The sequence below is a fragment of the Sphingomonas sp. genome, assembly GCF_039595165.1.
Lineage (GTDB): Bacteria > Pseudomonadota > Alphaproteobacteria > Sphingomonadales > Sphingomonadaceae > Sphingomonas.
This window is the reverse complement of sequence record NZ_JBCNMA010000020.1, coordinates 1-45,950: the sequence shown is the minus strand read 5'-3', so window position 1 is coordinate 45,950 and position 45,950 is coordinate 1. Positions and strand designations below refer to the sequence as shown.

The 45,950-nt window shown below is 67.2% G+C and carries 35 protein-coding genes and 3 tRNA genes; 16 read left to right on the top strand and 22 right to left on the bottom strand.

The window, feature by feature from the left end; genetic code table 11:
- Positions 1-68: 68 nt before the first annotated feature.
- Positions 69-3,209: a bifunctional proline dehydrogenase/L-glutamate gamma-semialdehyde dehydrogenase PutA gene (gene putA, locus ABDV68_RS05800; protein WP_343518750.1), complete on the bottom strand. Its 3,141-nt coding sequence runs from the start codon at positions 3,207-3,209 to the stop codon at positions 69-71.
- Positions 3,210-3,326: 117 nt separating this feature from the next.
- Between putA and ABDV68_RS05795 the strand changes: the two genes are divergently transcribed.
- The 3 genes from ABDV68_RS05795 (at position 3,327) to ABDV68_RS05785 (ending at position 4,613) form a co-directional block, all read left to right on the top strand.
- Positions 3,327-3,800 (top strand): Lrp/AsnC ligand binding domain-containing protein, encoded by a 474-nt coding sequence (locus ABDV68_RS05795; RefSeq protein WP_343518749.1) that lies wholly within the window; start codon positions 3,327-3,329, stop codon positions 3,798-3,800.
- A gap of 38 nt (positions 3,801-3,838) precedes the next feature.
- A complete protein-coding gene (locus ABDV68_RS05790; protein ID WP_343518748.1) occupies positions 3,839-4,225 on the top strand; it encodes a hypothetical protein in 387 nt (128 codons plus the stop codon).
- A gap of 88 nt (positions 4,226-4,313) precedes the next feature.
- The gene (locus ABDV68_RS05785) at positions 4,314-4,613 is read left to right on the top strand and encodes a hypothetical protein (RefSeq protein WP_343518747.1); all 300 of its coding nucleotides are present in this window, start codon (positions 4,314-4,316) and stop codon (positions 4,611-4,613) included.
- 42 nt (positions 4,614-4,655) lie between these two features.
- On the opposite strand, the gene ABDV68_RS05780 is transcribed toward ABDV68_RS05785, so the two are convergent.
- Complete coding sequence (locus tag ABDV68_RS05780) at positions 4,656-5,627, bottom strand: pectinesterase family protein (protein WP_343518745.1); 972 nt, start codon at positions 5,625-5,627, stop codon at positions 4,656-4,658.
- The gene (locus ABDV68_RS05775) at positions 5,624-7,057 is read right to left on the bottom strand and encodes a glycoside hydrolase family 28 protein (RefSeq protein ID WP_343518744.1); all 1,434 of its coding nucleotides are present in this window, start codon (positions 7,055-7,057) and stop codon (positions 5,624-5,626) included. The genes ABDV68_RS05780 and ABDV68_RS05775 overlap by 4 nt, the downstream gene beginning before the upstream one ends.
- Before the next feature lie 170 nt (positions 7,058-7,227).
- On the opposite strand from ABDV68_RS05775, the gene ABDV68_RS05770 reads away from it, so the two are divergent.
- A complete protein-coding gene (locus ABDV68_RS05770) occupies positions 7,228-8,841 on the top strand; it encodes a glycosyl hydrolase family 65 protein (RefSeq protein WP_343518743.1) in 1,614 nt (537 codons plus the stop codon).
- 133 nt (positions 8,842-8,974) lie between these two features.
- Here ABDV68_RS05770 and ABDV68_RS05765 read toward each other — a convergent pair whose 3' ends face one another.
- Positions 8,975-12,022, bottom strand: a complete 3,048-nt coding sequence (locus ABDV68_RS05765) for a TonB-dependent receptor (RefSeq protein ID WP_343518742.1) — start codon at positions 12,020-12,022, stop codon at positions 8,975-8,977.
- A 400-nt stretch (positions 12,023-12,422) separates the two neighbouring features.
- On the opposite strand from ABDV68_RS05765, the gene ABDV68_RS05760 reads away from it, so the two are divergent.
- Positions 12,423-13,205, top strand: a complete 783-nt coding sequence (locus tag ABDV68_RS05760) for a FadR/GntR family transcriptional regulator (protein WP_343518740.1) — start codon at positions 12,423-12,425, stop codon at positions 13,203-13,205.
- A 13-nt stretch (positions 13,206-13,218) separates the two neighbouring features.
- Here the strand turns inward: ABDV68_RS05760 and ABDV68_RS05755 are convergent, their stop codons facing one another.
- Genes ABDV68_RS05755 through pdxA form a run of 4 tightly spaced genes read right to left on the bottom strand, consistent with a single transcriptional unit; the run spans position 13,219 to position 18,666 of the window.
- A complete protein-coding gene (locus tag ABDV68_RS05755) occupies positions 13,219-14,352 on the bottom strand; it encodes an iron-containing alcohol dehydrogenase (RefSeq protein ID WP_343518739.1) in 1,134 nt (377 codons plus the stop codon).
- Positions 14,349-16,727: an SUMF1/EgtB/PvdO family nonheme iron enzyme gene (locus ABDV68_RS05750; protein ID WP_343518738.1), complete on the bottom strand. Its 2,379-nt coding sequence runs from the start codon at positions 16,725-16,727 to the stop codon at positions 14,349-14,351. The genes ABDV68_RS05755 and ABDV68_RS05750 overlap by 4 nt, the downstream gene beginning before the upstream one ends.
- Positions 16,724-17,668 carry a dihydrodipicolinate synthase family protein gene (locus tag ABDV68_RS05745; protein ID WP_343518737.1) on the bottom strand — a complete coding sequence of 315 codons (945 nt, stop codon included), beginning with the start codon at positions 17,666-17,668 and terminating at the stop codon, positions 16,724-16,726. The genes ABDV68_RS05750 and ABDV68_RS05745 overlap by 4 nt, the downstream gene beginning before the upstream one ends.
- Positions 17,665-18,666: a 4-hydroxythreonine-4-phosphate dehydrogenase PdxA gene (gene pdxA / locus ABDV68_RS05740; protein ID WP_343518736.1), complete on the bottom strand. Its 1,002-nt coding sequence runs from the start codon at positions 18,664-18,666 to the stop codon at positions 17,665-17,667. Before pdxA ends, ABDV68_RS05745 begins: the two co-directional genes overlap by 4 nt.
- Positions 18,667-18,909: 243 nt before the next feature.
- On the opposite strand from pdxA, the gene ABDV68_RS05735 reads away from it, so the two are divergent.
- Together ABDV68_RS05735 and ABDV68_RS05730 are read left to right on the top strand one after the other, a co-directional pair.
- Positions 18,910-19,962 (top strand): four-carbon acid sugar kinase family protein, encoded by a 1,053-nt coding sequence (locus ABDV68_RS05735; RefSeq protein WP_343518735.1) that lies wholly within the window; start codon positions 18,910-18,912, stop codon positions 19,960-19,962.
- Complete coding sequence (locus ABDV68_RS05730) at positions 19,959-21,311, top strand: Nramp family divalent metal transporter (RefSeq protein WP_343518734.1); 1,353 nt, start codon at positions 19,959-19,961, stop codon at positions 21,309-21,311. Before ABDV68_RS05735 ends, ABDV68_RS05730 begins: the two co-directional genes overlap by 4 nt.
- Positions 21,312-21,322: 11 nt before the next feature.
- On the opposite strand, the gene ABDV68_RS05725 is transcribed toward ABDV68_RS05730, so the two are convergent.
- The 4 genes from ABDV68_RS05725 to ABDV68_RS05710 form a co-directional block, all read right to left on the bottom strand.
- Positions 21,323-21,399, bottom strand: a tRNA-Met gene (locus tag ABDV68_RS05725).
- Positions 21,400-21,455: 56 nt separating this feature from the next.
- On the bottom strand, positions 21,456-21,959 hold the full coding sequence (locus ABDV68_RS05720; protein WP_343518733.1) for a 2'-5' RNA ligase family protein: 504 nt from the start codon (positions 21,957-21,959) through the stop codon (positions 21,456-21,458).
- Positions 21,956-23,860, bottom strand: coding sequence for a potassium transporter Kup (locus ABDV68_RS05715; protein ID WP_343518751.1), 1,905 nt, complete (start codon positions 23,858-23,860; stop codon positions 21,956-21,958). The genes ABDV68_RS05720 and ABDV68_RS05715 overlap by 4 nt, the downstream gene beginning before the upstream one ends.
- 170 nt (positions 23,861-24,030) lie before the next feature.
- Positions 24,031-24,504: an Lrp/AsnC family transcriptional regulator gene (locus ABDV68_RS05710; protein WP_343518732.1), complete on the bottom strand. Its 474-nt coding sequence runs from the start codon at positions 24,502-24,504 to the stop codon at positions 24,031-24,033.
- A gap of 137 nt (positions 24,505-24,641) precedes the next feature.
- Here ABDV68_RS05710 and ald point away from each other — a divergent pair, with 137 nt between their 5' ends.
- Positions 24,642-25,748, top strand: coding sequence for an alanine dehydrogenase (gene ald, locus ABDV68_RS05705; protein ID WP_343518730.1), 1,107 nt, complete (start codon positions 24,642-24,644; stop codon positions 25,746-25,748).
- A 57-nt stretch (positions 25,749-25,805) separates the two neighbouring features.
- Here the strand turns inward: ald and ABDV68_RS05700 are convergent, their stop codons facing one another.
- The gene (locus ABDV68_RS05700; protein WP_343518729.1) at positions 25,806-26,225 is read right to left on the bottom strand and encodes a hypothetical protein; all 420 of its coding nucleotides are present in this window, start codon (positions 26,223-26,225) and stop codon (positions 25,806-25,808) included.
- A 339-nt stretch (positions 26,226-26,564) separates the two neighbouring features.
- Between ABDV68_RS05700 and rpsA the strand changes: the two genes are divergently transcribed.
- From rpsA to ABDV68_RS05685, 3 genes are all read left to right on the top strand, one after another.
- On the top strand, positions 26,565-28,274 hold the full coding sequence (gene rpsA / locus ABDV68_RS05695; protein ID WP_343518728.1) for a 30S ribosomal protein S1: 1,710 nt from the start codon (positions 26,565-26,567) through the stop codon (positions 28,272-28,274).
- A gap of 204 nt (positions 28,275-28,478) precedes the next feature.
- Positions 28,479-28,757, top strand: coding sequence for an integration host factor subunit beta (gene ihfB / locus ABDV68_RS05690; protein ID WP_343518727.1), 279 nt, complete (start codon positions 28,479-28,481; stop codon positions 28,755-28,757).
- Positions 28,758-28,800: 43 nt separating this feature from the next.
- Positions 28,801-28,886, top strand: a tRNA-Leu gene (locus tag ABDV68_RS05685).
- A 1-nt stretch (position 28,887) separates the two neighbouring features.
- Here ABDV68_RS05685 and ABDV68_RS05680 read toward each other — a convergent pair.
- The 6 genes from ABDV68_RS05680 to ABDV68_RS05655 all read right to left on the bottom strand — a co-directional run bounded on the left by ABDV68_RS05680 (position 28,888) and on the right by ABDV68_RS05655 (position 37,946).
- A complete protein-coding gene (locus ABDV68_RS05680; RefSeq protein ID WP_343518726.1) occupies positions 28,888-29,934 on the bottom strand; it encodes a LacI family DNA-binding transcriptional regulator in 1,047 nt (348 codons plus the stop codon).
- A gap of 10 nt (positions 29,935-29,944) precedes the next feature.
- Positions 29,945-31,444, bottom strand: a complete 1,500-nt coding sequence (locus ABDV68_RS05675) for a tryptophan halogenase family protein (RefSeq protein WP_343518725.1) — start codon at positions 31,442-31,444, stop codon at positions 29,945-29,947.
- Positions 31,441-32,484: a cupin-like domain-containing protein gene (locus ABDV68_RS05670; protein WP_343518723.1), complete on the bottom strand. Its 1,044-nt coding sequence runs from the start codon at positions 32,482-32,484 to the stop codon at positions 31,441-31,443. The genes ABDV68_RS05675 and ABDV68_RS05670 overlap by 4 nt, the downstream gene beginning before the upstream one ends.
- Positions 32,477-33,196, bottom strand: a complete 720-nt coding sequence (locus ABDV68_RS05665) for a SapC family protein (protein WP_343518722.1) — start codon at positions 33,194-33,196, stop codon at positions 32,477-32,479. The genes ABDV68_RS05670 and ABDV68_RS05665 overlap by 8 nt, the downstream gene beginning before the upstream one ends.
- Complete coding sequence (locus ABDV68_RS05660; protein ID WP_343518721.1) at positions 33,193-34,752, bottom strand: tryptophan halogenase family protein; 1,560 nt, start codon at positions 34,750-34,752, stop codon at positions 33,193-33,195. Before ABDV68_RS05660 ends, ABDV68_RS05665 begins: the two co-directional genes overlap by 4 nt.
- 194 nt (positions 34,753-34,946) lie before the next feature.
- Positions 34,947-37,946, bottom strand: coding sequence for a TonB-dependent receptor (locus ABDV68_RS05655; protein ID WP_343518720.1), 3,000 nt, complete (start codon positions 37,944-37,946; stop codon positions 34,947-34,949).
- A 205-nt stretch (positions 37,947-38,151) separates the two neighbouring features.
- On the opposite strand from ABDV68_RS05655, the gene ABDV68_RS05650 reads away from it, so the two are divergent.
- Both ABDV68_RS05650 and ABDV68_RS05645 read left to right on the top strand, forming a co-directional pair.
- Positions 38,152-40,398 (top strand): beta-glucosidase, encoded by a 2,247-nt coding sequence (locus tag ABDV68_RS05650; protein WP_343518719.1) that lies wholly within the window; start codon positions 38,152-38,154, stop codon positions 40,396-40,398.
- Between the two features lie 68 nt (positions 40,399-40,466).
- Positions 40,467-41,678 carry an MFS transporter gene (locus tag ABDV68_RS05645; RefSeq protein WP_343518718.1) on the top strand — a complete coding sequence of 404 codons (1,212 nt, stop codon included), beginning with the start codon at positions 40,467-40,469 and terminating at the stop codon, positions 41,676-41,678.
- On the opposite strand, the gene ABDV68_RS05640 is transcribed toward ABDV68_RS05645, so the two are convergent.
- Positions 41,629-42,489, bottom strand: a complete 861-nt coding sequence (locus tag ABDV68_RS05640; RefSeq protein WP_343518717.1) for a glycoside hydrolase family 16 protein — start codon at positions 42,487-42,489, stop codon at positions 41,629-41,631. The two genes, ABDV68_RS05645 and ABDV68_RS05640, sit on opposite strands and share 50 nt — an antisense overlap.
- Positions 42,490-42,686: 197 nt before the next feature.
- Here ABDV68_RS05640 and ABDV68_RS05635 point away from each other — a divergent pair, with 197 nt between their 5' ends.
- The 3 genes from ABDV68_RS05635 (at position 42,687) to ABDV68_RS05625 (ending at position 44,921) form a co-directional block, all read left to right on the top strand.
- Positions 42,687-43,628: a hypothetical protein gene (locus ABDV68_RS05635; RefSeq protein WP_343518716.1), complete on the top strand. Its 942-nt coding sequence runs from the start codon at positions 42,687-42,689 to the stop codon at positions 43,626-43,628.
- Positions 43,629-43,692: 64 nt separating this feature from the next.
- Positions 43,693-44,577, top strand: coding sequence for an SH3 domain-containing protein (locus ABDV68_RS05630; protein WP_343518715.1), 885 nt, complete (start codon positions 43,693-43,695; stop codon positions 44,575-44,577).
- 23 nt (positions 44,578-44,600) lie between these two features.
- Positions 44,601-44,921 carry a hypothetical protein gene (locus ABDV68_RS05625; RefSeq protein ID WP_343518713.1) on the top strand — a complete coding sequence of 107 codons (321 nt, stop codon included), beginning with the start codon at positions 44,601-44,603 and terminating at the stop codon, positions 44,919-44,921.
- A 336-nt stretch (positions 44,922-45,257) separates the two neighbouring features.
- On the opposite strand, the gene ABDV68_RS05620 is transcribed toward ABDV68_RS05625, so the two are convergent.
- Both ABDV68_RS05620 and ABDV68_RS05615 read right to left on the bottom strand, forming a co-directional pair.
- Positions 45,258-45,332, bottom strand: a tRNA-Gln gene (locus tag ABDV68_RS05620).
- 52 nt (positions 45,333-45,384) lie between these two features.
- A partial coding sequence (locus tag ABDV68_RS05615; protein ID WP_343518712.1) for an aminotransferase class IV occupies positions 45,385-45,950 on the bottom strand: 566 nt, incomplete at its 5' end.

Here is a 45,950-nt window from a genome sequence, read left to right as displayed (position 1 = left end):
TCTCGTCCTCGACCCGCCGCGAGATCGCGCGCCAGTTCAGCGTACCGTCCTGCACCATAGCGCCGATGTCAGTTGGCCAGGTCGGTTCGGCCCAGCCACAATGCGAAGTCGCGCAGCGCCGGATCGCCGGTCGTCGACGCGACGCCCGGCGGCACCGTCGCCGCCCGTACCAGCCGCCCGAGATAGAGCGGCCCGCCCGCCTTGGGTCCCGTGCCGGACAGCCCGCGCCCGCCGAACGGCTGCACACCCACCACCGCGCCGATGATGTTGCGGTTGATGTAGAGGTTGCCCGCCTCGACCCGCTCCGTCACATGCTCGATCGTCTCGTCGAGCCGCGTGTGCAGGCCGAAGGTCAGGCCATAGCCGGTGGCGTTGATCGCATCGATCACCCGGTCGAGATCGCGGCGCTTGTAGCGCACCACGTGCAGCACCGGCCCGAACACCTCGCGCTCGAGATCGGCGATGCTGTGCAGCTCGATGATCGTCGGCGGCACGAACGTGCCCTGCGCGGTCTCGCCCGCCAGCTCGATCTGCTCGACCGCCCGGCCCATGCCGCGCATCTTCTCGATATGGCCCTCGATATTGGCCTTGGCCTCGGCGGTGATCACCGGACCGATATCGGTGGCGAGGCTGTCGGTTCGCCCGATCGACAGCTCATGCAGCGCGCCCTTGAGCATGGCGAGGATGCGGTCCGCCACATCCTCCTGCAGGCACAGCACGCGCAGCGCCGAGCAGCGCTGCCCCGCGCTGTCGAAGGCCGAGGCGATCACGTCGCCCACCACCTGCTCGGCCAGCGCCGAACTGTCGACGATCATCGCGTTCTGCCCGCCGGTCTCGGCGATGAACGGCACCGGTGCCCCGTCCGCGGTGAGGCGCTTGGCGAGTTCCTTCTGAATGATCCGCGCGACCTCGGTCGAGCCGGTGAACATCACCGCCTGCGTCCCCGATGCCGACACCAGCGCCGCGCCGATCGCGCCGTCGCCCGGCACCAGCTGCAGCACGGAAGCGGGGATGCCGGCCTCATGCAGGATCGCGACACCCTGCGCGGCAATCAGCGGCGTCTCCTCGGCGGGCTTGGCGAGCACGGTGTTACCGGTGACCAATGCCGCCGCGATCTGGCCGGTGAAGATCGCCAGCGGAAAATTCCACGGGCTGATGCAAGTCACCGCGCCCAGCGGCTTGTGCGCCGCCCCCAGCATCGCGCGCGCCTGCGCCGCGTAATAGCGCAGGAAGTCGATCGCTTCGCGCACCTCGGAGATCGCATTGGGCGCAGACTTGCCCGCCTCGCGCATGATCAGGCCCATCAGCAGCTGCATCCGGTCCTGCATGATGTCCGCCGCGCGATCGAGGCACGCCGCGCGCTCGGCCGGCGGGATCGCAGCCCAGTCCGCCGCGGCCTCTTGTGCCGCCGCCACTGCGGCCTGCGCGGCGTCGGGAGTCACTTCGACCACCGTGCCGACCACGTCCTTGCCATCCGCCGGGTTGTACACCGGCCGCGAGGTGCCGAGCCGGTTCGCCGGCTCCGCCGCCCAGCCCATTTCCGCACTCGCCCGGAGCGCCTCGCTCAGCCCGGCCAGCACCGTCTCGCTCGACAGGTCCAGTCCGTCCGAGTTGCGCCGCGCGCCATAGAGATCGGCGGGCAAGGCGATCAGCGAGTGCTTGGCCCCGACCACGTCCATCGAGCGTACCTGCTCGACCGGATCGGCGACCAGTTCGGCCACCGACACCTCGGGATCGGCGATCCGATTTACGAAGGACGAGTTCGCCCCGTTCTCCAGCAGGCGCCGCACGAGATAGGCGAGCAATGTCTCGTGCGTCCCGACCGGCGCGTAGATGCGGCACGGGCGATTGAGCTTGGTCGCACCGACCACCTCGTCGTACAGGGGCTCGCCCATGCCGTGCAGGCACTGGAACTCGTAATCCCCGACCGTGAAATCCGGCCCTGCCATCTGGTAGATCGTCGCCAGCGACTGGGCGTTGTGAGTCGCGAATTGCGGAAACACCTTGTCGCGGTTCGCCAGCAGCTTTCGTGCACAGGCAATGTACGCAACGTCGGTGTAGATCTTGCGCGTATAGACCGGGAAGTCGGGCAGCCCGTCGACCTGCGCGCGCTTGATCTCGGCGTCCCAGTATGCGCCCTTGACCAGCCGCACCATGATCCGCCGCCCGGCGCGCGCGGCGAGATCGACGATCCAGTCGATCACGAAGGGGCAGCGCTTGCCATAAGCCTGCACCACGAAGCCGAGGCCATCCCAGCCCTTGAGATCGGGATCGAGGGCCAGGCTCTCGAGCAGGTCGAGCGACAGTTCGAGCCGGTCGGCCTCCTCGGCGTCGATGTTGAAGCCGATGTCATAGCCCTTCGCCAGCACCGCCAGCGCCTTCACCTTGGGCAAAAGCTCGCCCATCACGCGCCCCGCTTGCGCGCGGGCATAGCGCGGATGCAGCGCCGAGAGCTTGATCGAGATTCCAGGCCCGCCGACCACACCGCGCCCCGCCGACGCCTCGCCGATCGCGCGCACGGCATTCTCGTAATCGCGATAGTAGCGGCCGGCGTCGGCCATCGTCGTCGCCGCTTCGCCCAGCATGTCGTAACTGTACTGGAAGCCGTGCGCCTCCAGCGGGCGGGCGCGCTTAAGCGCCTCGGCGATCGTCTCGCCAGTCACGAACTGCTCGCCCATCATGCGCATCGCCATGTCGACGCCGCGGCGGATCACGGGCTCGCCGGCGCGCGCGATCAGCCGCGTCAGCGCCGCGCCGAGGCCCGCATCGTTGACGCTGCCGGTGAGCTTGCCCGTCACCACCAGCCCCCAGGTCGCGGCATTGACGAACAGCGAGCGCCCATCACCGACATGCGATTTCCAGTCGCCATCGGCGATCTTGTCGCGGATCAGCGCGTCGCGCGTGTCGTCGTCGGGGATGCGCAGCAGCGCCTCGGCGAGGCACATCAGCGCGACGCCCTCCTGGCTCGACAGCGCATATTCCTGGACCAGCCCCTCGACCCCGGTGCCCTTGTGCTTGGCGCGGAGCGCGGTGATCAGTGCGGCAGCGGTCGCCCGTGCCGCCTGGCGCGTGCCTTCGGGCAAGCTCGCTTGCTCGACCAGCGGAGGGAGGCACTCCGGCTCGGGCCGGCGATAGGCCGCGGTGATCGCGGCGCGAAGCGGGGTCTGCGGGCGGATCGGCGGCGCGAAATCGGCAAAGGGTGCGGTCATTTGGGGCCTCGGACGGGGTGATAGAGCCATCTTATCAGCTTTGCGTCTCGCGATTGGACTTATGCAGGGCCATTATCGTATCATCTTGCCTTCATTTTACGTCGCCTGAAGGCAAGTATGACTGACAAAGCCGCCGATCTGGACACCTTCGACCGAAAGATCATCGACGTGCTGCGCGCCGATGGCCGCATCGCCATCACCGATCTCGCCGCACGCGTCGGCCTGTCCAAGACGCCGTGCCAAGTGCGCGTGAAGCGGCTGATCGCAAACGGCACCATCCGCGGCTTCCGCGCGATCGTCGATCCGGCGCGGCTCGGCCTCGATCACATCGCCTTCGCCGAGGTGAAGCTCTCCGACACGCGCGAAGAGGCGCTCGACGCCTTTCGCCGCGCCGTGCTCAAGATCCCCGAGGTCGAGGAATGCCACATGATCGCGAGCAGCTTCGACTATCTGCTCAAGGTCCGCACCGCCGATATCCGCCGCTACCGCGAGGTGCTGGGCGAGCGCATCTCGAGCCTGCCGCACGTCGCCAGTACCTCGACCTTCGTGGCGATGGAGACGATCCGCGATTCGGGGATGGGCGGCACCTGAGGTGATCTAAGGGCATCGCGGCCCTATATGCCCCAGCGATGACGCCGACCGCCGCCTCTTCGCGCCCTTGGGCGCTGTGGACGACGCTGCTCGCAATGCTGCTGGCAGTGCAAGCGTCGGCCGGTGCGATCCGGCCGGCAGCGCTCGCCGATAGCGGTTTGATCGCAGCCAAGCTCACCCTGCCCGCCCCGCTCGCCGCGCAGCTTCGCGAGTCCGGGCAGGCACTCAAGGCGGCAGGGCAACGGCTCACCGCGCGGCCGCCTGACGGCCACGACGGCGCCACGCCACCGCTCCCGGTTCGCGCCCTCGCCTTTGCCGCTCCCACTGACGCGAACGAGCTGCTCCAAGCCGATCGGCCCAGTGCGCGCCATGGCGAGTCAGGTGCCAGCGCCTATTGCGCCCGCGCCCCGCCGCGCGTCGCCTGAGCGGCACGCCGCACAATTCACCGAAGACTGAAACCGCGCCGCCGCGAGCGGCCGCAGGCGCGTGCGCGCGCCAGACAAGGAACATCAGATGGAAGAACAGAATGGCGCCGACCTCGCGCGCCGCATCCGTATCGCCCAGCTTCTCGATCGCCACCCCAAGCTCGACCCGGCGGAGTCCGCCGAGGTCGTCGACTTCCTCAAGACGGGATCGATGATCGATATCGGCATGCTGCGCGGCGACCCAGCCTATCGCGCCAAGATCGAGGCAATCAAGGCCGCGAACCACAGCGAGTTCCGGGTCGGGCCGCTGCGCTCGATCCTGATCGGGCTGGCGATCGCCCTGCCCTTCCTGCTGCTCTGCTGGCTGATCGCCGACTGGGGCGCGTGAGGAAGCGGACCTCCACCGCACCCTAACGCGGTGGAGGTCCCGCTACTTCGCCGGCGGATCGATCCAGCCGGTGTCGCCCTTGAAGAAGTTGGAGAGCGTCCACTGCTCTGCCTCCGCGTCGCTCAACTGATGCGAGCGCGGATCGCGCGTGGCAGGCGACGCGCCCGGCCCGCGCGAGCGATATTCGGCGTAATAGGCAGTATCCAGCGTCTTCGACCGGTCTGGATACCATTCGCGCCAGCCGGCCGGCGCAATCGGCGCATCCATCTGCGTGCTGAGCCAGATCACCCGGGCATAAGGCCGCCACGCCCGACCCAGGAACACACCGTCGGGCGCCGCATATGAGGTCAGCCGGCAGTTGCTGAACACGAAGGCGCTGTCCTCGTCGGGGCTGTTGCGGCTCTGCGCGGTGTAGAAGATGTTCGAACGCTCCACCCCATGGAGCTGGCAGCGCTCGAAATAGGCGTTGGCGTTGCCGAACACGAAGTCGACATGCCCCTCGACATAGCAGTCGCGGAAGACGTGGCGGGCCTGCTTGCCCTCCGGCTTGACCAGATACAGCGTGTCCTGCGTGCTGAGGATGCGCACGCGGGTCAACACCGCGCGGTCACCCGAGATCGCGAGCGCGACTGCCTGCGAGTTCTTGCGCGACGGGTCGCTGCCCCAGTCGTTCGAGATGGTAAGGTTATCCGCACGGAAGCCATCGCCCGCGACATAGACGCTCGGCGTCTTGTAGGTGTTGCCCACCGTGATCGAGCTGTCGGCATAGACCAGCACCACCTCTTCGGGCTTGGCGCCGGTGCCGACGAGATGGACGTTCGCCTTCCCGATCCACAGCTTCTCGCGATAGGTGCCTGGCGCGATCCGCACCTCTCCGCCCGACGCGGGCAACGCCGCGATCGCCGCGCCGACGGTGCGATACCCCTTCCCGCGCGGGGCCACGTGAACGGTCTCGGCGAAGGCGAGCGACGAGTTGCCGACTAGCAGCAGCAGGGTGAGTAACAGCCGCGTCATGCCGGCGACCACGGCTTGCCGTTGATCGTCACGCGCGCGGCGGTGACCTGCGCGTTCACCAGCCGGTTGCCCTGCTTCACATTCTCGAACCGGCAATCCTCGATCCGGATCGCGTCGACCGGCAGTTCGGGATAGCTCTGAATGTCGAGTGCATAAAGGCTGCCCTTGCTGCGCACGTTGCGCATCGTCACGCCGCCGACGCGGCGAGGCAGCATGTCGCCCTTGGTGCCCTTCTTGCCGGATTCGCTGTAGAGCAGGCTGATCTCGAGCACGCCTTCGCCGACGCTGTCGACCTCGACGTCGCGGAACAGGATATTCTCGATATAGCCGCCGCGATACGAATTGCTCTTGAGCCGCAGCGCGCGCAGCAGGTCGGAGCCGCCCATCCGGCAATCGCGGATATAGACGTTGCGGATCCCGCCCGAAGCCTCGCTGCCTAGCGACACGCCGCCATGCCCGTCGCGCATCCGGCAATTGCGCACCACGATATTCTCGCTCGGCACGTTGATGCGGCGGCCGTCGAAATTGCGCCCGCTCTTGATCGCGATGCAGTCGTCGCCCGCGGTGAAGTCGCATTTCTCGATCAGCACGTCGCGGCACGATTCCGGATTGCAGCCGTCATTGTTCGGGCCGAGCGAGTTGATCGTCACCCCGCGCACGATGACGTTGGTGCACAGCACCGGATGCACGATCCACATCGGCGAGCCGAGAATCGTCGGGCCGTCGATCAGCACGTTGCGGCAGCGATAGGGCTGGATGAAGTTCGGCCGCAGATAGGCTCCGGCGCCCATGATCCGCTCGGATGCCGGGACACCGCGTTCCGCCATCTCGGCGAGGCGGCGTTGCGCTTCCTGACGGCCGGCGTTCATCGCGGCGTCGGTGCGCGAGATCCAGCCCCACCAGTTCTTCCATCCCGCCTGGCCGTCGAGCGTGCCGGGGCCGGTGATCGCGATGTCCTCCGCCCCGAACGCATAGATCAGCGGCGCGAAGTTCATGCACTCGACGCCCTCGAACCGGGTCAGCACCAGCGGGAGATAGTCCTTCGGATCGGTCGAGAAGCGCAGCGTCGCCCCGACGGCGACGTGCAGGTTGACGCGGCTGCGCAGACGAATGCCCTTCGTCGGCCACACGCCCGCGGGGATCACCACTCGCCCGCCACCCGCCGTGGCGCAAGCATCGATCGCCGCGCGGATCGCGTCGCTGGTCCCGGCCAAGCTTGCCGGGTCGGCGCCATAGCGGCGTATGTCGAAATCCGCCGCCGGGAAGCGCGGCGCGCGGATGCGCGCGAGGATCTCCTCGGCCGGCGCCCAGTCATCGTCCTGCGCGGCGTAGGCCACGGGGGCGGCCGCCACCAGCGCGCTGCCCGCGGCGCCGCGCATGAGACTGCGGCGCGTGACCCCTTCGCCCGAGATCGTTGATTGCCGATCCATCAGATAATCTCTCCCCAGCATCATGCCTTATCGGTTCGCCGACGAACCGCGTTCCGGTCGCGCTTTCTCGAGTGCCCGAGGCGCCGCCGGGCTAGCCTGACGACTCTCCTTTACCTCTCACCTTCCTGTCAATACATGTTATGTCTGAGTATAATGTTAGGAGGATGCGCATGACTGCCGCGGCGGAATCGATCGAGCTCGCGACGCAACCGGAGGGCGCCTCCGTCACGCGGCGGCATCTTCTCGGCCTCGGCGCTGGCGGAACGCTGCTTGCCGCCGCGCCCGCGATCGCCGCCGATACCCAGCCGCTCGCCCTGCTCGACTATGCGCGCTTCCGCCGGCATGTCGACCGCTTCAACGCGGAGGATCCCGAACGGCCGCTCAACCTCATTCCCAACAGCGCCGCCTGGGAGTGGATGACGCGCAACGTCCCGGCATTCGAATGCCCCGACCCGCAGGTCGAAGAGATCTACTGGTTCCGTTGGTGGAGCTATCGCAAGGCCCTGGTGCGGACGCCGGAGGGCGCGATCAGCGCCACCGAATTCTACGCCCGCGCCCCGGTGAGCAGCGCGGTCGGCCATCATGTGATGGAGGGCCGCTGGCTGCGCGACCGCAGCTGGGTCGACCATATCCTGAACTACTGGCTCAGCCCGGGTCCCGGCGGATCGCCACCCAAGGACCTGTTCCGGTACAGCGGCTGGACCATCTGGGCGGCGTATGAGCGCTGGCTGGTCACCGGCGACACGGCATGGCTGCGCGACATGTTCGAGGACTTCCAGACCTATTACCGCGGTTGGGAGCGCGAGCGGATGAATCCGGACGGCTCCTTCTGGCAATTCGACGTGCGCGACGCGATGGAGGAATCGATCAGCGGCTCGCGCACCCACCGCAACCTGCGCCCGCCGCTCAACAGTTACATGTACGGCAACGCGGTCGCGATAGCGCGGATCGCGCGCCTGCTCGGCCGCGAGGAGCTGGCGCGGAGCTATGACGCCAAGGCCGCAACGCTCAAGCATGTGGTGCAGGAGCGGCTGTGGGACACGCGCGCGCGCTTCTTCAAGGTGCGCTTCGTCCATCCCGGCCAGCCCGACGACGATACGCTATGCGACGCGCGCGAGCAGATCGGCTTCATTCCCTGGTATTTCGACTTGCCCGACGCTGGGCGCGGTTATGAGGCGGCTTGGGCAGAGCTCCGCGATCCACAGGGCTTCAACGCGCCCTTCGGCATAACCACCGCCGAGCGCCGGCATCCGCGCTTCCGTTATTTCGTGGCCGGCACCTGCGAGTGGAACGGACCGGTCTGGCCGTTCGCGACCTCGCAGACGCTGACCGCGCTCGGCAATGTCCTGTGCGGGCGAACCCAGTCGCAAGTCACCGTGCGCGACTATTTCGACGGCGTGCGAACTTACGCCCGATCGACCTACCGCGACGGCAAGCCCTACATCGGCGAGTATCTCGACGAGGCCACCGGCAAGTATCTGCACAAGGACCTCGAGCGCGGCCGCTACTATAATCACTCGACCTTCTGCGACCTGGTCATCAACGGGCTGGTCGGGCTGCGACCGCAGCCGGGCGACCGCATCGTCGTGCAGCCGTTGGTCCCGGCGGATACGTGGGATTGGTTCGCGCTCGACGGCGTCGCCTATCACGGGCGGATGCTGACGGTGCTGTGGGACCGCACCGGCAAGCGCTACGGTAAGGGCAAGGGCCTGGTCGTGATGGCCGACGGCAAGCCTGTCGCGCGCGCGCCGAAGCTCAAGCGCCTGACCGCCCCCCTCGCCTGAAGCCCTCGAACGCCAACGATCCGGCGCTGACGGTCAGCGCCGGATCGCGGCAAGCTATAGTGGATATTCCAACCGATGCGGTGCCCTGCTCGCCCCCTTTGAACGAGCAGGTCACCGCATCGGCCGGTCGCCGTCACATCTTCAGGCGCAGGCCCGCATAGAAACGGCGGCCGATCTGATCGTAGACATAGTAGTTGCCCGGGATGCCGGCGTAGGCAACGATCGGCTCCACATCCAGCAGGTTACGGACCCCGAAGAACAGCTGGTACTGGTCCCCGACCTTAAAGCGCATCTGCATGTTGGTGTAGAAGCGCGGCGGAATGCGGAACTCCTCCTTCGGGATGAAGCTGCCGTCGGCCAGCGGAAAGGTCTGGCGGAACGGCTGCTCGTGATAGTAGCGCGGGACATAGTTGCCGCTCAGCGTCAGGCCGAAGACATCGTCCTCATAGCTGATGCTGCCCGACCAGGGATCGTCCGGCGTTCCCATCTCGCTCTTGAGGTTGCGGCGTTTGGCCCCGGCGACCGGTGTCGAGTAGCTGCGCAGCAAGTGGCTGTACGAGGCCTGGAAGTTCAGCCGGCTGTTGGGTAGCCCGATTCCGCCGAGCCCAGTCGTGTAGGAGGCGGTGAAGTCCAGGCCCTCGATCAAGCGCTTGCCGGTACCGTTCTGCAGCTGGCTGCTATAGGTATCAATCGTGCCGACGCTGAACCCACCGACCGCTTCGGGGCGGCGCGTGAACAGCGCGCACCATTCGGGGCGGCGATCCACGTAGCAGAGGCCGCCCGCCACATCGACGCTGATCGTGCCGATGCCGCCGGAGATGTCGACCTTGTAGAAGTCGGCGGTGAGGATCAGGTTGCGCAACGCATTGATCGACCTCGGATTGATCACCGCGCCGAAGGTCAGCGTGTTCGAGAATTGCGGGCCCAGGTTCGGGTTGGGATCATTGATCGACCGGATCGAGTTGCCGCGATCCGCCGCGCTGAGCGTGAACGCACCATTGGGATTGGCCGCGGATATGTTGGCCCTGATATTCGTCATGACCAGGGGATCGGCCCGGCAACCTTCGCTCGCGGCAGTCGTCGAGACGAGCGTCACGCCGATGCACACGTCGCGCGTGCCGGCATCGAAAGTGGTCGTCTGGGGACGAGTCAGGTTGTCGATGGTTGGCGCCCGGATGGCATAGGACTTGGTGCCGCGGAAGCGGATGTCGTCGATCGGCGACCATTCGAAGCCGACGTTCCAGCCGTAATAGACGCGGTCGAGCTGCCGGTATTTCGACGCGCGCCCCGCCGCGCGGATCGTCAGGTTCTGGATGAACGGCGTGTTGTGGATCAGCGGGATCTGAACTTCGCCATAAGCTTCCTTGATCGTCGTCGAGCCATAGGCGTTGCCGCGCTGATCGAAGCCGTTGCGGCCCGCGACATGCAGCGGATCGTGAGTCGTGAGCTCGGTCTCGCGGCGATGTTCGACGCCGGCGACGGCCTCGACCGGACCGGCCGACCAGAGCTGGAACAGCGGGCCGCTGATATTGGCCTGGAAATCCGCCAGCGTCTGTTTGGTGTAGCGCGAGCCGGTCGCCTTGGTCCAATCGACGGCGGCCTGCGAGATGCCGCTGGTCCCGGCAAAGATGTTGATCGGGATACAGCCGGCTGCCCGCGCAGCCGCATCGGCGCAGATCGCCTCGGTGCGGTTGCCATTGCCGTTGACGTCGAAGATGTCCGGAATGACGTTGAGCGCCTGGGCGTAGCGATCGGCGTTCAGACCGTTCGGCCAGGTGTGATACTGCGTCGCCTCGCCGTACGAGTAATAGGCCTCGTACTTCCAGCCGCCGCCAAGATTGCCGTCGGCGCCGAAGGTCAGCTGGAACCCGTCGCGCTCCAGTTCCGAGACGTGGCCGCCCCATTCGAGCGCCCGGCGCTGGAAGGTGATGTCGCGCAGCCCGTCGCGCCAGGTGGCGTTGGTGGTGTCGGTCGCGCTGTTGTAGATCGCGTCGGGCACGAACGGGTTGCGCACGATGCTGACGACGCCCGTCGGCGAAACGACCCGGGTCTCGATGTTGTACGGCGCGCCCCCGGGGATGATGCTCTGGCCCGACGACGACTGATGCGCGAGCGGGCCGCCATAGCCACGCGTCTTCGAGCGGGCGTAGGTGCCTTGCGCGAACAGGTTGATGTTGTCGGTGATCTGATAGTTGATCCGCGCAGCCGTGTTGAGGCGCTCGAGCGGGCTGGCGATCGCGCCGTAGGGTGCACCATCGAAGAACTCGGAGGCGAGCGGCGCGCGCGCGGTGCCGTCGGGGGCGATGGTGAACGTGCCGCCGTTCCGGGTCACGAACAGGCCAGCCCCGGTGACCGGGTTGTTGTCCAGCGCGACCGGCACGAACAGGTTACGCACCGCCTGGAGATTGGCGTCGCTGCCGCCGCCGATGCGCTGCTGAACGCCGAGGCTGCTGAAGCTCCTGGCGGTGTAGTCGCGCGCCGCCGAGGAGAGGAACGCCTGGTCCGACCAGCCGACATAGAACATCGCGTTACCGCGATCGTTTGCGAAATTGCTGCCGACGGTCAGGTCTGCGGAATACTCCTGGTTGTCGCCGCGCGCCGAGATGCCCGCTTGGGCGTTCAACAGGACGCCTTCGAAGTTCTTCTTGTAGATGAAGTTGACCACGCCGATGATCGCGTCCGAGCCATAGACGGCGGAGGCGCCGCCGGTCAGGACCTCGACCCGGTCGACGAAGCCGGTCGGGATGAAGGCGAGCTCCTTGCTCACGCTGCGGCGGCCTTCGATCAGCGTCAGCGTGAGCGTGTCGCCGCCGTTGCGCAGGCCGACGGTGCTGCCGCCGAGGCCCTGACGGCTGCCGTTGCTGGTCGTGCGGCTGTTGCTGGGATTGCCGAAGGTCGGGTTGTTCTGAATCGCGTCGATGACGGTGATGTAGCCTTCGCGCTGGATCTGCTGGCTGTCGATCACCTGCACCGGGGCGGGCGCGGTCAGCGTCGGGCTGCGCAGACGGCTGCCAGTGACGATGACATCCTGCTCGGAGGCCTGCCCCGCGGGCGCCGGAGCCGCCTGCGGCGCCGCTGCTTCCTGATCGGCGGGCGCGGTCTGCGCAATCGCCGGCAACGGTAGGCTCATGATCAGCGCGATCCCCGCGCTCGTCACGAGGTAGCTCTCGCGTTTGCCCACTCATCCTCTCCCTGTCTACGGCCCTGTCGGCACGATTGAGGACGACTTACACGTGGGCAGCTAAGTTGTAAACTGGTATGACATAATTACTCTTACCAGATAGGCATCCATCTGAGAAAAAAAGACTTTTTCTCGAGCCACATCATGCTGACAAGACAGTCCGTCGCGACGACTCATTACAAGCGCGAGTCCATGCGCCGGCGCTTCCGCCTCGACACGCGCTGCGAAGGCACGTTACCAGGCTTTTTATTTCGAAATCGCAACGGTTTGAGAGGGAGTCGCCATGAGTCGCGCGAGGAGACAAAATTTGTCAAACAAGTTCTGTCCAACGATTGATTCGGTACACGGACATGTCCGCTACCTCTTCAAAACGGGAGGGAAACGCGGTAATTTGCCCTGTATGCACAGCACGTCAGCGCCTGATAACAACGGCTATACAACCGCCAGCGCAGATCTCGGCCCGCGCGGCACGACCCTCGCGGACAAGGTATATGAGCAGCTCTTCGGCTGGATCTCGAATGGCCAATATGCGCGCCAGTCGAAGCTGCCGAGCGAGAACGAGCTCGCCAGGTCATTCGAAGTCTCGCGCCCGGTCATCCGCGATGCGCTCAAGCGATTGCGCGACGACGGCGTGATCTATTCGCGCCAGGGCGCCGGAAGCTTCGTGCTCGGCCCCGAGACCGGCGAGGCGATCGATGACGGCATCCATGCCGGCCCGCTGTTCACCCCCGCCCAGACCGTCGCGGACATCCAGCGCTGCTTCGAATTCCGCGAGACCATCGAAGGGAGGACCGCCGCGCTGGCCGCGCTGCGGCGCAACGACGCGATTCTCGACGAGCTCGCCGCCATCCTCGATCGGCTCGAGCGCGCGACGGCGGATCATGTCCACCGCGACGACATCGATCTCGAGTTCCATCTGACCATCGCCAAGGCGGCGAACAACCACTATTTCTCGAGCGTCTTGTCCGCATTGCGCGACCAGATCACGGTCGGCATGAAGCTGCATGGCATGGCGCTGCTCAAGCCCAGCGGTCGGCTGGAGGAATCGACCGAGGAACATGGCGAAATCCTCGACGCGATCCGCGCCGGCGATGCCGAGCGCGCGAGCGACGCAATGCGGGCGCATGTCCGCAACTCGCGCGATCGCCTGTTCGGCGGCGGCTTGATCGACCTCAGCCTTTGATCGGGGCGCTGCGCTACAGCGCGGCGTGATAGATGGCGGCGATGTCGCGTTCGGTCATCGGACGCGGGTTGTTGTCGAGCAGCCGGCGGATGCCCGCAGCCTCCGCGGCCATCGCTTCGACATGCCCGGCTTCGATGCCGTGCGCCGCCAGCCGCATTGCGATTCCGAGATTGGCGCAGAAGGTGCTCGCGACCGCGCAGATCGCCTCCCCCTCCGCTTCGCCCAGGCCGAGCAGCCCAACGATCTCATGCGTGCGCTCGCGCACCACCGGCGCGTTATAGGCGAGCATGTGCGGGAACATGATCGCATTCGCCCGGCCATGCCCGACGCCGTGCTGCGTACTGAGCGGATAGGCGATCGCGTGCCCGCCGGCCGTGTTGACCGGCCCCAGGCAATATCCGCCATAGAGCGCCGCGAGCGCCATGCCGGCGCGCGCCTCCAGGTCGTCGCCCTGCTCGACCGCGCGGCGCAGATAGCGACCGATCAGCCTGATGCCTTCGCGCGCGTAGAGATCGATCGCGGGATGGGCGCGGACGTTGGTGAAAGCCTCGACGCAATGCGCGAGCGCGTCGATGCCGGTCTCGGCGGTGACCAGCGGCGGTACCGTCACCGCGAGCTGCGGATCGATCACCGCAAGGTCCGCCATCATGTGCCCGCTCTCGATCGCGAGCTTGGCGCCGGTCGCGTCGTCGGTGAGCAGCGCGCGCGGCCCCGCTTCGCTGCCGGTGCCCGCGGTTGTGGGCACCTGCGCCAGCGCAACGCGGCGTGGGGGCGCCTTGCCCGCGCCGACGATCGCTTCTACCGCCGTCGTACGGCCCAGCAGGACGGCGACCAGCTTGGCCAGGTCCATCACACTGCCCCCGCCAAAGCCGATGATCAGCTCGGGTTGATAATCGTCGGCAAACGCGCGCGCGGTTGCCAGCAACGCCAGACCGGGCTCGTTCACCACCTTGTCGAAGATCGCGACATCGCCGGGCAGCGCCATGTCCGCCACGCGATCGCGAATGACCGGCGCGGCGATGACCAAGGTGCGCGTGATCGAACGCGCCGCGGCGAAGGCACCGACGCGCGCGATCGTCCCCGTGCCGAACTGCAGTTGCGGCGGCCGTTCCAGAACGATCGTGCGGTCGAGGTCGATTGCCGTCACTGGGTGTTTTCCGGCGGCGTCCCGCCCGACTTGAACTCGTGGCCCGGCAGCACGCCGTTCACGAAGGTCACGTCGCTCAGCAGCTTGCCATCGGCGGACCAGGTCCGCGCGCGGCCGTCGGCCATCACTCCGTTCCAGCCCGAGACGCTGCGCAGCTTGCCGTTGGACCACCAGCGCGTCCACACGAAGCGCCCGTCGGGCTGATGCTCGCGCTGCGAGATCAACCGTCCCTCCGCGTCATATTCCTTCTCCAGCCCGATCTTGCGGCCGAGCTTGTAGCGCACCTCCCATTGCGGGCGACCGTCGGGATAGAGCCAGCGCTGCGGCCCGTCGAACACGATCGCGCCGTTGCTGCCGCGCCCGGCCGACCAGCTCCCGCGCAGCTTGCCGTCGGGGTAGCGCTCCTCGTGCGTGGTCACCCCGCTCACCGCGGTCACGTCGTTGAGCTCGAGAACGGCGTTGTCGGGCATGCTCGCCGGCGCGTCGATCCACGCCTCGTTGAAGGCGAGCGCGGCCGACGGCTTGCTGACCGAGGTGACGACATGGATCACTCCGTCCGGGCCCTGCGCAGCGCCCGAATAGCCGAGCGTGCCGCCTTCCATCTCCTCCGCGCGGCTCGGCTTTTCCGAACGCCCGGTTCCAGGCAGGGGCTTGAACTTCCATGTGGCGCCCTCATCCGAGGAGATCGCGACATAGGAGCCGCGCTCGGGCACGGGCTTGGCGAGCGGCTTGGTGCGGACATAGTCGCCGATCATCATCAGCCGCCCGCTCTGCAGGCGCAGGATGGTCGGGCGCTGCGCCGAACCCAGCGAGGAAAAGGGCAGCTTGGACTTGGTGTAGGTCTTGCCCCCGTCGGTCGAGGTCGACAGCGGCATCATGTCGTCGATATGCGTGCCCTTGCCGCCAAAGCCGAGGATGCGCCCATCCTTGGCCTCGACGAACACGGTATGGCGGCCGAAGCTGCGCCCACCGGTGTCATACCACGTCTTGCCGTCGTCGTCGCTCGCCCACAGCAACGACTGCCCGTCATTGTAGTTCTTGTCATTGGGATCGGTGCCGCCGTCGCTCGACAGCAGCAGGCGGCCGGACTTGTCGCGGAACGCGCTGTTGATCGGCTGGCGATTGTGCGCACCAACCTTGCCCACGACCTTGGCATAGCTGATCGGCGACCAGGTCGCCCCGTTGTCAGCGGTCGTCATCTGCTGGAACGGGAAGCCCTTCGGCCCCCATTCCACGCCGCCCGAATAGGGCGTGCCCCAGAAGAAGCGCGCGAGATTGCCGTCGCGCATCAGCAGCGGCGCGTGCTCGTTGACGCCGACGATATCGACGAAGGGCGACGGCGGATCCCACTGGTCCGAGCCGTGGCGCAGGCGCGTGCCGATGATCATGGTGCCCGCCTCATATTCGCGATAGCTGGAATAGATCGCGATCAGCACGTCGCCGTTGGGCATCACGGTGAGCGCTGGGCTGTGATGGTGATTGCGATACCAGGCGTCCCACCCGGTCTTGTCGATCGTCACGCCGCCGGTGAAATCGGGCGGCGACGGCAGATAGGCGCGGCGGCGGAAATAGGGCTTCTTGGGATCCGGCCCCATCGCCGCGGTCGCCAGATCCTGGCGCACCCCCATCGCGTTGAGCGGCGGGGTGACGACCAGCGGCGCGGTCGCCGGCGCGGGCCCTTCGACGAGCCGCAGCCCGATCGCGTGGAAGCCGCCGGCACCTTCCGCGCCCTTGTACGGCGCGAAGCTCGGCGGGAAGGCCAGCCGCGCTTCGGGCCGGGCATAGTCGATCTCGATCTGCACATCGCTCTTGGCGCGGCCCGGGTTGAAGCCCATCCGCCCGCCGCGCACGACGCGCAACTGGCCCGACGCAGCGCCGGTCGGATCGGTCTGTGGCGCCAGCGGATAGGGTGCGAACAGGTCGGCGGTCCATTCGGTCGGGCCGTCGCCCAGCCCCTTGATCGCCGCGTAGCGCGCCGGCTCCTTCTTCGCGAGCCGTGCGACATATTCCCATTCCGCCTCGGTCGGCAGGCGATAGGTCTTGCCGGTCAGCTTGGACAGCCAGGCGGCGTAGGCCGTCGCGTCGTCCCAGCTGATCCCGGCGACATAGGGCGCATGATCGGTCGTCACCGGCGTGTCGGGGCGGAAGCGGCGCCACTCCTCGATCGTCACCTCATGCGCGGCGATCTTGAACGCACGCGAGATGGTGACCCGGTGCGCCGGCTTCTCGTTGAACCAGTCGCGCGACATCGTGTCGTCCGCGCCCATGACGAAGGTGCCGGCGGGTATCTCGACCATCGCCGACTCGCCTTGCTGCGCGGCAAGCGGCGAACTCATCGCGCAGAACGCGACCCCGGCGAGCAACGAACGGATCATGCGGATACCTTTTCCTGTGAATCGAATGAATCGGGCAGCACCTCGGCCATCGCCGCGCGCAGGATCTCCGCGTCGAGCGGATCTATCGGCAGCCACGGCGGGCGGACGGCCGCCCAGCCGGGGTGTCCGGTACGCTGCGCATGCGCTGCCTTGAGTGCGGCGATCTGCGGCCAGCGCTGGAACAATGTGCGCGCCGCAGCGATGCGCTCCTCGAGATCGCGCGTGGCGTCGGGCGCGGCGCCTGCCGCGATTGCGCGCGCCAGCTCGGCGAGCCAGGGCGCGATCAGATTGGAGGTCGCGGTGATGCACCCCGCCCCCCCTGCGCGCTGCAGCGGCCCCAACAGATGGTCGGCTCCGGCGAACACCGCAAGCGCCGGGAACGCCGCGACCAGCCCGCGCATATGATCTAGGTCACCGCTCGAATCCTTGATGCCGATCACGACCCCCGGATGGCCCGCCAGCAACCGTGCGATCAGCCCGTGCGTGATCGGCACCCCGCTCATCTGCGGGATGTGGTAGAGCATCACGCGCAGCCCCGGCGCCGCAACGGCGTCGAGCACGCGCGCATAATGGGCATAGAGCCCGTCCTCGCTCGGCGAGGGATGGTAGAAGGGCGGCAGCAGCAGCACGGTGCGCACGCCACAGTCGTAAGCATGACGCGTGAGCTCGATCGTCTCGGGCGCCGAGCAGACTCCGGTGCCCGGGACGAGCCGCGCCGGGTCGACGCCGGTATCGACCACCGCTTCCAGCACCGCTTTGCGCTCCCCGAGCGACAGGCTGTTCGCCTCGCCCGTGGTGCCGAGCAGCGCGACCCCGTCGCAGCCCGCTGCGATCAGGTCGCGCGCATGCGCCGCGGTGCGCGCGAGATCGACCGCGCCGCCGGCGTCGAATGCGGTAAACGATGCGCTGAACACGCCGCGGATCGGCAGTGGGCTGGTCATGCCGCCAGCTCCGCTGCGGCCACCGGCCGCGGCGCATCGGCGAGGCGCCTGGCATAGGCGAGCGCGGCCATCATGTTGGCGTGCGAGGCGCGACCCGTCCCCGCGATGTCGAACGCGGTGCCGTGGTCGACCGAGCTGCGGTCGATCGGCAGCCCCAGCGACACGTTCACCGTGGTGTCGAACGCGATCAGCTTGGTCGGGATGTGCCCTTGGTCGTGATATTGCGCGACCACTAGGTCGAACTCGCCCTGCGATGCGCGGTAGAATACGGTATCCGGGGAGATCGGGCCGTGCGCGTCGATGCCCTGCGCGCGCGCTTCCGCCACCGCGGGGGCGATGCAACGATCGTCCTCGTCGCCGAACAGACCGTGCTCGCCGCAATGCGGGTTGAGCCCGGCCACGGCGATCCGCGGCTGGGCGATGCCGATCCGCCGCAGATGCGCGGCGCCCGCCGCGATCGTCGCCAACACACGCGCCGGCTCGATCCGGCGGATCGCATCGGCCAGCGAGACGTGCGTGGAGACGTGGATCGTCGAGAGCTTTTCCGACGCGAGCAGCATGAACGATGCCGCTGATCCGGTGAGATGCGCGAGCAGTCCCGTATGGCCGTCGAACGCGTGACCCGCCAGGTTCATCGCCTCCTTGTTGATCGGCGCGGTGCAGATGCAGCCGCCCTCGTCGGTGACGATCTCCACCGCGCGCACGATCGCGCGATACGCGGCGTCGCCCGCCGCCGGATCGATCCTGCCGGTAGTGATCGGGGAAGGCAGCGGGATATCGTCGAGCCGCACGGTGCCGGCGCGGCTCTCGTCGCCGAAGCGCAGCGGCGTCCTCGTCAGTGACGCCGCCCGCTCGAGCGTCTCGCGCGGCCCCACCACACGGACGACGCGACGCGCGTCCTCCCCTAGATCCGCCAACGCCTGGCAGGTGATCTCCGGACCGACGCCGGCCGGGTCACCGACGGTGATGACGATTTGTCCGGGCTGCACGATCCTCATCCCCATGTCGCTTGGCTTCGCCGCTCCGGGCAGCCTTCAATACCCATATCGCGCGCTGTCGAGCCTGTCATCCTGTAAATTCACTTGTAAGTCGGCATAGCGCATCTATGCTTCATGCGCTGGCTTGATCATCGCATTTGCGTGCATAGCAGCCAGTTGTCGCCGTCATGATACCAGTTTACATGTCGGCAAACGAGCGATCGACGGCAAGTGTCGCGACGATGTGGAGAGGTGCCCAGCCGCGTGACGACCCCGATCCTAATTATCGCCGACGACCTCACCGGAGCGCTCGATAGTGCGGCACCGTTCGCTTCCCGTGGCCTGCACGTCCGCGTCGCACTCGGGCTGGACTCGATCAGCGAGGCGGTTGCCGCCGCGCCGGATGTCCTCGCGATCGACACCGGCAGCCGTCCGCTCTCCGCGCCTCTCGCCGCGGAGCGAGTGGAGGCAGCCTGGGCTGGCGCGAAGCTGCTGGCCCCACGCGTGGTCATGAAGAAGATCGACAGCCGGTTGAAGGGCCAGGTCGCCGCGGAAACCGCCGCGCTGCTCGCCGCTTCGGGCCGCAGCGGCGCCATCGCCTGCCCCGCCGTGCCCGAGCAGGGGCGGAGGGCGATCGGGGGCTGGCTCACCGGACGCGGCGTCGACGTGCCGATCGCCGTGGCCGATCATTTCGACAGCTTGCCGTGCGAATGCCCCGATGCCGTGGACGACGCCGATCTCGCGGCGATCGCACGCGCAATCCTGGACGCGCCCGATCGCATCCTCGCGGTCGGCGCACGCGGCCTGGCGAGCGCGCTGGCCGAGCTCGTTGCCGGTCCACCGAGGGATACCGGCGTTCCGGCGCCCGCTCTGCCGATGATCATCGCAGTCGGCTCGACCGATCCGATCACCGGCGCGCAGATCGAACGGCTCCGCCTCGATTGCCCGCAGGTCGAGGAACGGGCGGAATCCTCCCCCTTCTCCATCCGCCTCGTGCTGAAAGAATCCGGAGGCCCCGATTACGACGGGATGACGGCCACCACGCAATTCGGGCGAGAGGCGGCCGCACTGATGCGCGCCACCTCGGCGAGGACCCTCCTCTGCTCGGGCGGCGCCACCGCGGCGGCGGTGATGGACGCACTCGGCGCGCGGCAGCTTGTCCTCGAACATGAGCTCGACCCGGGTGTCCCAGTGGCACGGATCGAGGGCATGGGCGGCATCCGCCTCATCACCAAGTCGGGCGGGTTCGGCGATCCCGGCGTGCTCAGCCGGATCGCGCGCCGTGCCATCGCCGGCGTTCAGGAGGTCGCCGCATGAGCACCGCCGCCGATCGCCCCGCCGAGCCCGCGGCCGCCGACCTGCCCCAGGGCCTTCCCCGCGGTATCCGCGCGCATCTTCAGGGGTTCGGCCCGGGGCTGGTGCTGGCCATGACCTTCCTCGGCACGGGCGACCTGATCAGCTCCAGCGTATCCGGCGCGAACTACGGCTACGCGCTGATGTGGACGCTGATCGTCGCTCTCGGCGCGCGCTATTTCATGATTTCGGCGATCGCCAAGTACAAGCTGCAGAACCGCTTCGGCGACCGCTCGCTGATGGCCGGCTATCGCCGCGTGTGGAAGGGCTTTCCGATCTTCTTCGCGGTGATGATGCTGATCTACGGCATGATCGTCCAGTCGGCCTTCCTGCGCGCGGGGACGGTCGGCCTATACGAGCTGTTCGGCCGACGCGGCGGCGAATGGGGGCATTTCTGGTGGGGCATCCCCGTCGTCATCGGCACCGCCTTCGCCCTCACCCGCGGCAGCGCCTTCCGCATCCTCGAATGGAGCGCGCGCGTCGCCTCGATCGTGATCATCGGATCGTTCGTCTTCGCGCTCGTCCGCATCGGCCATGTCGACTGGGTGGCGCTGTTCAAGGGCCTCACCTTCGACGTGCCGCCCGACAACGGCCCGTTCGACGCGTTGTTCATCGCGGTCGCGACGATCGGCACAATCGGCGGCTCGGCGGCGAACCTGCTCTACCCCTATTTCATGGCCGAACGCGGCTGGAACGAGCCCAGGCACCGCGCCCTGCAGCAGTTCGACCTGGCGTCGGGCATGGTACCGCTGCTGCTTATCAACCTGCTGATCTGGATCGTCGCGGCCGAGACGCTGCGCGGGACCGGCATCACCGTCTCGAACGAGGAGGGGCTGGCGCGGATGATGACGCTGGCGGTGGGTCCCTTGGGGCCGACGCTGCTATGGATCGCCTTCGCGCTCAAGGCGGTCACCAGCTTCCCGGCACAGGCGCATGGCTTCGCCCGGCTGATGTTCGACGGGCTGCATCTCGGCACGCGGCGCGGCGAGCGGTTCAAGGAGATCGGCGACGATCCGTGGTTCAATCGCGCGATGGTGGCGTTCTTCATCCTCGTGCCGCTGGTGATCACCTTCCCCGGCGCACCCGACCTCGTCCATATCAGCGTGTTCGGCACCAGCGTCGTGACCGCACTCACGCTGCCGCCGATCCTGCTCGGCATCCTGCTGCTCACCTCGAGCAGGCGCTTCATGCTCGATGCGCATGTCAATCGCTGGTGGCAGACGGCGATCCTGATGATCATCGCCGTGATCGGCATCTGGTCGCTCTACGCGATCGTCACCAATCTCGGCAGCGCGATCGCAAGGGTGCTCTGAATGGCAGAGGATGGTAGCCGAGGAGGGACTTGAACCCCCGACACGCGGATTATGATTCCGCTGCTCTAACCAACTGAGCTACTCGGCCATACCAAGGGAGCCCTTTCGGGCGAGCGGCGCACATAAGTGCGCTTTGAAAGCGGGTCAAGCAAACATGTGCCGCGACAGCGGCTCCCACGGTCCGCCGCGATACCACCATGCCGCAAGCCCCGCGATCTCCACCTCGCGCGGGCGAAACTCCTTGGCCAGCGCCGCCATCAGCAGCTTGGCCATCGACGGCGCGACCTTGTTCTGGATCGTCACGTGCGGCCGCCAGCCGCCGGCATCCTGCGGCATCAGCAGGCCCGAAAACGCCTCGCACAGATCGCGTCGGATCGCCGTGAGTCCAGGCGATTCGATCTTCACCGCCACTCCGCGCCCGAGCGACATCAGCCCGGCGGCCTTCGCCACCGGCGCGCGCACGCCGCGGGTCGCCTGCGTCAGCCGGTGCTTGAGTTCGTCTTCCACCGACGGCGGCAGATGGTGGAACAGCGTGAGATGCGCGGACAGCGCATTGCGTTCAGGCGGATAATGCTCGCGCCGCAGCCCATCAAGCACTGCCTGGTCCGGGCGGCCCAGCACCGCTGTGACGATGATCGGCGAGGTCAAATCTCGACCTGGCTCCCCAGCTCGACGACGCGGTTGGTGGGCAGGCGGAAGAACTCCATCGCGCTTTCGGCGTTGCGCAGCATCCACGCGAACAGCTTCTCGCGCCAAATCCGCATCCCCGGCCGCTCCGAGGGCAGCAGCGTCTGGCGCGACAGGAAGAAGCTCGTGTCCATCATGTTGAAAACGCCGCCGCAATTGCCTCCGCACGCGCCGATCGCCTTGAGCGCCCCAGGCACATCGGCTTCCTGCATGAAGCCGTAATAGAGCAGCATACGGTGAAAGCCCTGCCCGAGATCGTCGACCTTGGCGCGATCGGTTTCGGCGACGAAGGGCTGGTCGGCGATCTTCACCGTCAGCAGGATCACCCGCTCGTGCAGCACCTTGTTGTGCTTGAGGTTGTGCAGCAGCGCGTGCGGCACGCCCTCGGGCGTCGAGGTCATGAACACCGCGGTCCCCGGCACGCGCGTCGCGGAGCCCGCGGCGGACTGGATGAACACCTTGATCGGCATCGCCCCCTCGCGCATCCGCTCGACCATCAGGCGGCGGCCCTTGGCCCAAGTGGTGAGCAGCGTGAAGATCACGATGCCCGCCAGCAGCGGGAACCAGCCGCCGTCGGGCACCTTGGTCAGGTTCGCCGCGAAATAGGCGAGGTCGACGAGGAAGAAGAGCGCGAGCAGCGGGATCGCGTAGCGCTTCTTCCACTTCCACAGCGTGAACAGCAGCACCGCGAGCAGGCAGTTGTCGATCAGCATCGCGCCGGTCACGGCGATGCCATAGGCCGCGGTCAAGTTGGACGAGGTCTGGAAGGTCAGCACGAGCAGGATGATCGCGACCATCAGCGCCCAGTTGATCAGCGGAATATAGATCTGCCCCGCGGTCGACGCGCTGGTGTGCGAGATGCGCAGCCGCGGGATGAAGCCGAGCTGGATGCCTTGCTGAGTCACCGAGAAGGCGCCGGTGATCACTGCCTGCGACGCGATGATCGCGGCGGCGGTCGCGATGCCGACCAGCGGCAGCCGCAGATATTCGGGCGCCAGCAGGTAGAACGGGTTCTGCAGCGCGGTCGCGTCGCGCATCAGCAGCGCGCCCTGCCCCAGATAGTTGCACATCAAAGCGGGCAGCACGAACCACAGCCACGAGAAGCGGATCGGCTTGCGCCCGAAATGGCCCATATCGGCATAGAGGGCCTCGGCGCCGGTGACCGCCAGCACGACCGAGCCGAGCGCAAGGAACGCCGCAAAGGGATCGACCACGAAGAAATTCGCCGCATAGGTCGGCAGGAACGCCCACAATACCTGAGGCGTCTGCGCCGCGCTGATCACGCCCAGGGTCGCGATCGTCGCGAAATAGGCGAGCATGATCGGCCCGAACATTGCGCCGACGCGCGCCGTGCCGGTGCGCTGGATCGAGAAGAGGAAGACCAGGATCGTGATCGCGATCGGCAGCACCCAACCGGCAAAGCCCGGCGCGGCGACCGCGAGCCCCTCGACCGCGGACAGCACCGACACCGCCGGGGTGATCATCGAGTCGCCATAGAAGAGTGCGGTGGCGAACACGCCGAGCAGCACGATGCCCGCGGTCCAGCGCTTCTGTCCGCTGGTGCGGTTGATCAGCGCGAGCAGCGCCAGGCTGCCGCCCTCGCCCTTGTTATCCGCGCGCATGATCAGCGTGACGTATTTCAGCGTCACCACGATCATCATCGACCAGAACATCAGGCTGATCACGCCGAGGATGTGGAGTTGGTCGAGCGGCAGCCGGTGCTCGGGATGATGCGCGGCGCTGAACGTCTCGCGGAAGGCGTAGAGCGGGCTGGTGCCGATGTCGCCGAACACGATCCCGATCGCACCGATCGCAAGCTTCCACAATGCGGCCTCGCGGCCATGCGGATGATGCGGATCGATGGGTTGGGAGGTCGAGTCGGTCGCCGGCTCGGGGCTTCCGTTGGTCTCGCTCACGGGAAAACTTTGCGAACCGTGGCGAGCAATGCAGTGGTCATGGAGACCGGCTACCTGTCCGTTGAAACGGCGGCGCAGTTAGCACGTGCAACAATAGGGTGCAATTGTGGCCTGATTCATCGTCCCGCAGCGGGAAACAGCGCGTCGGCCTCGCTTCGCGTCGGCACCGCGCGCAGCACGAAGCTCGAGCTGATCTTCACCACGCCGGGGAGCCGCCCCATCTCCTCGCGGTGCAGGCGCTCATAGTCGTCGAGGTCGCGGCACAGGATCTTCAAACGATAGTCGTAGCCGCCCGAGACCAGCGCGCATTCGACGATCCCGTCGATCTGCGCCACCGCCGCCTCGAACCGCGCGAGATCCTCGCCCACCTCGGTACCGAGCGTGATGTCGACCATTGCCGTGACGCTATAGCCGAGCCGGCGTAGTCCCAGCCGCGCGCCATAGCCGAGGATATGGCCCGACGCCTCCAGCGCCTGGATCCGCCGCGTGCAGGCCGATTGCGACAGCCCCACCTCGGTCGCGATGTGACTGACCGGCGCGCGCGCGTTGCGTGAAAGCTGCTTTAGGATCGCTTCGTCGATTCGGTCCATTACGCATGAAATTCCGGCTGGTGGTCGTTGGGCAGCATATTCATGCGGACCTCACACTCCAAGCGCATAAGTTTGCAGAGATTCGCGGCCACATCCTGCGTTACGTTGCGCGCAACTAGAATAGCTGGAGAGTTGCGATGCGCGTCGGTGTGCCGAAGGAAATCAAGAATCACGAATATCGCGTCGGCCTGACGCCGCCGCTGGTCGCCGAGCTCACCGCCGCGGGCCATGAGGTCGTGGTCGAGACCAAGGCCGGTATGGGCATCGACTTCGAGGACAGCGACTATGTCGAAGCGGGCGCGCGGATCCTGCCCGACGCAGCATCGGTCTTCGCCCAGTCGGACATGATCGTGAAGGTCAAGGAGCCGCAGCCGCAGGAAGTGGCGATGCTCGAGCCGCGCCACACGCTGTTCACCTATCTCCACCTCGCCCCCGACCCCGCGCAAGCCCGGGGCCTGATCGAGTCGGGCGCGACCTGCATCGCCTATGAGACGGTCACCGCCAACGATCGCTCGCTGCCGCTGCTCAAGCCGATGAGCGAAGTCGCCGGCCGCATGTCGGTCCAGGTCGGCGCGCATTATCTCGAGAAGGAACAGGGCGGCCGCGGCGTGCTGCTCGGCGGCGTTCCCGGCGTCGCCCCGGCGCGAGTCGCGATCCTTGGCGGCGGCGTGTCGGGCATCAACGCGGCGCAGATGGCGACCGGCCTGCGCGCCGATGTCACCATCTACGACATCAACAATGCCCGCTTGGCCGAGCTCGACATGCATTTCGGCAGCCAGATCAAGACCGCCTATGCCAGCAAGTCGGCGATCGCCGCGGCGGTGAAGAATGCGCATCTGGTGATCGGCGCGGTGCTTGTTCCCGGCGCCGCGGCCCCCAAGCTGGTCACGCGCGAGATGCTCAAGACGATGAAGCGCGGCAGCGTGTTGGTCGACATCGCGATCGACCAGGGCGGCTGCTTCGAGACCAGCCACGCCACCACGCATGACGACCCGGTCTATGAGGTCGACGGCGTGATCCACTATTGCGTCGCCAATATGCCCGGCGCGGTCGCACGCACCTCGACCTTCGCGCTCAACAACGCGACGCTGCCGTTCGTGATGAAGCTCGCCAATCTCGGCGCGGAGAAGGCGATGGCGGCCGACCCGCACCTCGCCGCAGGCCTCAACGTCTACAGGGGCGCGATCACCCACGAGGCGGTTGCCGAAGCGCTCGATCTGCCCTTCACCGCCTGGCGGCCGTAAGGGCGCGCGCCCAGATCCTCCCCCGCCAGGGGAGGATTGGAGCGGCTTCTCTTGCGCTCAATCCAGCGCGGTGAGCCAGGTCTCGGCGGCGTTGGGCGAGAGGAAGATGTTCTGATACTCGACCAACGTCCGCCGCAGTTGCATCTTGAGCAGGCTCGATTCCACGATCAGCGCGACGCGGTCCCCGGTGCGGTAGAGCGCAAGGTTGCCCATGCGCATGCGCTCCGCCGCCTCCTGCGTGCGCACCGGCGAGTTGCGCAGGTCGGCGAGCACGCGTACCCGTCCGAAGCGCAGCCGCGCATCGCGCACGACCTCGCCCAGCACCGCGAGATAATGATCGACTTCCTCGACCGTCTGCACCGTCACCTGGCTGATCCGCAGGATCTTCAAGCGGTCGTCGCGGATGATCTCGTAGCGGCCGTGCGCCGACGCGACGATCTGCCACTCGGGGTCGGCCGACGTATCCACCGGTGTCACCAAATCACCTCCCCCAATCTCGTTTCGGGAGCGATGTGACCAACTAAGGTAAATAATCGGTGACGGCGCCGCCGCGTCGATGGCAGGACCGGGATTTCCTTGCCTTTCCGACCCGGTGGAGCTAAGGGGGCGCCCGTCCGGCGAGTGGGTACTCGCGGAGGGAGGCGCGGAGCGTTGGCTCACGCGCCATTTTCGCTTTCATATCGAAGCGTCAGCCCCCTTCCCCGTGCCCGCCCATCGGACGCCGCGTCGGTATTCGGCCGCCGCGGCATTTCGGCCTTCAAGACCGCTGGATCCAACCAGCCGGCCGGAAAAACGATAGTTAGGACTGAACCCTTTATGGCCACTACGGCAAACCCCACGCGCGACGATTTCGCCGCGCTTCTCGACCAGACCCTTGGCCAGGCGGACGGCTTCGAAGGCCGCGTCGTCATCGGCACCGTCACCGCGATCGAAAACGACCTCGCCGTCATCGACGTCGGTCTCAAGAGCGAAGGCCGCGTGCCGCTGCGCGAATTCGCAGCGCCGGGCCAGAAGGCCGACCTCAAGGTCGGTGACGAAGTCGAAGTGTTCGTCGATCGCGTCGAGAATGCGAACGGCGAAGCGATGCTCAGCCGCGACCGCGCACGCCGCGAAGCCGCATGGGACAAGCTCGAGCTCGAATTCAGCCAGGGCAACCGCGTCGAGGGCGTGATCTTCGGCCGCGTCAAGGGCGGCTTCACCGTCGATCTCAGCGGCGCCGTGGCGTTCTTGCCGGGCTCGCAGGTCGATATCCGCCCGGTGCGCGACGTGCAGCCGCTGATGGACCTGCCGCAGCCCTTCCAGATCCTCAAGATGGACCGCAAGCGCGGCAACATCGTCGTCTCGCGCCGCGCCGTCCTCGAAGAGAACCGCGCCGAGCAGCGTTCGGGCCTGATCCAGAGCCTCGCCGAGGGCCAGGTGATCGACGGCGTCGTCAAGAACATCACCGATTACGGCGCGTTCGTCGACCTCGGCGGCATCGACGGTCTGCTCCACGTCACCGACCTGAGCTACAAGCGCGTCAACCACCCGTCCGAGATGCTCAACATCGGCGACACGGTGAAGGTGCAGATCATCCGCATCAACCGCGACACCCAGCGCATCTCGCTCGGCATGAAGCAGCTCGAGAGCGATCCGTGGGATGGTGCGGGTTCGAAATATCCGGTCGGCGCCAAGCTGTCGGGCCGCGTCACGAACATCACCGAATATGGTGCGTTCGTCGAGCTCGAGCCGGGCATCGAGGGCCTCGTCCATGTCTCCGAGATGAGCTGGACCAAGAAGAACGTCCATCCGGGCAAGATCGTCTCGACCTCGCAGGAAGTCGATGTCGTGGTGCTCGAGGTCGATCAGGACAAGCGCCGCATCTCGCTCGGCCTCAAGCAGGCCCACCAGAACCCGTGGGAGGCCTTCGCGGCCGCGCACCCGGTCGGCACCGAGGTCGAGGGCGAAGTCAAGAACGCCACCGAGTTCGGCCTGTTCATCGGCCTCGACAACGACGTCGACGGCATGGTCCACATGTCGGACATCGCCTGGGGCATCTCCGGCGAGGACGCGCTGGCGCTTCACCGCAAGGGTGAGATGGTCAAGGCCGTCGTGCTCGCGGTCGAGCCCGACAAGGAGCGCATCTCGCTCGGCATGAAGCAGCTCGAGCGCGGCGGCGTGCCGACTCCGGCCGCTTCCGGCGGCGCGCGCGTCAACAAGAACGAGGTGGTCACCGTGACCGTGCTCGAAGTCCGCGACGCGGGCCTCGAGGTGCAGGTCGGCGACGATGGCGCGACCGGCTTCATCAAGCGCACCGACCTCGGCCGCGACCGCGACGAGCAGCGTCCGGAGCGCTTCCAGGTCGGCCAGAAGTTCGACGCGATGGTCACCGGCATGGACCGTTCGAAGAAGCCGACCTTCTCGGTCAAGGCGATGCAGATCGCCGAAGAGAAGCAGGCGGTTGCGCAGTACGGCTCGTCCGATTCGGGCGCGTCGCTGGGCGACATCCTGGGCGAGGCCCTCAAGGCCCGCGAAGAGAAGAAGTGATTGGGTGCGGGGCGGCTCGGATGGCCGGCCGCCCCGCCAATCATTTCAACGGTTTCGCGCTGGAGTCTCTGAAAAGCACGGCGGAACCGCAAGATTCGATTGATGCAGGTAAGGAAACGCGCCTAAACCAGTGGCGCATTGCCCTGCACGCAGGGCGACGCGAATTGTTCCCGGCGCGAATGGCCGGGTAGTTGGGGACGCGGGATGATCCGTTCGGAACTCGTGCAGATGCTGGCAACGGACAATCCCGGCCTGTCCGCGCGCGAGATCGAGCGCATCGTCGATACCTTCTTCGAAGAGATCACCACGCGGCTCGTCACCAACGGCCGCGTCGAGCTGCGCGGCTTCGGCGCCTTCTCCACCCGCGCGCGCGACGCGCGCACCGGCCGCAACCCGCGCACCGGCGAGACGGTCGACGTCGACGCGAAGCGCGTGCCCTATTTCAAGCCCGGCAAGGAAATGCGCGCGCGCCTCAACGTGTGACGCGCTTGGCACTCCTCCCCTGACCCGATACAGCCAGCCCGATGCGGGCGTGGCGGAATGGTAGACGCACCGGACTTAAAATCCGTTGAGCTTCGGCTCGTGGGGGTTCAAGTCCCCCCGCCCGTACCAGTCACCCGCGCCGTGGTGCGGTCGATTCCCGTACCGTCAACGTCGGCGGCACGATCACCGGACCATCGGGTACCGCTTGTCCCGCCCGCGCCGCGATGATCAGCTCGACCGCGCGCGCGGTGACCTCCGCGATCGGCTGGGTGACCGCGGTCAGCGGGGGATGGTTGAAGCGCGCGATCGGCGTGTCGTCGAAACTGACCAGCGAAAGGTCGCCAGGCACCGACAGCCCGCGCTCGCGTGCGATCTCGAGCGCGCCGAGCGTCATCTGGTCGTTGCTCGCGATGATCGCCGTCGCCCCGGCATCCAGCAGAAGCGGCGTGGCGGTGCGGCCGGACTGGCGCGAGAAATCGCCCGGCGCGAGCAGCCCGTCGGTCGCCAGCCCCGCCTCGGCCATCGCCGCGCGCCAGCCATCGACGCGCCAGCCGCTCAGCTCATATTCGTCGGGGCCGGCGATCAGCCCGATCCGCGTATGGCCCAGCTCGGCGAGGTGCCGCGTGGCGAGCGCTGCCGCGAGATCGTCACCCATCGTCAGCCGGAAGCCGGGGCCATCGTGAAGCGATCCGATCCGCGCCAGGCTGATATGCGCATCGTCGAGCAGCTCGAGGATCGCCGGATTGGCGGAGTGCGGCGGCGTCAGGATCACCCCGTCGGGCTGGAGCGCGGCCAGCGCAGCGGAGAGCTCGCGCTCGATATGGTCGCTGTGCGTGTCGACCAGCTCGACAATCAGACGATAGCCATGCTCGGCGCAGGTCAGCATGCCGCCGAGCAGCATCTGGTCGACCCAGTCGGTACCGTCGCGCGCGCGCCAGCCGTCGATCGTGCGCTCGCGATCGTTGAGCGCCATGATCAGGTAGGAGCGCGACCCGCTCATCCGCTGCGCCGCGATCGACGGGACATAGCCGAGCTTGGCGATCGAGGCGCGCACGCGCTCGACCATCTCGGGCCGCACATTGGGCTCCTTGTTGATGACGCGGCTCACCGTCTGCAGCGACACCCCCGCATCGGCGGCGACGTGCCGGATCGTGACGGCCTGTTTTCGGCGTGCCATAAGTCGTCCGTCAGGTCGCGAGCGGGTCGGCCGCGCCGCAATATTGCGCAACATAGTCGTGGTGTTGCGGCAGCGTGGCGACGGTGCGCGTCACGTCCTCGCGCAGCGTCGCCATCAGCTTCACAAGCTCTTCGTCGGAGAGCTTCTCGGCGATCGGATGCCAGCTCTGCGGGTCGATCCCCTGCCCCATCATCACCTGCACCCAGCTGTTCTCGGCGAACAGCTCCTCATTCTTGCGGAAGGTGCGCCCGGTTTCGCGGAACAGCTCGATCTTCTGCTGCAGCGAGTCCGGCACCGGCATCGCCGCGACATGACGCCAGAACGCGCTGTCGCGCCGCTCGGTCGCCTTGTAGTGCAGGATCACGAAGTCGCGGATCTGCTCGATATCCTGGCGCTGCTGCTCATTGAACTCGGCAGCGTCGCGCTCGCTCACCCGGCCATTGGGCATCAGCCGCACGAAGCGCAGCACCGCGCGCTGGATCAGGTGCACCGTGGTCGCCTCGAGCGGCTCGACGAAGCCGCCCGACAGGCCGATCGCGACGCAGTTGCGATACCATTGCTTGCGCCGCACGCCGCCCTTGAACTTGATGTCGAACGGTTCGATCAGCGGCTCGCCAACGGTCGAGATCAGGCGGTGATAGGCCTCGTCGCGCGAGAGATAGCCGCTCGCATAGACGATCCCCGCGCCCATGCGGTGCTGCAGCGGGATGCGCCACTGCCAGCCCGCGTCGTGCGCGATCGCCTGGGTATAGGGCTTGGGCGGCCCGAGATGCTTCGATTGCACGGCGATCGCGCTGTCGTTGGGCAGCCAATGCCCCCAATCCTCGAACCCGGCATGCAGCGCGCCGTCGATCAGCAGGCCGCGAAAGCCGGTGCAGTCGACGAACATGTCGCCCTCGACCCGCCGCTCGCCGTCGAGATGCAGCGCGGCGATGTCGCCGGTCTCGCCGTTCAGCTCGACGCGCTGGATCTTGCCCTCGACTCGCTTCGTGCCCGCTTCCTCCGCGAGCTTGCGCAGATAGCGGCCGTACAGCGTCGCATCGACGTGATAGGCGTAGTTCATGCGGTCCTGCGGCAGATGCGCGAACTTGCCCTGCATCGCTGCGGCGAGCTCGAGGCAGTAATCGTCATAGGGCTCGGGGAAGCCGCGCGAGCGCGCATAGAGCCAGAAATGCTGGAAGCCCGCCGACCAGTGATCCTTCCCCGACAGGCCGAAGCTGTGGAAATAGCTGTGCCCGTCATGCTTCCAATTGTCGAACAGGATGCCGAGCTTGAAGGTCGCCTGGGCGGCGCGCATGAACTCGGCCTCGCCGATGCGCAGGATGCGGTTGAAGTTGACCAGCGGCGGGATCGTCGACTCGCCGACACCGATCGTCCCGATCTGTTCGGATTCGACCAGGGTGAGGTCGACCGTATGGCCCAGCGTGCGACTGATCGCGGCGGCCGCCATCCAGCCTGCGGTGCCGCCGCCGGCGATGACGACGCGCTGGATCGGCTTCTTCTCGTTCATCTGCTCAAGGTCCTCAACAGAAAGGCGCGCAGGCGCCCGGCGCTCTCGGGGGTCAGCGGCGCAAGGATACTGCGCGCGGATTCGGGGATATGCTCGGCGACGTCGGCATCGTTCTCGAACACATAATGGTCGAACAGCGCGCGCCAGATCGCCTTGTCGGCATCGGGCAGGTCGCGGATCGCGAGGATCGCGTGGTTGAGCGCGTCCTGCGGCTGGCCGAGCCAGGCCGGGGTGCGCCGCCACCAGTAATTGACCAGGATGTTGAAGTCGGCGAGCCCCTCGACATGGTGCCACCACATCGACGGGATGAACACCGCGTCGCCCGGCTCGAGCACTGCCGTCTGCGCCGCCGCCATCGCCTCGGCGAAGCGCGGATGTACGACGAGGTCGGGCGCCGCGAAATCGACCATGCTGATCACGCGGCCGGCCGGGGTATTGTCGATCGGCCCGAGATAGAGATTGGGGAACTGGTCGGGCGGGAACAGCGTGAAGCGGCGCAGGCCCGCGGCGCAGCAGGCGAGGTTGTCGGGAAAGTCGTTGTGCGCCGCGATGCGCGTGCGCGTCCCGATCCAGATGCTTTCGAGCGGCTCCCGCGTGCCGAGATCGAGATGATTGGCCTCGCGCAGCCCCTCGAAATAGGCCTTCATGTCGACTGAGCCGAGATAGACGGTGCGCGGCGTGCCTTGCTGCTCGGCCTGTTCGATGCCGCCGAAGATGTCGGCGAGCTTGCCCTTGCCGGTGCGGAAGTTCATCTCCATCGCGGCATCATAGAAGAGGCGGCCGTCATGCCCCGGCGGGCCGATCGATACGGTGAAGGGCCGGTCCCGCGCATGGTCGACCAGATAGCGCCGCACCTCGCCCGCAGACTGTTTGCCCGCGGCGACGAGCGGCCAGTCGGCGACCAGGCCGCGCACGACGAACGGCTGGCGCGCGCCGTCGAGCAAGGCGTCGAGTTGCGCCGTCCGGTCACCGCCGCGGTCCCAGTCGCGTTCGGGCAGCGGGGCGATGCGGTCGTAGATCGGGGCGTCGCGCTCAGCCACCGCCCGTCCTGCGGTTCTTGCGCGCGATGAGCGGGCCGAGCTGCGCCAGCGAGGCGAGCGCCATGAAGATCGGCATCAGATGATCCGCTGCGTGCAGCGCACCGAGCGCCGCCGCGTCGAGCGTGCGCAGCCGCGCCTCGTCGATGATGTGGAAGCCGACCAGCGAATGCAGCGCGCCGCTGTCGAGCGTGACCTCCAGCGTGAAGGGCTCGAGCAGGTCATGGTCGCGCAGCGCGTCGAAGAAACCGGCGCTCGCGCGATAGCCGGCGTCGAGGTCGCCGAGCCGCTCGGCGATCGTGTCGAGAAACGGGGTCGCCGTCCCCTCGGCGTCGAACAGCCGCACGCCTTCGTCGGCCGTCGCGATGCGCGGATGCGCGAGATCGACATGGACTTGCCCGGGTCCGTCGCCGCTTTCGGACAGGCCGATCAGGAAGGGCTGGATCGCCAACGACAGCGGGCGGTAGCCGGCGTCCCAGCGATCGCCGTCCAGGTACAGATTCTCGCCATTCTCGAACCCGAACAGTGCGACTGCGAATGGCCGCTCCTGCCCCGGCTCGCGGCGGAAGAGGATCGGGAAATGCGCCTGCACCTTGCGGAACTCGTCCGGCACGACCAGCGTCGCCATCACCCCGTCGCCAAGGTCCGCCCCCGCATCGACCCGCACGCGCAGGTCACGATGAGTGTTGTTGTCGAGCACGGCGTGGCTGGTCATCGGCGTCCTTCGGCGGTTGCGTTGTCCGACGGCGTCATGCGGTCCGCCAGAAGCGTGTCGAGATAGGCGCGGCCCGTGGGCAGCGCGGCGGCGAGCGCGCGGGCGCGCTGGCGCGTCTCGGCGAGCGCGGCCCCGGCGCGTGCGCTTGCCGGCCAGCCGGCGGGTGTCGGATACCTCATGCCGTAGAGGATGTACTGGTGGCTCTCGGCCGAGAAAATCTCGTCGACCTGGGGGAAATCCCAGGCCGAAGGGGGCTGGTCGCGCCACAGCGCCAGCAGCTCGGTCAGCCGCGGCGGCACGCGCGCGGGATCCCGATGCGCGCGCCAATAAGGCTCGTCGCGGCGGCTGAGCAGATAGTGGAGCTTGAGGAACTCGACGATCCGATCCCAGCGATAGCGGAACAGCGTGTTGAAGCGGTCGGCGTGGATCGCCATCGCCGCGCGGTCGGATGGAAAATTCTCGGTGAGCGCGCGCAGCGACAGTTCGATCAGCACGATCGCCGACGCCTCGAGCGGCTCGATGAATCCCGCCGACAAGCCGACCGCGACGCAATTGCCCTGCCAGAAGCGCGTGCGATGCCCGGTCGGGAAGCTGAGCCGCCGCACCGGTACCTCGGGCGCGTCGGGCAGCGCGCGCGCGATATAGGCGCGAAGAACCGCCTCCGCACTGTCGTCGTCGAGGAAGCGGCTGGCATAGACGCAGCCGATGCCGCGCCGGCTCGGCAGGCCGATGTCCCAGATCCATCCCGCCTGATGCGCGGTCGCGATCGTCTGCGACGCGATCGGACTGCCCGGCGGAACCGGCACCTGCGCGGCCAGCGCGCGATCGTTGAACAGCATATCGCTGCGGTCCACCCACTCGACGCCGAGCGCGCCGCCGATCAGCAACGCGGCATGGCCCGAGCAGTCGACGAACAAATCGCCTGCGATCCGCCCGCGCTCGCGCAGGGTCAGCGCGGCGATGTCGCCGTCATCGGTCCGCTCGACCCCGGTCACATGGTCGCGGATATGACGCACGCCCAGCCGCTCGACCGCGTGCGACGCCAGCAGCGCGGCGAATTTCCCGGCGTCGAGGTGATAGGCATAGTTCGCGGCGCCCTGGAAATCGGGCATCGCGCGCTGGCGCGGGGCAAGGTCGAGGTCGCAGATCCGCGCCTGCGAGGTCATCGCCGCGGCAAAGGGCAAATCCGCCGCCGAGGCCTGCCAGGCGGCGAGCAGCTCGCCCGTCGGCACGCCGGACGGTGGCGATGTGAAGGGGTGGAGATAGCGATCGTCCGCCGACCCATCGACCCAGCCGTCGAAGCGCGATCCCTGCTTGAACGACCCGTCGCACGCGGCGAGGAAATCGCTCTCGGCGATGCCGACCGCTCCCAGCGTCGCGCGCATCGTCGGCCACGTCCCCTCGCCGACGCCGATCGTCGGGATGTCGGGCGCCTCGACCAACGTGACCGAGAGCGGCGCGGCGCGCGCGCGGCGCGAGGCGGCGATCAGCGACGCGGCGAGCCAGCCGGCGGTGCCGCCGCCGACGATGACCACATTCTCGATCCCGTTCGCCATCGCAACCGTCCCGGGTCAGCGGTTCCGGGCCCGCGCCCGAAGATCCTGCGTCATCGAATATTCCCGCACTTGCCTCTTCCCCGAACGAACATGCGAATGATCCTAGGCCTGCCATCGCCGTACGTCACAAACAAGAGCCGCACTCCCGTCTTGGGGAGTGCGGCTCTGGCCAGCGCGGCAGGGGAGCCGCCACGCTAGAAGCTGAAGCGGACCCCGGCCGCATAGCGGGCGAAACCGGGCTGCACGAAGGTCACGTTGTTCTGGTGCCGCGTATACCCGCGTCGGCCTTCGCCGGTCAGGTTGATCGCCTCGACAAAGCCGGTGAGGCCGGGGATGAACTCATAACTCGCGCTGGCATCGATCTGCCAATAGGCCTCGACATAGCTGGGATTGGCCCCGGTTCCCGAAAGGAACTTGTCGCGCCAGTTCCATGCGACACGCGCCTGGAACCCATTCTTGTCGTAATAGGCGACGGCATTGGCGCTGTCGCTGAGGCCGGTCAGCGCGAACTGCGGATCCCCCGATGTCGGCCGCGCATTGTCATAGGTCGCATCGCCATTGACGATCGTATAGTTCAGGATGACGCCGAAGCCGGTATCCCAGAGGGCGTGTTGGAGCGCGAACTCCCAGCCATTGAGTGCCGCGGTCTGATCGCTGTTGACAGGGGTGTTGATCTCGAAATTCACCAGCGGATCGCCCGGCGCGGCGTTGATGATGTTGCCGGTGACGGTGCTGGGGAAGTTGGTGATGATGTATTGGCGGATCTGACCGACCGTGGCGTTCGGTCCGAGCGCGGCCACCGCGGCGTTCCAGCGCGGCCCGTTGACCGGCGTGGTCAGCCCGAACGCGCTCGAATTGATCCGGGTCGTGGAGATGAAGTTGCTCACATCCTTGTGGAAATAGCCCACCGACAGATAGCTGGATGGTGCGTAATACCATTCCGCCGACAGATCGATATTCTTCGACTTGAAGGGAATGAGGCCCGGGTTGCCCTGGGCACCAGTACCGCCGCCGACACGGAACAGCGTATCGATCGTTCGCCCGCCCTGCATGTTGGCATAGCCGGAGCGCGTGATCGTATGGCTGTACGATGCGCGCAGCTTGACGTTCCGGATCGGCGAGACGTCGAAGTCGAACGCGGGCAGCCAGTTGTCGTAGGAGCCCTTGAACTGCGTGAAGTCGCTCTGGCCCGAGAATACGACGTTGAACTCGTTGTCGCCCACCCAGCGGGTCGTCGACGGCACCGGCACCAGCGCCGACGATGCGACATCGGTCGATTCATAGCGGATACCCGCCACGAAATGCGCCGGGTTATCGAACAGGTCGAACTTGGTCGCGATCTGCAGATACGGCGCCAGCGTCTTTTCGTGGATACGCCGGTCGGTATCGAAGTTGGCCAGACAAGTACCCGGATGGGCCGAGCCCGTCGCGGGATTGCTGCAGGTCTGATACCGCTGCTGGATCAGGTCGGCCATTCGCTCGAAATCGAAGGTGTAGAAGCTCTGGATCATCCCCGGCTGCGCAAGTCCCGGGAATTTGTCCGGCAGCGACACCAGCGTGAAGATATCGTCGGGAATGTCCGAGGCCGGTCCGGCGCCGCCCCAGGTATCGTCATTCTGGATCGTGCCGAAGGCCGAGCGCACCTTGCTGTCGATATAGGACACGCCGAAATCGATGCTGTCGAGGAAACCCCCGTCATGATCATAGTGACCACGCAACTGAGCCTGATTGATCCGGTTGCGGAAATAGGCATTTCGAAATGCGTTGCCGGTTGACGTGATCATCGCCGGATTCAGCGCATCGATCCCCGGGAACATCTCATAGGAAATGATCGGCAGGTCGTTCTCGAAATTGACCGTCTGGTTGCGCACGCCGAACACGGCGGTGCCCAGCGACATGCTCGAGCCGTAGTTGTTGACCGGCTTCACCTCCGCCGTCGAGTGGTGGAAGTCGAGCTCCACCGTCATGCCCCCCGGCGCCTTCCATTCCAGATTGCCGCCGAACGACTTGTTTTCGGCACGGTTCTCGGTCAACCCGCCGCCGTACGACAGATCCTTGCCGCCATAGAGCGCGTTCGGGCTGGGGACCCCGGTGGGCGCCGCGAAGCGCTCGGTATAGAAGATCGGGCCGGCGACCGGGCCATCGGTCCACGCGCTCGACGTATCCTCATGGTTGAACCACACGCCGACGTCGGCGCTTCGCGTTTCGACGTTGTTGCGCGAGTAGAGGAAGTCGAACGTCGCGGTGAGGCTGTCCGTCGGGCGGAATTGCAGCACCGCTTGCCCGTTGATGCGCTCGCGATTGATGTCCTGCAGGTTGTAGTTCGCGTTCTGCGGCACCTGATAGACGTCGGTCGGATCAGGACGGTTGGTGATGTTCGCCGCACGCGGCGTGCCCGGCTGCGCCAGCGAACCCCAGTTGTTCTCGCTGCCGAGGTAGGCGTCACGCCAGCCGGCGCCGGCGGTGTTCGTGCTCGACTCGCGCTTCTGGTAGGAGCCCGCGATCATGATGCCGATCCGGTCGTCGGCGAAGGTGGAGCTGACGATGCCCGAGATCTCTGGGGTGATCGGGTCGCCTTCGTTGCGCGACGTGTCGTACACGCCCTTAACCGAAATGCTTCCGCGCAGGCCCGGCCGGTCGAGCGGGCGCGGGGTGCGGATGTTGATCGTCGAGCCGATGCCGCCCGATTCCATCGTGACGCGACCGCTCTTGTAGACTTCGACCGCCGCGATGCCTTCGGAGGCAAGGTTGGCGAAGTCGAACGAGCGGGAAGACGGCGGGCCGCCGCCATCGCCGATCAGCGCGGTCGGCATCTGGCGGCCATTGACCGTCACCAGGTTGAAATCGGGGCCGAAGCCGCGAACCGTGACGAGCTGGCCTTCGCCGTTCTGGCGGTCGATCGACACGCCGGTGATGCGCTGAAGCGACTCCGCGAGGTTGGTGTCGGGAAACTTGCCGATCTCCTCCGCGGAGATCGCGTCGACCACACCCTGCGCGTCGCGCTTGATCGTCATCGACGCGTCAAGGCTGGCGCGGATGCCGGTGACGACGACGTCTTCGCTTTCCCCGGCGGGCGGTGGCGAGTCCTGCGTATCCTGCGCCAGCGCCGGAGTCGCGGCCATCGCCAGCGTCGAGACACCGATCACCAGTCGTGAAATCGCCAGTCGCGAAATAGAGCGAGTCGTGCCCCGCATCCTCATCCTCCCCTTCACCGGCGCAGTGAATCCGCACTCGTTGAGAACGTTCACTTGAACCCTTTGTACAACGTTGTCAAGGGTGGCCATGCATTACAGGAGCTCCGCTTAATGGCGGAAAACCGTTGTTGTGAACGTTCTCAAATTATGCTGTCTGTGCGCCGCCAAGAACGGCGATCGCGCCGCGATCAGGAGAGGAACCAGGATGAGCCGGACCATTGCCGCGCTGCTCGCAGCGACTGCGATTGCTACCATTGGCGCAAATGCTGGAGTCGCGCAGGAAGCGCCGGTTACCGCCGGCGCCGACGCCCGCGTCCGCGCCGAGTCGATCGTGGCGCGCATGACTCTCGACGAGAAGATCGCGCTGGTTCACGGCCTCTTCCCACCGCTGACCAAGGTGACGCCCGCCAATGAGCTGATCCCATCGGCCGGGCATATCGAGGGCAATCCGCGACTCGGCGTGCCGCTGGTGCGCGAGAGCGACGCGTCGCTCGGCGTCGCCAATCAGGTCGAGCAGCGCAAGGGCGACGTCGCCACCGCCCTCCCCTCCGGCCTCGCCACCGCCGCGACCTTCGATCCCGGGATCGCGCGGGCAGGCGGTGCGATGATCGGCAGCGAGGCGCGCGCCAAGCGCTTCAACGTGCTACTCGCGGGCGGCGTCAACCTGACGCGCGATCCCTGGGGCGGGCGCAACTTCGAGTATCTCGGCGAGGACCCGCTGCTCGCGGGCGAGCTCGCCGGGGCGCACATCGCCGGGGTCCAGTCCAACCGCATCGTCTCGACGATCAAGCATTTCGCGCTCAACGCGCAGGAGACCGGACGCATGGTCCTCGACGCACGCATCGGCGAAGCCGCGCTGCGCGAAAGCGACCTGCTCGCCTTCCAGATCGCGATCGAGAAGGGCAAACCCGCCTCGGTCATGTGCGCCTACAACAAGGTCAATGGCGACTGGGCGTGCGAGAACGACTTCCTGCTCAACCAGGTGCTCAAGCGCGATTGGGGCTATCGTGGCTGGGTGATGAGCGACTGGGGCGGCGTCCACTCGACCGCCAAGGCGGCCAAGGCCGGGCTCGATCAGCAATCGGGCCAGGAGCTCGATCGCGCGCTTTATTTCGCCGAGCCGCTCAAGGCCGCGGTCGAGAAGGGCGAGGTGCCGATGGCGCGGCTCGACGACATGGTCGTGCGCTACCTCACCGGCCTGATCGAGAGCGGCGCCTATGACGCCTCGATGCCGGCTAGGGCCCAGACGCCCGACTATGCTCGCAACGCCCTGGTCGCGCAGCGCGCCGCCGAGGCGGGGATCGTGCTGCTCAAGAACCAGGGCGACCTGCTCCCCCTTGCCCGCACCGCGAGGAAGATCGTCGTGATCGGCGGCGGCGCCGATCTCGGCGTGCTTTCGGGCGGCGGCTCGAGCCAGGTGCGCTCGGTCGGCGGCGCGCCGATCGAGATCCCGCTCGCGCATGGCCCCGCCGCCTCGTTCGTCCGCGTGACCTACCACGCCTCCTCCCCGCTCGCCGCGCTGCGCAAGGCGCTGCCCGGCGCGCAGGTGAGCTTCGTCGACGGGCGCAACCTCAACGCCACGATCGATGCCGCCAAGGCAGCCGACCTCGCCATCGTCTTCGCCACGCAATGGACGACCGAGGCCGAGGACGTCCCCGACCTCCGGCTCCAGCATCATCAGGACGCGCTGATCGCCGCGGTCGCCGCCGCCCAGCCGAAGATCGTCGCCGTGCTCACCACCGGCGGCCCGGTGACGATGCCGTGGCTCGATCGCGTACCCGCCGTGGTGCAGGCCTGGTATCCCGGCCAGCGCGGCGGCGAGGCGATCGCCAACATCCTGACCGGCAAGGTCAATCCCTCGGGCCGCCTGCCGATCACCTTCCCCGCGAACGAAGGTCAGGCGCCGCGGCCCCAGCCGGTCGGGCTCGACACCTTCAGCTCGCTCCAGGCGGCCGCGGCGGCGAACCCGGCCAATGCCGGCGCCTATGAGCTCAAGAGCTACCCGGTCGAATATGTCGAGGGCAGCGACGTCGGCTATCGCTGGTACGAGAAGAAGGGGCTGAAGCCGCTGTTCCCGTTCGGCCATGGCCTCAGCTACACGAGTTTCGCCTATCGCAACGCGACGGTCAGCGGCGGCCGCTCGCTTTCCGTCTCGTTCGACGTCACCAATACCGGCAAGCGCGCCGGCGCGGACGTGCCGCAGATCTACGTGACGCGCGAAGGCTCGGACAATCCGATGCGCCTCGCCGCCTTCCGGCGCATCGAGTTGAAGCCAGGCGAGACCCGCCGCGTCACATTGACCGCCGAGCCGCGCATCCTCGCCGACTACGACACGCGCCTGCCCGGCTGGCGCATCCGCGGCGGCAGCTATCGCGTCGCGATCGCGCGCGATGCGACGGACCGTTCGCTGCTGCTCACGACCAGCCTCGACCCGGCGACGATGAAGCCCTAGCATTCAACGCGTTCCGGCGGCGCCTGCGGGCCAATACAGGCGCGACGACCGGACGCGGATGGGGTGCATTGGGGAGCAGTTTTCAGCGGGAGCCGCCGGTCCGGCGATCGCTCCACTTCATCCTTCTCGTCGCGCTGGCCAATGCCGGCGGGGTGATCGGCTTCCTGCCGCTGCTCACCCTGCTGCTGCCGGTCAAGATCGGGGAGATCGCCGGCGACGCGCGCATCGCCGTGTTCACCGCCACCGTCATCGCCGGTGCGCTCGCGGCGAGCCTGTCCAACGTCCTGTTCGGCTGGCTCAGCGATCGTTCGGTCGCGCGCGGCGGCGGGCGGCGCAAATGGATCGCGCTCGGCCTTGCCGCACTGGCCGCGTCCTTCGCCGCCATCGTCTTCGCCGCGACCCCGCTTCAGATCGTCGCAGCGATCATGCTCTTCCAGACCGCGATCAACGCCGTGCTGGCGCCGATGTTCGCGGTGATGGCGGACGAGGTGCCCGATGCGCAAAAGGGCCTATCGGGCGGGTTGATCGCGCTCGGCGTGCCGCTCGCCTCGGCGGTCGGCGCGGCGATCGTCGCGATCGGGATCGCAAGCGAATCCGGCCGGCTCGCCTTCGTCTTCGCCGCCGTCCTCTCCTGCATCGTGCCCCTGCTGCTCGCCCCATCGCATCCCGCGGCGACCGGCGGAGGTATCGGCGACGAGCGACCCGCGCTGAGCGGCCGCGACCTCGCCGTCGCTTGGGCCGCGCGGCTGCTGGTGCAGGTCGCCGGCAACGTGCTGTGGCTCTACCTCGTCTATTATTTCGCGAGCGTCGATCCGGCGACGCCCGCCGCGAAGGGCGTCGGCGCGCTCGGTCACCTCATGACGATCGCCTATCTGCTGCCCCTCCCCGTCGCCGTGCTCGCCGGCCGCTGGTCGGACCGGATCGGACGCCGCAAGCCCTTTCTCCTCGCCTTCGCCGCGCTCGCCGCATTCGGCCTGGCCGGGCTCGCCGCCGCGTGGAGCTGGTGGTCGGCGGCGATCGCCTTCGCGCTCTATGCGATGGGCTCGGCGGTGTTCCTGTCGCTGCACTCGGGCTTCACGATGCAGCTGCTGCCCGATCCGCGCCATCGCGGCCGCGACCTCGGGCTGATCAACTTGACCAACACGCTCCCCGCCTTTGTCGGGCCGGCACTCACCTGGGCGCTGGCGACGCCACGCGATTTCAGCCCCGTGATGCTGACGCTGGCCGGGCTTACCCTGCTGGGCGGGCTGCTGGTGCTGGCGATCCGCCACCAGCGCTAGCACGCCAGTATCGCACATAATCGACCTGCATGCGCTGCGGCAGCGCGGCATCGTCGATCCCCTGCTTGCCGCCCCAGTCGCCGCCGACCGCCAGGTTGAGGATCAGCTCATAGGGCCGGGTGAACGGCCATGCCGCCGCGCCGCCCGGCTGGTCGTCCTTGACCTGCATGTGCCCGCGCCCGTCGATGCCGATCGTGATCACCCCGGGCTGCCAGTCGAGCTGGTAGCGGTGATAGGTGGTGCACGCGCTCGGCAGCGTCATCTGCGCGCCGCGCTGCGTGCCCCTGGCATGGTTGAACGCGCCGGTGTGAAGCGTCGCGTGGATCACATTGGCGTCCCAGCCGACCATCTCCATGATGTCGATCTCGCCGCCGTCGGGCCATTTCTCGCCGGTCGGCAGCATCCAGATCGCGGGCCACATGCCGCGTCCGCACGGCAGCTTCGCCCGAATCTCGTAGAAGCCATAGCCATAGCGCCGGCGGGTCACGAGCTTGGCGGAAGTATATTCCTGCCCGCCCCAGTCCGCGACCTTGCCCTTCAGCGACTCGCGCCGCGCCTCGATCACCAGCGCGCCATCCTCGATCCGCGCGTTCTCAGCCCGACCGTCGGCATAATATTGGCGCTCGTTATTGTACCAGCCCGCGCGATTGCGGTGCGTGTCGAACAGCCATTTGGCGGCGTCGATCCCCGGACCATCGAACTCGTCGGCGAAGCTCGGGGTACCCGCCGGAACGGTCATCGCCACATCCGCCTTGACGTTGGTTGCTCCCAACGTCGCCGTCTGCATCGCGGCCATGATCGCGAGCCACATCGCTTCCTCTCCCGTCGTTTGGGAACGTTCTCAAGCGATCACCGCCGCGCGTCAACCGGCGATTCTCACGCTGCCCGCTCGGCCGCGTCGTTGACCTGGCGGAGTCGTTTTCACGCTTCGCCGACGCTGGCTTCACGCCCCCGGATCGCTCTGCGCCCTAGTCCGGTCGTCGCCAATCCACAGAAAGGATTTTCGACATGGCCGAAGCCTGTGACGCCGCGCGGCAATCGCTCCACGATCTCGTCGAGACGCTGGGCGGCGAGCTCTCCAGCTCGATCAAGGAGATCAGCGACCGCTACGAACCCGAATTCGACCGCATCCGCGACGACGCGCCGAACCCCAACGGGGTCGAGGCGGTGGTGAACGTCATCGTCGACGTCGAATGGGAGACGATCGGCATTGCGCTCGACCTGCCCGAGGTGACGATGAAGACGCAGGAGTGGTCGCTCGACCTTCCGCAGGTCACCATGAAGGACAAGCGGATCGTGTTCCATACGCCGTCGACTCGCATGGTGCGCAAGAAGATCGGACAATATCCCACCTTTCACGGCTGGACCGTCAAGTGGAAGGATATCTACGCGGATGTGCCCGAGACCTTCATGCAGAAGCACGAGATCGTGATGGGCATCCCCGAGGTGCGGATGGACCGGACCTCGTTCAAGCTCGACGTGCCCGAGTTCGCGATGCGCACGCAGGAGCTCAAGTTCGACGTGCCGCAGATCACGGTCAAGAGCGTGAGCGGTGAGGTGCGCGAGACCCAGGAGGCGGCCGAGGCCAAGGCCGAGGAGATGCGGGACGAGATCGCGGCCAAGCGCGAAGAATTGTTCGGCGGTGCGCGCGAGCAGATCGTCGCCGCCTCCAACACCTTCTTCACCTGCCTGCGCACGCAGATCCAGATGAAGCGCGACGAAGCGGCCGCGGCGTTCGAGCCCGGGCTCGCGATGATCCGCCAGGCGCTGAGCAAGCTCGAGGACGTCAAGGCCGGCGCCGAGGCCGACGGGATGCGCCAGCGCCTGGCCGACCTGATGGCCAAGCGCGACACGGCGACGGTGCAGTTCGACGAGGCGGTGCGCCGGATCGCCGAGCAGGAAAAGGTGACGATCGACTCGCTGCTCAAGGGGCTGCGCGACGTCGCCTGAACGAGGCAGCCGGGCGCGAATTGCGACCCCGCGCCCGGCTCATCCGATCAAGAGGGGGAATGCGATGCGCTACAAGGTGACCGCGCACGGGCTGTTCCTGCGCAAGGAACCGCGCAAGGAGCCCGGCAACGAGCGGGGCGTGCTGCCCGAGGGATGCGAGGTCGAGGTGCTCGACCGCAGCGGCACCTGGTGCCGCGTGCGCGGCAAGCTCGACGGCGTCGCGTTCGAAGGCTGGGCGTCGGCCAAGTACCTCGCCTCCGCCGCCGATGTCGGCTTCGCCACCGCGTCGAAGCTGGCGCCGGTGCATTGGCGCGAGAACAATCCCAACTCGACTCGCGCCGGCCCCGCCTCGGCAAGCCCGATCGGCGAGCCCGGCATGCCTCGCAACACTCCGCCCTCGGCCGCGCAGCTCAACAAGGTGATCGCCTGGCTCGCGGTCGAGCAGAGCCGCCGCTATCAGGCCGGTGGCGGGCGCACCTATTGCAACATCTACGCCTATGACGTCGCCTACGCCGCCGGCGTCTATCTGCCGCGCGTGTGGTGGACCGACCAGGCGATCGCCGCGCTCGAGGCGGGCCGGCAGGTCGCGGCGCAATATGACGAGACGATCCGCGAGATGAACGCGAACGCGATCCACAACTGGCTGCGCGACTATGGCCCGCGCTTCGGCTGGAAGCGGACCTTCTCGCTGACCGACCTGCAGGATTGCGCCAATCGCGGCGGGATCGCCACGATCTGCGCGCGCCGCAAGGACCTCGCCCGCTCGGGGCACATCGTCATCGTCGCACCGGAAACCGCGTCGCTGAAGGCGCGCCGCGATGCCGGCGGCCGCGTCATCATGCCGGTGCAGTCGCAGGCCGGCAGCGTCAACTTCGCGCGACGCTTGCCCGCTTCGGCGTGGTGGGCGGATTCGCGCTTCAGCAGCTTCGTCCTGTTCACCAACGGCTGACTATCGGAAAAAGGAGACTCGCCATGGCGACCTTCGCCACGAACATGTCGCGAGCGCTCGAGGAGCGCCTGCCCGATCTGGCTGCAGCCGGTGACACCGGCGAAGTCCAGACCATCGTCCACGAGGCCGAACTCGAAGCCCGCCGCCGCACCACCGTCCCCAACACATTCGTGTATCAGGCGACGGTCGTCGTGCTCGGAATCAGCGTGCTGGCGGTGATCGTCGCGCAGATGTGGCTCGCGCTGGAGAAGAGCTCGGCGGACATCCCCGACGGACTGATCGCGATCGGCTCGGCGGCGATCGGCGCGCTCGCCGGCCTGCTCGCCCCGACGCCCGCGCGATAGCCCGTCTCGTGCCGGCGCGATGACAGCGCGCGGCGCTATCCTCGATCGCGATGCGCCTGTCCTGCCAGCAATTTCGCCGCTGCGGGCGGCCAGCTCGCAGCTGCGGCACCGGTGCGGTGGTCGCGATCCTGCCGCGCGGGTCGTGGCCGTAAGGGCCTTGCCGTTCAGCGTCCAGCCTGGACGCGGGATCCGCCATTTGCGCGCGGGAAACAGGCCGAGCGCCAGCCGGATGAGCGTGACCTCACCGGCCAACAGCCGCTCCTATTTCCAGACTTTCTTCCGACAGGACTTCGATCGCCCCCGACAGCGCAGATCATGGAGCTTGCCGGAGTTCACTGGCTGGGGCGGCTGGATTCGAACCAGCGCATGGCGGTACCAAAAACCGCTGCCTTACCGCTTGGCTACGCCCCAGCATGTGCGGAAGGCACGCCCTTAGAGCGCCCTTCCGCCGATGAAAAGAGGGTCAGCCGAAACGATGGACCCAGTCATGCGGGTCGGGCGCCTGACCGCGCTGGATCGCGGTGAGCTTCGCCTTGAGCGCCTGAGTCACCTGCCCCGGCCCGCCGCCGCCGATGGTGAACTCGCCATCGCGGCCCTTCACCTTGCCCACCGGCGTCACCACCGCCGCAGTGCCGCAGGCGAAGCTCTCGACCAGCTTGCCGCTTTCCGCATCGGCCTGCCACTGGTCGATCGCATAGGGCGCCTCGCGCACCGCGATGCCCTGGTCGCGCGCCAGCGTCAGGATCGACTCGCGCGTGATCCCGGGCAGGATCGTGCCGAGCGGCGGCGTCGTGATGCTGCCGTCGTCGAACACGAAGAACAGGTTCATGCCGCCGAGTTCCTCGACCCAGCGGCGCTCGGCAGCGTCGAGGAACACCACCTGGTCACAGCCCTCGCGGATCGCTTCGGCTTGGGCGACCAGGCTCGCGGCGTAGTTGCCGCCGCACTTGGCCGCGCCGGTGCCGCCTGGCGCGGCGCGCGTGTAATGCTCCGACACCCAGATCGTCACCGCCGGCGCGCCGCCCTTGA

Excerpts from the sequence above, each read along its gene's own strand:
- putA (WP_343518750.1), bottom strand. The coding sequence starts at position 3,209 with ATGACCGCACCCTTTGCCGATTTCGCGCCGCCGATCCGCCCGCAGACC.
- ABDV68_RS05795 (WP_343518749.1), top strand. The coding sequence starts at position 3,327 with ATGACTGACAAAGCCGCCGATCTGGACACCTTCGACCGAAAGATCATC.
- ABDV68_RS05790 (WP_343518748.1), top strand. The coding sequence starts at position 3,839 with ATGACGCCGACCGCCGCCTCTTCGCGCCCTTGGGCGCTGTGGACGACG.
- ABDV68_RS05785 (WP_343518747.1), top strand. The coding sequence starts at position 4,314 with ATGGAAGAACAGAATGGCGCCGACCTCGCGCGCCGCATCCGTATCGCC.
- ABDV68_RS05780 (WP_343518745.1), bottom strand. The coding sequence starts at position 5,627 with ATGACGCGGCTGTTACTCACCCTGCTGCTGCTAGTCGGCAACTCGTCG.
- ABDV68_RS05775 (WP_343518744.1), bottom strand. The coding sequence starts at position 7,057 with ATGGATCGGCAATCAACGATCTCGGGCGAAGGGGTCACGCGCCGCAGT.
- ABDV68_RS05770 (WP_343518743.1), top strand. The coding sequence starts at position 7,228 with ATGACTGCCGCGGCGGAATCGATCGAGCTCGCGACGCAACCGGAGGGC.
- ABDV68_RS05760 (WP_343518740.1), top strand. The coding sequence starts at position 12,423 with ATGCACAGCACGTCAGCGCCTGATAACAACGGCTATACAACCGCCAGC.
- ABDV68_RS05750 (WP_343518738.1), bottom strand. The coding sequence starts at position 16,727 with ATGATCCGTTCGTTGCTCGCCGGGGTCGCGTTCTGCGCGATGAGTTCG.
- ABDV68_RS05745 (WP_343518737.1), bottom strand. The coding sequence starts at position 17,668 with ATGACCAGCCCACTGCCGATCCGCGGCGTGTTCAGCGCATCGTTTACC.
- pdxA (WP_343518736.1), bottom strand. The coding sequence starts at position 18,666 with ATGAGGATCGTGCAGCCCGGACAAATCGTCATCACCGTCGGTGACCCG.
- ABDV68_RS05730 (WP_343518734.1), top strand. The coding sequence starts at position 19,959 with ATGAGCACCGCCGCCGATCGCCCCGCCGAGCCCGCGGCCGCCGACCTG.
- ABDV68_RS05710 (WP_343518732.1), bottom strand. The coding sequence starts at position 24,504 with ATGGACCGAATCGACGAAGCGATCCTAAAGCAGCTTTCACGCAACGCG.
- ald (WP_343518730.1), top strand. The coding sequence starts at position 24,642 with ATGCGCGTCGGTGTGCCGAAGGAAATCAAGAATCACGAATATCGCGTC.
- rpsA (WP_343518728.1), top strand. The coding sequence starts at position 26,565 with ATGGCCACTACGGCAAACCCCACGCGCGACGATTTCGCCGCGCTTCTC.
- ihfB (WP_343518727.1), top strand. The coding sequence starts at position 28,479 with ATGATCCGTTCGGAACTCGTGCAGATGCTGGCAACGGACAATCCCGGC.
- ABDV68_RS05680 (WP_343518726.1), bottom strand. The coding sequence starts at position 29,934 with ATGGCACGCCGAAAACAGGCCGTCACGATCCGGCACGTCGCCGCCGAT.
- ABDV68_RS05675 (WP_343518725.1), bottom strand. The coding sequence starts at position 31,444 with ATGAACGAGAAGAAGCCGATCCAGCGCGTCGTCATCGCCGGCGGCGGC.
- ABDV68_RS05665 (WP_343518722.1), bottom strand. The coding sequence starts at position 33,196 with ATGACCAGCCACGCCGTGCTCGACAACAACACTCATCGTGACCTGCGC.
- ABDV68_RS05660 (WP_343518721.1), bottom strand. The coding sequence starts at position 34,752 with ATGGCGAACGGGATCGAGAATGTGGTCATCGTCGGCGGCGGCACCGCC.
- ABDV68_RS05655 (WP_343518720.1), bottom strand. The coding sequence starts at position 37,946 with ATGCGGGGCACGACTCGCTCTATTTCGCGACTGGCGATTTCACGACTG.
- ABDV68_RS05650 (WP_343518719.1), top strand. The coding sequence starts at position 38,152 with ATGAGCCGGACCATTGCCGCGCTGCTCGCAGCGACTGCGATTGCTACC.
- ABDV68_RS05640 (WP_343518717.1), bottom strand. The coding sequence starts at position 42,489 with ATGTGGCTCGCGATCATGGCCGCGATGCAGACGGCGACGTTGGGAGCA.
- ABDV68_RS05635 (WP_343518716.1), top strand. The coding sequence starts at position 42,687 with ATGGCCGAAGCCTGTGACGCCGCGCGGCAATCGCTCCACGATCTCGTC.
- ABDV68_RS05630 (WP_343518715.1), top strand. The coding sequence starts at position 43,693 with ATGCGCTACAAGGTGACCGCGCACGGGCTGTTCCTGCGCAAGGAACCG.
- ABDV68_RS05625 (WP_343518713.1), top strand. The coding sequence starts at position 44,601 with ATGGCGACCTTCGCCACGAACATGTCGCGAGCGCTCGAGGAGCGCCTG.